The organism is Brachybacterium sp. P6-10-X1 (assembly GCF_001969445.1).
Lineage (GTDB): Bacteria > Actinomycetota > Actinomycetes > Actinomycetales > Dermabacteraceae > Brachybacterium.
The window spans coordinates 1768958-1826628 of record NZ_CP017297.1 but is presented as its reverse complement, the minus strand read 5'-3'; the positions used below and the strand labels follow the sequence as shown (position 1 = coordinate 1826628).

The window sequence follows — 57671 nt, the reverse complement described above, 5'->3', positions numbered from 1 at the left end:
GGGTGCCCAGCATGGTGAAGAAGCGGCGGCCGGGGGACTCGATCGGGGAGGTGTAGGTGCCGTCGGCGGCGACGTCGCCGTAGCGGTTGAGCAGGTTCGTGCGCGGCACCCGGACGTGATCGAAGGCCAGGCGGCCGTTGTCGATGCCGTTCAGGCCGCCCTTGGGGCCGTCGTCCTCGCTGGCCACGCCGGGCAGCAGCTCACCGTCGGCGTCGCGCACCGGGACGTAGAAGCAGTGCACGCCGTGGTCGACGCCCCGGGTGATCAGTCGGGCGAAGACCGTGGCGGCCTTCGCATGCAGCGCGGCGTTGCCCAGGAACTCCTTCCACGCAGCACGGAAGGGGGTGTTCAGCACCCACTCCTCGGTCGTCGGGTCGTAGGTCGCGGTGGTCGCCAGCGACTGCACGTCGGAGCCATGACCGATCTCCGTCATGGCGAAGGCGCCGGGGACGGCCAGGCTCATCGCGTCGGGGACCCACGCCTTCTGCTGCTCCTCGTCGCCGAGCTGGACGATGGCGGAGGTGAACAGCCCCCACTGCACGCCGGCCTTGATCTGCAGGGAGGGATCGGCGACCACCAGCTCCTCGAAGGCGGCGACGTTGGCGCCGTTGTCGTTGGGGCCGCCGAGGTGCTCGGGCAGCATCGGGTGGGAGACGTCCTCCGCGGCGAGGGTCCGCATCTGCGCGAAGGTGCGCTCGCGGTGCTCGGCGACGGTCGCGTCGAGCGGGCGGTGGAACTCGGGGCGGGCGGCGCGCTCGCGGGCGGCGCGGCGGCTCTCGGCCCAGGAACCCAGCAGGGCCTCGCTGACCGCCTCGATGTCGAGGCGGTCGCCTCCCTGGGGCGGCAGCGGGATCGGGCCGGTGGGGACGGCGGAGCTCGGCGCGGATTCGGTGGGGGCGTGATCGGTATGGGCAGTCATGCGTGCATTCCCTTCATGAGCCAGGTGACGAGTCGGGTGACGAGCTGGTCGGAGGAGATCGGGGTGGTGGGGGCGCCCTGACGGGCGGGGCCCTCCTGCGGGGCGGTGCGGTCCGCGTCGTTCTCGACGTCGGTCATCCAGGCGTCGACCGCGCTCTCGACGAAGCCGACGGCGCCGCGCGCCCAGATCCGCGGGGAGGGGACCTCGTCGGGCAGGAAGGTGGTGACGAGCCGGGAGACGGAGCCGAGGAAGTGGTTCAGCCCGTCGCTGGGCCGGGTGACGAAGCGGTAGACGCCGGGGGAGCGCTGTGCGGTCTCCACGTAGGCGCGGATCATGGCGTGCAGGCGCTCCTCGGGCTCCGGCTCGCGGCCGACTGCGGATTCGAGCGCGGCCATCTCCTCGAGCAGCTTGGTGTGCATCGCGGCCAGGATGCTGCGTCCGAGCGCCTGCTGGAGGGTCGCCTTGTCCTCGAAGTAGCGGTAGACGATCGATTTCGAGGTGCCGGAGGCCGCGGCGATGTCCTCCATCGTCACGTCGGGGCCGCTGGCGTGGATGAGATGTCGGGCCACGTCGAGCAGCTCGGCGCGCCTCTCCTCCCGGTGGCGTGCCCAGCGGGCCGATCGTCCGTCCACGGGGGCTTGCGTCGTCGCATTCACAGAACCTAGGGTATCAAGTACCGCCGGTTCTATGTAAAGTCCCGGTCGGGACCCGTCGGGAACCCACCCGATCACGGACCCGCCCGGCACCGGGGCCCGGCGCAGCCGGATCCGGTGACGACGACCCCGCTCAGACGGCGGAACCCGCAGCGACCACGAAGAGGTGCCCACAGTGACCGTTTCCGACGTTCCCAGCGATGCGCTGATCCTGGGAGGCAATCGCATCCCGTTCGCCCGCTCCGGCGGACCCTACGCCGGGATCTCCAACCAGGACATGCTGACCGCCGCGCTCGAGGGCCTCGTCGCCCGGTACGGACTGCAGGGCGCGAAGCTCGGCGAGGTCGCGGGCGGCGCGGTGCTCAAGCTCGCCGGGGACCTCAACCTCACGCGCGAGAGCGCGCTGGGCACGCCCCTGGACCCGCGCACCCCCGCGATCGACGTCTCCCGAGCCTGTGCGACCAGCCTCGAGACCGTGGTCCGGGTGTCGAACAAGATCCAGCTGGGCCAGATCGACTCCGGCATCGCCTGCGGCGTCGACTCCGCCTCGGACTCCCCGATCGAGGTCACCCCGCGCCTGCGCCGCATCCTGCACCGCGCCTTCGCCGCCAAGAGCGCGGGGCAGCGCCTCAAGGCGCTCACGGCGATCCGCCCCGCGGACCTCGCCCCGGTCCCGCCCCGCAACGGCGAACCGCGCACGGGGCTGTCGATGGGCGAGCACCAGGCGCAGACCGCCGCTCACTGGGGCGTCACCCGCCAGGCCCAGGACGAGCTGGCGCTGGCCTCGCACCAGAAGCTCGCCGCCGCCTACGACGCGGGTTTCTTCGACGACCTGGTCACCGGCTACCGCGGCCTGTCCCGGGACCAGAACCTGCGCCCCGACTCCACTCTCGAGAAGCTCGGGTCCCTGAAGCCCGTCTTCGGGGTGAGCAGCCCCGAGGTCCCCGAGCCGACGATGACCGCCGGCAACTCCACCCCGCTCAGCGACGGCGCCTCCTCGGTGCTGATGGGAAGCCGGCCGTGGGCCGACGAGCGCGGACTGACCCCGCTGGCCCGCGTGGTCGACGCACGCAGCGCCGCGGTCGACTTCGTGCACGGCGCCGAGGGCCTGCTGATGGCCCCCGCCTATGCGGTGCCCGAGCTGCTGGACGCCAACGGACTCACCCTGGGAGACCTCGACTTCTACGAGATCCATGAGGCCTTCGCCTCCACCGTGCTGGCGACCCTGTCCGCCTGGGAGTCCGAGGAGTTCTGCCGCGAGAAGCTCGGCCGCGGTGGTGCGCTGGGAGCGATCGACCGCAGCAAGCTCAACGTCACCGGCTCCTCGCTCGCGGCCGGGCACCCCTTCGCCGCGACCGGCGGGCGCATCACGGCGACCCTCGCCAAGCTGCTGCACCAGAAGGAGGTCGAGACCGGCCGGGTCCAGCGCGGCCTGATCTCCGTGTGCGCCGCCGCCGGCCAGGGCACCGTCGTCCTGCTCGAGTCCGTCGCCGACTGAGCCGGGGCGGGGACCGCCGAGTCGTCCCGGCCGGTCCGGCCCGGATCCGTTCCCGGCACCGCTGAACCGCGCGCCCGACGCCGCGCTCTCACCCGTCTCCTGGAGGTACCCATGACCGACGCCTACACCCGTTTCGTCCGTTCCGCCCCCGGCACGCTCCTCGCGAAGCAGCTCGGCCTGCCCCGCCCCGCGCCGCTGCCGCGCCGGGAGGACCGCCCCGAGCCAGTGCTCGGCCCGGTCGTCGTGCTCGGCGAGTCCGAGGGCGCGGACCAGATCGCCCGCGAGCTGCTGGACTGGGGCGCCGATGTGCGCCGCCGCTTCGAGGAGCTGCGCAGCGTCGGCACCGTGATCGCGGTGCTCGACGAGATCGCCGCCCCCGCCGACCTCAGTCGCATCCTGCTGCCGCTGGCCGGCGCCATGCGCTCGCTCGCCCCGGGATCGCGGGTGGTGACCATCTCGCGACCGGCGCGCGGCGAGGACCCGTCCCGGGACGCCGCCCGCGGCGGGGTCGAGGGGTTCCTGCGCTCGCTCGCCCATGAGATGCGCGCCGGCGGGACGGCGAACGGGATCCTCGCCGCCGACGGCGTGGGCCTGACCGCGCCCGGCGTGCTGGGCTCGCTGCGATTCCTGCTCTCGGCCCGCAGCGCCTTCGTGACCGGCCAGCTGCTGCGCGTCTCCTCGACGGCGGGTTCGACGACCGAGGACCGCGAGCACCCGCTGGCCGGGCGCACAGCCCTGGTCACCGGCGCGGCCCGCGGCATCGGGGCGGCCATCGCCCGCACCCTCGCCGACGACGGAGCCCGTCTGGTCGTGCTCGACGTGCCCGGTGCGGGCACGGAACTCTCGCGCCTGGCCAACGAGCTGCGCGCCGTGCCGATCCAGCTCGACGTCACCGCACCGGACGCGGGGCAGCGCCTGGTCGCCGCGCTGCGGGACCGGGACCTGACGCTCGACGTCGTGGTGCTGAACGCCGGCATCACGCGAGACAAGCTGTTCGCCAACATGACGGCCGAGCGCTGGGATCCGGTGCTCGCCGTGAACATCGCCAGCCAGATCAGCCTCACCGATGCCCTGATCGCGGCAGGTGAAGCAGGTGAAGCAGGTGAAGCAGGTGAAGCAGGTGAGGCAGGCGGGGCCGGCGGAGCGGGCGGCACCGGTGGGGTCCTCGGCGACCAGCCCCGGGTGATCTCGCTGGCCTCCACCAGCGGCATCGCCGGCAACCGCGGGCAGACCAACTATGCCGCCTCCAAGGCCGGGGTGATCGCCTTCGTCGACGCCCTCGCCACGCGGCTCGAGGCCCTCGGAGGCACCGCGAACGCGGTCGCCCCCGGGTTCATCGAGACCGAGATGACGGCGCGGATGCCGGCTCTGACGCGCGAGGTGGCACGCCGGGTGAACTCGCTGCAGCAGGGCGGGCTGCCCGTCGACGTCGCCGAGACGATCTCCTTCCTCGCCTCCGCGGAGGCCGGGGGCCTGCGCGGTGAGACCGTGCGGGTGTGCGGTCAGAACATGGTGGGGAAGTGAGCGCGGCGCGGAGCACGTCGGCCCCGGGCGCGACCGAGCGCGTCCGGGACCTCGCCGACGTGCCGTCGTTCCCGGCGGTGTACGCGGCCGCCCTCGACCCCCGCTCGGCCCGGCGCGGCGCCCGGCGGGGACCGACGCTGCCGAGCATCGCCTACCGGGTCCGCGACGTGCGCGTGGATGCCGCGCGAGCCCGGGACTTCGATCACCTGATGGGAGGCCCGGCCACGGACCTGGTCCACCCGGGGGTGCTGCACGTGCTGGCCTTCCCGGTCTCGCTCGCCCTGATGGCCCGTCGGGACTTCCCCTTCGCCCTGCTGGGGCTCGTGCACCTGCGCAACCAGGTGCTCCAGCACCGTCCCGTGCGGGTCGGGGAGCTGGTCGACGTCGAATGCCGCGTGCGCGACCTGCGACCTCACCGCAAGGGCCGCACCTTCGAGGCGGTCTCGACGATCCTCGGCCAGGACGGCGCGATCCTCGCGACCGACGTCTCGACCTACCTGGCCACGGGCGACGAGTCCGAGGCCGCGGCCGACGGGGACTCCCCGCAGACGGAGCGCCGTCCCCGGCAGCGCACCGCCTTCGAGGCCCCGCGGCCGACGGGTCGATGGCGGCTGGGCGCCGACACCGGACGCCGGTATGCCGCGGTCGCGGGCGACGTGAACCCGATCCACCTCTCGGGCCCGAGCGCGAAGCTCTTCGGCTTCCCCCGGGCCATCGCCCACGGGATGTACACCGCCTCGCGCGCTTTCACCGAAGCCCGCGTGGACCTCTCGCGGCCGTTGCGCTGGGACGTCACCTTCGACGCTCCGGTGACGCTGCCGGGCACCGTGCTCGTCGCCTACGACGACAGCTCCGCGGGCACGGTCCGATGCACCGGCTGGCGCGCCGGATCCGGGGACAAGGGGCCGCGGCGCTGCTTCGAGGTCGAGGTCACGACGCTGGGCTGATCGCCCGAGGGGCGTGCTCGGTGAAGTGGCTCAGGCGCCCGTCGGGCGGTCCAGGCCGTGCTCGAGCGTCGCGAGCAGGTGCTCGATCAGCGCCGGGGCCCGCACCTCGGTGAGGACGTCGACGTTCGGCGCGCGGCCCCAGCGGCCCAGCTCATCGCCCACGGTCTGGCCGCGGGTGAGGGTGCCGACCAGCTCCACGTCCACCGTGAGCGGTCGGGTGCCCGCGAAGTCGCCGGTGACCGCATGGGCGGCCACGAGCGGGTCGTGGACATGCGCCGTCCAGCCGAAGCCGTCGGCCTCGTGGAACGCGAAGTACCAGCGCAGGGCGTCGACCAGGATCCTCGCCACCGGATGCCCGGTGCGCCCGGCGAGGTCCTCGACGCGGCTCAGGGTCTCCGGGCCGAACTGCACGGTCTCGGTCGCCTCGAGGGAGCCGAGCACGGGACGCCTCGGAGCCGTCGCGAAGGCCGCGAGCACCTGCTGCGCGGCCTCGGGGTCCACCGCGATGTTCCACTCGCTGGTGGGGCCGGTGTTCCCGCGGTGGTTGATCGCCCCGCCCATGACGTGCAATCTCTTCAGCAGGCGGGGCAGCTCGGGATCGAGCTCCAGGGCCAGGGCGAGGTTCGTGTGCGGCCCCAGCACGAGGCCGACGAGCTCCCCGGGGCGCTCCCGCGCGGCGTCGACCCACAGCTGCGCCCCCTCGCGAGGATCCGCGGGACGCGTCGGCTCCGGCAGGTGCGCATGACCGAGGCCCGTCGGGCCGTGCGTGTCTCCCGCGGTCATCGGCTCCGCCACCAGCGGTGACTCCGCGCCGCGGCAGACAGGCACCTCGAGCCGCAGCAGCTCGGTGAGCACCCGGTTGTTGCGGTGGACGGCGTGGACGTCGACGTTCCCGCCGCTGGAGACCACACCGACGATCTCGGCCTCGGACCGTGCGGCGAGGTAGGTCAGGGCGATCGCGTCGTCGATACCGGTGTCGCAGTCGATCAGGACGGGCTGGCTCATGCGATCAGCGTACGGGGCGCACGGTCCGCGCCGTGCTGGTGCCGCCGCGGCGGCTGCGGGAGGATCGCGGCACGACCCGATCGCGCTCCACCGGTCCGGAGCGCCCCGGAGCAGCGCTTGACCCTCACGCGACGTCAGGCCGGAAGGTGGTCCCCATGACCGAGACGACAGGGCACGACGACCTCACCGTGGGGCGCGTCGCCGACCTGGTCGGCGTCAGCGTCCGCACCTTGCACCACTGGGACGGCATCGGCCTGGTGCGCCCCGGTGGGCGCAGCTGGTCGGGGTACCGGCTGTACGACGCGGACGACATCGCCCGGATCCACCGGGTGCTCGTCTACCGCGAGCTCGGTCTGGCGCTCGCCCAGATCGGCCGGATCCTCGATGATCCCGGCGTCGATCCGCGCGAGCACCTCCTGCGCCAGCGGACCCTCCTGCAGGAGCGGATCCGCCGGCTCGAGAAGACGGCGACCGCCGTCGACGAGATGATCGAGAGGACAGACATGACCACCGACGAGACCACCACCTCCCTGAGCCCCGAGGAGCAGGCACGCATCTTCGGCACCGACTGGGACCCCGCCTACCAGGACGAGGCCCGCGAACGGTGGGGCGGCACCGACGCGTGGAAGCAGTCCGCTGCGCGCACCCGCGACCGGGACGCACAGCAGTGGCAGGAGATCAAGGACGAGATCGACGCCCTCGAGGCGGACCTCGCCGCCGCCCTCGCGCGCGGAGTCGAGCCGGGCGGCGAGGACGCGAACGCGCTCGCCGAGCGCCATCGCGCCTCGATCGCCCGGCACTACGACTGCTCGCTCTCGCAGCAGGTCGTGCTGGGGAGGACGTACACCGAGGACCCGCGGTTCGCCGCGCACTACGACCAGCGTGCCGAGGGGCTCGCCGCATGGCTGCGCCGGGTGATCGAGGAGAACGCCCGGGCCCATGGCGTGGATCCGGAGACCGCGACCTGGGAGTGAGGGTGCCTCACCGCCGTCGTGACGACCCGTCGTTGCGGTGGTGGGGCCGCCTCGCGGCGGTCATGACGCCCCCTCATCCCCGCGGCGTCGAGCGAGGCGCCACCAGGCTGGTGCTTCCCTCGCCGCCGCGGGATCTCGGACGGGATCCACGGCGGACCCGGCGGGATCCGTCCCCGCGTGATCAGCGCTGGGCGCTGCCCTCGACCGACGGGGAGAGCTCCCCGAAAGCTTTCAGCAGCGGCGCGATGCGCTCGCCCATCTCCACCTGGGTCAGCAGCAGCCCGAGGGTGCCGTCGGGGTCGAGGTAGTAGTCCGTGCCCGCGCCGCCGGACCAGCTGGCGCGTCCCCGATGCGGTCCCTCGGTGACCACCGCCAACCCGAACCCCCAGGAGGTCTGCTCCCAGAAGCCGGGGAAGAAGGCCTCGGGGCGTTTCGCCGCCGCGGGCACCTGGTCGGAGCGCAGCATCCACAGGTGCTCGGGGCTGATCAGCTCCCCGTCGCGCAGCGCCCGCAGCAGCCGCAGGTAGTCCCCGGCGGTGGAGAGCAGCTCGCCGTGGCTCACGTCGTGGGGCGGCTCGCCGATGTGGAAGCCGCCGCCGAGCGGCTCGGCCTCGACCAGCTGCTCGCCGTCGACCTGGTAGAAGGCGGGGAGGCGGTTCGCCTTCTCCCGAGGCACGAAGTACCCGGTATCGGCCATGCCCAGCGGGTCCAGCAGGGTCTCGGCGAGATGGTCGCCGGCCGGGCCGCCGCTGATCCTCGACAGCAGGATCCCCAGCAGGCCGAAGGAGTGGTGGTAGCGCCACACCTCGCCGGGCCGACCGATCAGGGGGAGGGACGCCAGTGCGGCGATCCAATCGTCGGCCCCGAGCGGGGACGGCAGCGGGCCGGCCTCGACGCCGCGCGCTGTCATCTCCCGGGCCAGCGGGGTGTCCTCCAGGATCATGCCGACGCCGGAGGTGTTCGTCAGCAGATGGCGCACGGTGATCGGGGTCCGCAGCGCCTCGGTGTCCGTCAGCGGCGCCTCGGGGCGGGTGAGCACGCGCGGGGCGGCCAGCTCCGGCAGCCAGGTCGCCACGGGGGAGTCGAGGGCGAGCACGTCCTGCTCGACCAGGCGCAGCGCGGCGACCGTGGTGACCAGCTTGGTCATCGACTGGATGCGGAAGATCGCGTCGGCGGGCATCGGCGGGCCGCCGACGGACATCGCCCCGACGGCGACCGGCTCCGGGTCGTGGCCGTGGGCGATGACCCCGCCCGGGACGATGCCGTCGGCGACGGCGCGGGACAGCAGCTGGGCGGCGGGGGTGGTCGGCGTCGACATGCGGTCACGGTACGCAGGCCACGGCAGGGAGGGAAGAGGGCCACCGGGAGCGAGGGCCGGGGACGAGCGACCGGGTCGGAGCCGGACCGACCGTCCTCGCGCGCCCCTACACTCGATCCATGAGCTCCTTCCAGGACGTGGTCGTGCTCGAGCCCCGGGCGGTCCCGCTCGGCGGGCCCCGCGGCATGACCGTGCACCGCACGCTGCCGGCACGCCGGACCTCGCTGATCGGCGCCTGGTGCTTCGCGGACCACTTCGGGCCCGACGACGTCTCCGAGAGCGGGGGCATGCGGGTCGCCCGCCACCCCCACACCGGCCTGGCGACGGTCTCGTGGCTGTTCGAGGGCGCGATCACCCACCGCGACTCGATCGGCAGCCATGCCCTGGTCCGTCCCGGCGACGTGGACCTCATGGTCGCCGGCTCCGGCATCACCCACTCGGAGTTCTCCACCAACGACACCACGATCCTGCACGGCGTCCAGCTCTGGTACGCGCTGCCGGACCGGGCACGGTTCCGCGACCAGGAGTTCGCGGTCCACACCCCGTGCGAACGTGCGACGACGACCGCACGGGTGCGGGTCGGCCTGGGCCGCTTCCGGGCGGCCGACGAGGTCGGCGCCGTGCTCGAGGACGTCAGCCCCCTGGTCACCGACACCGCGCTGAGCATGGTTCAGATCGACGTCGTCGCCGGGCACTGGCTGCGCATCGAGCTGGATCCCGCCCACGAGCATGGCCTGCTCGTCGACCGCGGCAGCGCGCACCTGCGCCCCGGCGAGCACGAGGCGCGTGCGCAGCGCGGCGACCTGGCCCTGCTGCCCGACGGCGCCGACCACCTCGTGCTGCGCGCCGAGGGGGAGGAGGACCTGCGGGTGATGCTGCTGGGCGGGGAGCCGCTCGAGGAGGACATCATCATGTGGTGGAACTTCGTCGGCCGCACCCACGAGGAGATCGAGCAGTTCCGGGCCCGCTACCAGGCCGAGATCGGCGTCGAGCTCGCCCTCGAGGACGCCCCGATCGCCGAGATCGCCCGCGCGCGCGGCGGCCTCGGCCCGGACGACGAGCAGTTCGGCCCCTTCGCCGCCCACACCCCGGCGGCCCTTCCCGCCCCGACGATGCCGAACGGGCGCCTGCGCTCCCGCGGACGCGTCGGCCACCCCGCTCCCTGACCGAGGACCTGATGACCCATCCGCACGACGAAGCCACGGCCGGCGCCGCCGGCACCACCGATGTGAACACCGTCGGTCACCTCGGAGCCGCCGAGGTGCCGAGCACCGACGACACCGCGCGCACCGCCGATGCCCCGAGCGGGCCGGACCAGACCGACCGCGTGATCCTGCGGACCGCCGCCGAGGAGGGCGGGCCGGGCGGGCCCGGCACCGTGCTGGTGGTCGACGACGTCACCGGCGAGCTCACCGCCGCCGCGCTGGACCGGCGCGGGGGCGGCGGGGCCGTGGTGTCCTGGGCGGTCTCGCATGCGACCACCCTGGCCCTGCGCGCCCGCTTCTCCGAGGAGGTCACCGCGGGCCACCTGGAGGTCCCGGGCGGCGACCAGCCCGCCTCTCTCGCCGAGATCGCCGCCGCGTCCCGTCCGCACCTGGTCATGATGCGCCTGCCGAAGTCGCTCGCCGATCTCGAGCACCGCGCCGTGGAGATCTCCCGGGCCGGGGAGGTCACGGTGGTGGCCGGAGCGCGCGTGAAGCACATGACCCGCACCCAGAACGTCGTGCTCGGCGGCGTCTTCGCCGAGGTGCGCGCCTCCCGCGGGCTGGGCAAGTCCCGCGCCCTCGTGGCCGCCGCGCCGCGTGAGGAGCTGTCGCCGCTCCCGGTAGGCCACGGCGTCGCCCACCTCACGATGCTCGGGACGCGCTCGGCGCTCGAGCTGCGCGGGATCGGCGGGGTGTTCAGCGGCGCCACGGCCGATGCCGGCAGCCTTCTGCTGCTGGAAGCGCTGGACCGGCATCTGGTCGGCCGGACGGAGACGGAGGCCGCACCGATCGCCCGGGCGATCGACCTGGGCAGCGGCAACGGACTGCTGACGGCCTACCTCGCTGCGGCGCTGCCGGCGGCGCACGTGCTGGGCAGCGACGACGACGCCGACGCGGTCGCCTCGACCCGGGCGACCCTCGATGCGAACGGTCTGGACCGTGAGGACACGGAGGTGGCCTGGGACGATTCGCTGTTCCGGGTGGCCGACCGCAGCGCCGACCTGCTGCTGCTGAATCCACCCTTCCACGACGGCACCGCGGTCGACGCGACCCTGGTGCAGGGGCTGCTGGACGCCGCCGCCCGCGTGCTGCGGCCCGGCGGCGAGCTGTGGTTCGTGCACAACTCCCACCTGCGCTACCGCACCGAGGTGGAGCACCGCGTCGGTCCTGTGCGTCAGCGGGCCCGGGACCGCCGCTTCACCGTGCTGTCGGCGCAGCGGGTCTGAGGAACCGCCCGCACGGTCGGGCACGACGTGCTCCGTCGGGCGTGGCCCGTCCCGTCGGATGCGCGGCCTGCTCCGTCGGATACGACATCAGGCACCCTGTTAACCGGTGCGCGCCCACGCACCGGTCCCCAGGGTGCCTGATCGAGTGGTGCGTGGCGGTGGACGGTGCCTGCGGGCCTGTGGGGCCCGCCCCCCATGGTCGGGCCGCTCAGACGACCAGGCTGCGCAGCACCGAGGTGAACATGCCCAATCCGTCGATGCCGGTGCGGGTGCCCGCCCCGGGCTCGTCGGGGCCGAAGCCGGTCTCGACGGCGTGCTCGGGATGGGGCATCAGCCCCACGACGTTGCCCTCGGCATTGGTGACACCGGCGATGTCGTGCCGGGATCCGTTGGGGTTGGACTCGAAGCCGGCGGGGCCGTGGGTGGCGCCCGCGGTGTAGCGGAACACCACCCGCTGCTCGGCCTCCAGCTCGGCGAGCGTCCGCTCATCGGCCACGTACTGGCCGTCCTGGTTCTTCAGCGGGATCCGGACGACCTGGTCCAGCTCGTACTCGGTGGTCCAGGCGGTGCGGGTGTTCTCGACCCGCAGCGGCTGATCGCGGCAGAGGAATGAACGGTGCGAGTTCTTGATCATCGCCCCCGGCAGCAGATGCGTCTCGCACAGCACCTGGAACCCGTTGCAGATGCCGAGGACCGGCATCCCGCCCTTGGCGGCGTCGACCACCTTGTCCATCACCGGGGCGAAGCGACTGATCGCCCCGGCACGCAGGTAGTCGCCGTAGGAGAAACCGCCGGGCAGCACGATCGCCTCGACGTCCAGCAGATCGTCCTCGCCGTGCCACAGCGCGACCGGATCGCCCCCCGCCAGGCGCACCGCCCGCAGGGCGTCGCGGTCATCGAGCGTGCCGGGGAAGGTCACCACACCGATGCGCATCAACCCCGGCCTCCCTCGACCTCGAGGGCGGTGACGTCCTCGATCACCGGGTTGGACAGCAGGGTGGTGGCGGCGTCGCGGAGGTTCGCGAGCACGTCGTCGGTGACCTCGCCCTCCACCTCGAGCTCGAACCGCTTGCCCTGGCGCACGGAGCTGATCCCCTCGAATCCCAGGCGGGGCAGCGCCGCGGCGACGGCCTTCCCCTGCGGGTCGAGGATCTCCGGCTTCGGCATGACATGGACCACGACGCGGGGCATGGGGCGCTCTCCTGGAGGACAGCGGCCGCTCGCGGGCGGCCGGACGGGTGCGTTCTGCAGGACGGGACGGGAGGGATTCCCGGGCTCACCGACGATCTCGGTGCCGACCCCGGCCATCGTACCGAGAAGCGGGGGCCCGGCGGGGGAGTGCCCATCGCGGCAGTCCCCTGCGTCCCGAGGGTCCTGTGCGGAGGGGCCCCGAGCGCCGATCGACCGAGGATCGTTCGCTCGATGCCATCTCGATGCCCTCTCGATGCCATCGGGACCGCCGTGGATCGGTCCTCACTGTCGCAGTCAGTGGCAGAATCTCCCGGGTGTCCGATGACATCACTCCGGCCGGCCGTGCGGGCACTGCCTCTCACGGTTCCGATGACGATGCACCTCCCGAGGTCTCGCGACCCGGGGTCGTCCATCACCACCACCAGCACCGCCAGCTGGACCATCGCGGTATGCCCCGCACGCAGGGGCCCTTGCCGGCGGCCATGGTCGGTGCGCTCGGCGTGGTCTTCGGGGATATCGGCACCAGTCCGCTGTATTCCCTGCAGACCGTCTTCAGTCTCCATCACAACGCCGTCTCTCCCACCCCCTCGGATGTGCTCGGGGTGGTCTCCATGGTCACCTGGTGCCTGCTGATCATCATCACCGTCACGTACATCGGGCTGATCCTGCGGGCCGACAACCAGGGCGAGGGCGGGATCCTCTCGCTGACCGCGCTGGTGCTGCGCAAGCTGAGCGTCGGCCGGGGGTCGGTCCGCGCGAGGCGTCTGTCGCGCTGGTCCTGGGAGTGATCGGCGCCGCGCTGTTCTTCGGTGACTCACTGATCACGCCGGCTATCTCGGTGCTCTCCGCCTTCGAGGGCATCGAAGTGGCCGGGTCCGTGCCCAACGCCGTGATTCTGCCCGGCACCCTGATCGTGCTCACGGTGCTGTTCGCCGTGCAGCGCTGGGGCACCGGGCGCATCGGGAAGTCCTTCGGCCCCGTGATGGTGGTGTGGTTCGTGACCCTGGCCGCGATGGGTCTGCCGCACCTGCTGGCAAACCCGACGATCTTGCGCGCGCTCTCCCCGCACTACGCGATCATCTTTCTCCTCGACCGACCCTTGGTCGCCTTCATCGCGCTGGGCGCAGTGGTGCTGACCATCACCGGTGCGGAGGCCCTGTACGCCGACATGGGCCACTTCGGGCGCCGGCCGATCGCGCTGGCGTGGGCTTGCCTGGTGCTGCCGGCGCTGCTGCTGAACTACTACGGGCAGGGCGCTCTGGTCCTCGCGCACCCCGAGACGATCGTCAATCCGTTCTTCTCGATGGTTCCCGACTCGCTCCGTGTCCCCCTGGTGGTCCTGGCCACGTGCGCCACGGTGATCGCTTCACAGGCGGTGATCTCCGGTGCGTTCTCGGTCTCGCGGCAGGCGACGCGGCTGTCACTGCTGCCGCGTCTGGGCGTTCGCCAGACCTCTCGAGAGCACGGAGGACAGATCTACGTGCCACGGGTGAACCTGCTGCTGTTCGTGGGCGTGATCGCGCTGGTGCTGTCCTTCCGCCGCTCGGAGGCGCTGGCCGCCGCGTACGGGGTTGCCGTGACGACCACGATCATCCTGGTGCTGGCGCTGTTCCTGCTGTACGCCTTGCGGATCCGGCGCTGGTCGCTGTGGCGGGTGGTGGCGATGGCGGTCGTTGTCGGCGGACTCGAACTGGTGCCCCTGGCCGCGACGATCGTGAAGGTCCCCGCCGGGGGCTGGCTGCCCCTCGCGGTCGCCGCCGTGCTGACCACGATCATGCTCACCTGGAAACGCGGCTCGCGGATCCTGTTCGGCCGTCGCCGGGACATGGAGGGACCCGTGGGTGACTTCGTCACCGGTCCTGCTCGCTCTGCGCAGAGGGTCCCGGGGCTCGCGGTCTACCCGCACGGTGACCCGACGACCGTGCCGCTGGCGCTGCGCACCGGCGTGGAGATGAACCGGGTGATGCACGAGCACGTGGTGATCGTGACGGTGAAACACATGGGCGTCCCGCGCGTGCACCATGAGGACCGGTTGGTGCTCGATGTCCTCGGAGACCCCGCCGATGGCATCATCCACCTCACCTACCGTGTCGGATTCCTCGACTCCCAGGACGTGCCGGCCGCCCTGCGCGCCGCCGTCGCCCAGCGCCGCACGGCCGACGTCGAGGACTCGACGGACGCCGCAGGACACGATCACGAGACCACGGACGACACCGAGATCGTCGGAGGCGCCGATGTCAGCGCCGACGCCGGTGAGACCGAGAGCGTCAGCAGCCCTGAGGGCGCGGATGCGCGACCGGACTCGGACGGCGCCGCGTCTCCTCGTCCCGTGCCCGAACTCGACGTCGACCCCGAGGCGGCGATCTACTTCCTGTCGGTGTTCCGCATCGAGCCCGGCCAGGACAAGAGCATGCCCCGCTGGCAGAAATCCCTGTTCCGTCTGCTGGAGAGAGCCTCGGCCAACCGCACCCAGGTGCTGCACCTGCCACCTACCCGCACCGTCGTCATGGGCGCAGAGACGGAGCTGTAGCCTCACCCCTCCCCGCGTCCCCGTCCCGCCATCTTTCGTGCAGCGCGCCGAGGGCGCTCGGGTGGCGGATACGCGGATCAGGACGGCCCCTTGAGCCTCAGGTGGAGCAACGGGTACGGCCGACCGGCCTCGTCCGTCTCGCTGCGACCGACGACCTCGAATCCTCGGTGCGCGTAGAAGCCCGCAGCAGAGACGTTCTGCTCGTTGACATCCACCTCGGTGACACCGTGCTCCGTGATCGCATGGCCGAGAAGCGCCGTGCCGATTCCACCTCCACGGTGCGCCGCGTCCACGAACAGCATCTCCAGATTCCCGTCGAGAGCACCGGAGAATCCCACCGGTTGACCATCGAGCTCTGCGACCGAGAGGGTCACTGCCGGGAAGTAGTCGGACTGCAGGTGACTCTCGATCTCGTGGCGGTGAGCGTCCGCGAGGAAGTCGTGCGTCGCCTCCACGGCGCTGCGCCAGATGGCAACGAGTGCGGGATACTCCGCAGCCCCGGTCGACGGCCGAAGACTCAGAGCGGGCATGGCGGGTTTCTCTCGCGACGACATCAGGGAATCATCCCAGAGAGCACGCGATGGCAGGCGCCCGCGCAGCCGTCGTCTGTCGGGCAACACGCTCTGGGCGTCCGGGGCGATCATCGGTTCTCTCAGGTCCGGGCACGTCGCCCAGACGTCGACTCGGGCCTCACTCGCGTCTGCAGACGCTTCGGGCGCGGCCGGGCGCTCTCCGCCACCCACTGCGAGCAGCAGGCGAGGGGCGTTCCTCGCTCACGGACTCTCCGTGTGGCCCGTCCCGGACGGGCTGGTGTCCGCAGGCTCAGGAGCGGATGAGGCGGGCGATGGCGTCGCTGGCTTCCGTGAGCTTGATCTCGGCTGCGTCGTCACCGAGTTTGGCGGCGTCGAGGACGCAGTGCTTCAGATGGTCGTCGAGCAGTCCCGTCGCCACGCCCTGCAGAGCGCGGGTGAGGGCGCTGACCTGGGTGAGGATGTCGATGCAGTACTTCTCCTCGTCGATCATCCTGGAGATGCCGCGGGCCTGTCCCTCGATGCGGCTCATGCGTCGGAGGTACGCCTGCTTGTCGCTGATATAGCCGTGCTGATGCTCGCCGCCGGCCACGGGATCCTGCTCATCTGCGGTGGTGGCCGGGTCGCTGTCGGCGCAGGGGGACTCGGCGAGGAGATTCTCGCGGCCGTTGTCCGGGGCAGCGCTGTCGGCGGTGGTGCAGCAGCTGGTGGTCTCGGTGGTCATGACGGGTTCTCTTCCGGTGGCGGGAGGTGCGGGGCGGGGTTACTTCGTGGTGCTCGTGAAGCCGCGCAGGCGGAGGCTGTTGCCGACGACGAACACGCTGGAGAACGCCATCGCTGCCCCGGCGAGCATGGGGTTGAGCATGCCGAGCGCTGCGACGGGGATTGCGGCGACGTTGTAGGCGAAGGCCCAGAACAGGTTGGTCTTGATCGTGGACAGGGTCCGGCGTGAGAGGCGGATCGCGTCGACCGCTGCGCGGAGGTCCCCGCGCACCAGGGTGATGTCGGCCGCTTCGATGGCGACGTCGGTGCCGGTGCCCATCGCCATGCCGAGGTCGGCCTGGGCGAGGGCGGGGGCGTCGTTGACGCCGTCGCCGACCATCGCGACGACCTTCCCCTCGTTCTGGAGGCGGGCGACGACGTCGACCTTGTCGGTGGGCAGGACCTCGGCGATGACCTGGTCGATGCCGACCTCGGCAGCGATCTCGCGAGCGACGGCCTGGTTGTCGCCGGTCAGCAGCACCGGCGTCAGGCCCAGCTGCTTGAGCTCGGCGATGGCCTCGGCGCTGGTGGGCTTGACGGTGTCGGCGACGACGAGGATGCCGCGCGCCCGCCCGTCCCAGCCGACCGCGACGACGGTCTTGCCCTCACGCTCGGCCCGGGCCTTCGCCTCAGCGACTCCGGAGGAGAGGTGCTGGGACTCTTCGGCCAGCAGCGACTCGCGGCCGACGACCACGGTCGCGCGGTCGACGCTGCCGCGCACGCCCTTGCCCTCCATGTTCGTGAAGCCCTCGGGAGTCGGCAGTGCACCGACCTCTTCGGCCGCGCCGCGGGCGATGGCCCGGGCGATCGGGTGCTCGGAGGCGTTCTCGAGCGCGCCGGCGCGGCGCAGCAGCTCGTCGCGGTCCACGCCGGGCTCGGTGATCACGTCGGTCAGGGTCATCGTGCCGCTGGTGACGGTGCCGGTCTTGTCGAGCACGACGGTGTCGACCGTGCGCGTGGACTCCAGCACCTCCGGGCCCTTGATGAGCACGCCCATCTGCGCGCCGCGACCGGTGCCGACCAGGAGCGCGGTCGGGGTCGCGAGGCCCAGGGCGCAGGGGCAGGCGATGACGAGCACCGCGACCGCGGCGGTGAACGCGGCCGCCGCCGGGAATCCGGCGCCGAGCCATGCCCCGAGCGCGATCACCGCGATGACGATCACGATCGGGACGAACACGCCGGAGATCCGGTCGGCAAGGCGCTGGACCTCGGCCTTGCCGGTCTGGGCGTCCTCGACGAGCTTGGCCATCTGGGCGAGCTGCGTGTCCGAGCCGACTCGGGTCGCCCGCACGAGGAGACGTCCGCCGGCGTTGAGGGTCGCACCGGTGACGGCGTCGCCTTCGGCGACCTCGACCGGGACGGACTCCCCGGTGAGCATCGAGGCGTCCACGGCGGAGGTGCCGGAGGAGACGGTCCCGTCGGTCGCGATCTTCTCCCCGGGCCGGACGACGAACTCGTCGCCGACGGCCAGCTGGGAGGTCGGGATCTTCACCTCGGCGCCGTCGCGGAGGACGGCCACCTCTTTCGCGCCGAGCTCGAGCAGAGCGCGCAGGGCGGCGCCGGCCTGGCGCTTGGATCGCTTCTCGAAGTAGCGGCCGGCGAGGATGAACATCGTGACCCCGGCCCCGACCTCGAGATAGATGTTCGCCGCCCCGTCGGAGGGGGCGATGGTGAACTCGAAGGGGTGCGTCATGCCGGGCTCGCCGGCCGTGCCGAAGAACAGCGCGTACAGCGACCACAGCAGCGCGGCGGAGGTGCCCATCGAGATCAGGGTGTCCATCGTGGCGGTGCCGTGCTTGAGGTTCGCCCATGCGGCTCTGTGGAACGGCCACGCCGCCCACACGATCACCGGGGCGGCCAGGGCGAGCGAGAGCCACTGCCAGTTCGTGAACTGCAGCGCCGGGATCATGGCCATCGCGATCACGGGGACCGTGAGCACGATCGCCCCGATCAGCCGCTGCCGCAGCGCGGTCAGCTCCGGATCGGCGTCGTCGTTCGCGGCGTCGCCCGACGGGCCGCCCTCATCCGTCGGCGGGGCGGGGGGGGCGGCGGTGTACCCGGTCTTCTCCACCTCGGCGACCAGGAGCTGCGGGTCGTACCCGTCGGGGGCGGTGACCTTGGCCTTCTCGGTCGCGTAGTTGACCGTGGCCGAGACCCCGTCGAGCTTGTTCAACTTCCTCTCGATCCGGTTCGCGCACGAGGCGCAGGTCATCCCGCCGATCTCGAGCTCGATACCGGCGTCCGCGATCGCGGGGGAGTGGGTGCTCACTGCATGCCCTTCCTGTTCTCTGCCACGGCGACCCGGGCGTGGGCCGTCAGTTCGTGCGCCGGCGGTTCACCGCGCGGGCTGGATCTCGCTCTCGAGGACCCATTTGTGGTTGGTCATCGTCATGTCGTCCGTCGCGAGGTCGACCATGTAGACGGTCTCCTGGGTGGAGTGGTCGATCGTCGCGGTCGCGCCCTGCATGCCGGCCATGTGACCCGCCTCGAGCACGACCTCGGTGCCGTCGGGCAGCGGTGGCTGACCGGGGCTCTCCAGCTCTTCGTGGACGACCCACTTGTGGTCGGTCACGGGTTCCCCGCCGGTGGTGGGGGTGAAGCTGACCGAGTAGGCGGTCGTGGTGAACGCTCCGGAGATCGTGGCCTCGGCGCCGTTCATGCCCGGCATGTGATCCGCGGTCAACCTCACCGTCGTGCCCAGGGGGTAGGCGGGGTTCTCGGCGGCTTCGATGCCCTCGGGCGGCGCCCCGCCGTCGGCGGGATGGTCGTACCCGGTCATGCCGCCGGCGTCCTGCTGGTCCTCCCCATGCGTGTCCATCGGTGCGTCTCCCGTGCCGTGCTCGTTCGTCCTGCTCTGCTGCGTCCATGACTCCACGGCGCTGTCGGGGACGACGGCGCCGGCGGCCCCGAAGGCTGCGCCGAACGCCACCACCAGTGCGGACCCGTAGAGGCCGAGCCTGGTCCCCGTCCTCACGAGATCCGCTCGGCCGTGTATCCGGCCTCCTCGACCGCGGCCAGGACCTGCGCATCCTCCAGTGTGTCCTCACCGTTCACGGAGAGCCTGCCGGTCTGGGCGCTGACCTCGATGCCGATCACGCCGGGAACCTCGCCGACCTCTTCGCGCACCGACATCTCGCAGTGCCCGCAGGTCATCCCGGTCACCTGGTACTCGCTGACTGCCATGTTGCGTCCCTTCCTCGTCGCATACCCTCCAGGGGTATCTCGGTCACCTCAACCGTATACCCCTCCTCGGTATTCCATCAAGGGTGTGCGGAGGGTCTCTCCGTGCCGCCCGCGACGCGGGAATGGTACCGCCCAGGGGTATATCGTTCGTATACCTCCATCGGGTATGGGATGGTGGTGGTCGCGCCCTGAGCGTCACGCCCGAACGTCCGCGCGGCGGGGCTCGTGTTCTTCGAGCGGGAGATCACCCTCGGGGCGAGAACGCAGCCGACCGACGACGCCGACCACGACGCGGCGAGCCGTCGCTGTGAACTCATCGCTCATCGAGCCGAGTCCGAGATCACGATCGTTCCGGCTCGGCACGATGATGGCGTCACCGTGACGTGTACCCCATGAGGCGGATCCGTCGCAGAACTGCCGTGTCGGAGTCAGTGCAACAGGGATGACTGCGGTCGCGTAGCTGTCGCGCCGGGTCTGCCTCAGTGCGACGGGTCTGTTCAGTTGAGGTGGCGGTGCTCGAACCCGCGGCTGCGGGCACGCCTGCCCTGCACACTGCGACATTGCGCCCTCATCCGTTCATGCAGGGCCTGTTCGCCGTGTCGAGCATCGTGCGATCGGCGCGCGTCCTTCCCGCTCCTTCGAGAGCGTCGCTGGCGAGAACGCCCTCGCCTTCCGGGGAGTATGAGCCGCCCGCGGCTCACGCCACTTCGGCGAGATGGCGGATGACGTCGGCGGCCGGCACCGGAGCGGCACGACGCCATCCGGTTCCGGCCCACAGATGCAGCCGGTCCGCGTCGCCGGCCTTGTTGGCAGCCTGGCGCATCGACCGGGTGAGGTGGTGGACGGCGGGGTAGGCGTCGATGCCGTGGGGGTGTCGATCAGTGAACCCATTGCGCAGTGCTCGCGCCGGACGACCAGTGAACGCACGGGTCAGGACGGTCTCGCTGAACGTTGGGTCGGCCAGGGCATCCCTGTGCGTGGCCGAGGTTCCGGCCTCCTTGGCGCGCAGGAGCAGCGTCCCGACCGCGACGGCCTCCGCTCCAGCCTCCAAGAGGGAGCGGACGGCCTGCGGGCCGTCGACCCCACCGGCTCCGATGGCCGGGAGGTCAACGGCGCGGAGCACCTCTCGCACCAGTTCGTCGCTCGCGAGCGGCTCAGGTGTGCGGCGGGGATCGAAGGTCGCGGAATGCCCTCCGGCCGAGGAGCCCTGCACGATCAAGCCATCGACGCCTGCGTCGCGCGCGAGCAGCGCTTCGTGCGGGGTCGTGACCGTGGCCAGCACCCGGCTGCCCGCCGCCTGCAATGCTGCGATGTCGGTAGGGTCTGGAAGGCCGAACGTGAACGACACAGCCGGTACAGGCTCGCTGATCAGCAGGGCGAGCTTCTCGCCCCACCGATCGTCGTCGGTGAAAGGCTCCGAATCGATCTCGAGTCCGTACACCGAGGCCTCCTGCCGCACCTCCTCGGCGTATTCCACGAATGCGCTCGCATCAACGCCGTCGCGAGAGGGCACGAACAGATTCACCCCGAACCCGGCCCCCAGCCGCCGGACCTCGCGGATCTCGTCCTCCAGAGCCTCTGCGGTCTTGTAGCCGCCGGCCAGGAAACCGAACGCGCCGGCTTCGATGACGGCTCGGAGCAGCTCAACGGTGGTGGGCCCACCTGCCATGGGGGCAGCGACTATCGGGAGCGGTGAATCGAGCAACGGCACGGTTGCTGACCATCCTTTCGAAGACTGGGGGCGGTCGAGTACAGCACACGCCGAGAGTCGCGCGAGCCGCTTCGCAGCAGCGGCTGTCGCCACCTGCGAGCGAACCCGCGGACGAGACCGGCCGGCTGGAAACGCTACTCCTCGATGGCCACTGCTGTGCGGGGCAGAAGCGGCACGGCGAGGAGGCACAGAGCGGCAACGGCAAGGATGACGACGAGCGTGGTCGTCATCGCAGTGACTGCCCCACCGGCGAGATTGCCGATGAAGATTGTGGTGACGAGTGCCGACCCCATACCGTTCGCGACCTGCTGGATCGCGCTGAGCGAGCCGCTGGCCGAGCCGGCTTCCTCAGGCCTCAGATTGCCGAGAGCCGTGTTGAAGACCGAATTGAAGCTGATTCCCGCTGCGATCCCGATGAGGCCGGTCGCGATGAGGTTCTGCCACCACGTCACCTGAACTCCGGAACCGAGGACGAAGAGAAGCAGGGCCCCCGTGCCGAGGACGGTGGTGAGCATCCCGATGAGCACGAGGCGCCGCCCGAGCTTCAGGATCAGGGCGTTTGCGACTCCGGAGCCGATCATGATGCCGAGGGTGAGCGGTATCAGGTTCACGGACGTCTCGGTCGGGGTGTAGCCGAGGCCGAGCTGGAAGAAGAGGCTGATGACGTACATCAGCCCGCTGAAGCTCGCGAAGACGCACAGCCCGACGACGAGGCCGGAGGTGAAGCCCCGGTTGGCCAACAGGCTGCGGGGGAGAAGCGGCTCTGCCGCTCGAGCCTGCCGCCAGCCGAACAGTGCGAGGAGCAGGACCCCGACGATCACGCTGCCGATGGTGACCGCGTTCCACCCGTCGGAAGAACCGGTCACGAGCCCGAACAGGAGGCCGAACAGGGCGAGGGCGAGCAGGACGCTGCCGAGCAGGTCGATGCGGGTCGAGCGGTCAGCGGGGACGCTGGGCAGGTATCGGAGGGCGAGGATCAGTGCGAAGCCACCGAGGATGATGTTGATGAGGAAGATCGGTCGCCACCCCAGCCCGAGCAGATCCGCATCGATGAGGATGCCTCCGAGGACCGGCCCCCCGACAGCGAAGACACCGAGCATCGGCGCGAACACGGCGAACGCCTTCTGCAGCATCGGCTTGGGGAACGTGGCGGCCATGATCGCCATGCCCTGTGGAATCAGCAGTGCCCCAAACGCGCCCTGCACGACCCGAGCGGCGATCAGCACGCCGGCAGAGGATGAGAACCCGGCGAGTGCGGATCCAGCGATGAAGCCGATCAGCCCCACCAGGAACGTGCGGCGCTGACCGAACTTGTCGCCTGCGCGGCCGCCGAGGACGAGCAACGACCCCAGCGCGAGCGCATAGGACGCGCCGAGCCACGGGATCACGCCCTCGCCCACGCCAAGCTCTTTCACGATCGAGGGGGCGGCGATGTTAGCGATCGTCGCATCCATCAGATCCATGGCATCTGCGAGGACGACGACGATGAGGGTGAGCCAGACGGCTCGTGTGGACAGCGATGGCGCTTCGGCAGCGGTGGTCATGGGAACTCCGATCTACAGGACGAGCGTGATCGTAACGAACATGTTCGTCACGATCAAGATCGTCACTTGGTAGCATCGTTGGAATGGCGGCACATACACCCATCAGCAGGCGAGAGCGCCCTGCGAAGCCTGCCCTCTCACGGGAAGCGATCGTCGAGGCTGCACGCCGCGTCCTGGAGCGAGAGGGCGCGGACAAGCTGACGATCCGCCGTGTCGCCGACGAACTCGACACGGGGCCCGCGTCGCTCTACGTCTACGTGAAGAACGTGACTGTGTTGCACGCCCTCCTCATCGATGGGCTGCTCGCGGACCTCGACCTCATGTGGGATGGCGTGGAGCCCTGGCGCGAACGTCTGCACCGCGCGATCACGGACTACATCGGTCTCCTCACCGAGCACGCGAACCTCGCTCGTTCCGCGATGTTCGTGTGGCCCGATGGACCCAACTACCTCAGCCTCATCGACCTGCTCCTGCGGCTGCTGGAATCCGCCGGGGTCGAGGCGAGGGCCGCGGCATGGGGCATTGACCTCCTGCTCCAACATGCGAGCACGATGGCTGCGGAGTGGGCGGCGCGGTCGGCAGGCACCGGCCAAGAGATCGACGAACTCGCAGCCACGCTCGCTGCGGCGGACCTCAGGCGCCACCCGGCCCTCGCTGCCTTCGATACGGAGCTGTTCACGCAGGGGACCCCCGAGGGACGCCTTCGTTGGGCGCTCGACATCCTGCTGGAGGGCATCCTGCATCATCGTTGCTGAACGGGGAGCCCCCTCGTTGCGCTTCAGGAAGTCATGCAGATCCCGCTGATGAGGAAGTCGGTCCTGCGGTCGACGTCTTCGCGCGGGGCCCGACGCGGCTATGTTTCAGCGCGATCGCGCTGTACATCGCCAGGGCCTGGAAGTCGCCAGGTGTCACTCCGGCAGCCAGGATTCCGGCGGTGTGGCCCTCCCTGACGAGGTCTGCATGGAAGGCCTCTCCGGCGCGGCAGAGCGCCATGGGCGACTCCGACTCCGGGAACTCCTGCGGCAGGACGCCGTTCGCTGCGGGAAGCGTGTGCTGCAGGCTTCGAACCGCGCGCACCTACGCACTGATCCGTTCTTCGATCCCTTCGATCGCTCGGGCCCTGGCGACGTTCCCGGCGGCCCGCAGCGCCCATTTCTCGCGCCCCGACCTCACGCTCGCCCGGTTGCTCGGCGGGGCGCCGCGCAGCATCACTGATCAGCTCGCAGACCGGATGGCCAGCCGATTCTCGGTGCCAGGCGCGGCGCGGCGGCTCCCTTCACTCGATCGTCCTCACTGGGTCTCTCAGTCCTAGGCAGAGCAGAGCCCGCTATGGGCGGAAATCGCCCCGCTGACCACGGGACAGTGGAAGCACTCACTACCGAGAGGACATCCCATGACCTATCCCATCGGCCGCCCTGCCTCCTGGGTCGTCACCGGCGCCTCGCGCGGACTCGGGCTCCATCTTGTGAAGCACCTCCTGAATCATGGCGACCAGGTCACGGCGACCACTCGCTCCCTCGAACGGCTGCTCGCCGGACTTGCAGAGGTCGACACGACGAGGCTGCTGGCGCTGGAGGTGTCGCTGGCTGACGAGACCCAGGTCGACGGCGCGATCGCCCAGGCGACGGAGCGCTTCGGGCAGATCGATGTCGTGGTCAACAACGCCGGTTACGGCATCCTCGGCGCTGTCGAGGAGACCAGCACCGAGGCCGTTCGCGCCATGATCGACGTGCAGCTGATCGGCACCTGGAACGTGATCCGCGCCGCCCTCCCCCGGATGCGCGCCGCGAGAAGCGGTCACATCCTCAACCTCTCCTCGATCGTCGGGCTGGTCGCGTTCCCTGGCTGGGGGCTGTACAGCGCGGCGAAGTTCGCCGTCGAAGGACTGTCCGAGGCGCTGGCTGCAGAGGTCGCCGATCTTGGCATAGGCGTCACGATCATCGAGCCCGGATACTTCGACACCTCCTTCCTGACCGACGATTCCCTCGCGCTGACCGATGCCTTCACGGACGCGTACCCGGCCATTCGAGAGATGATCGCAGCGCATAAGGCGATGTCGGGCACCCAGCCCGGCGATCCGGCCAAAGCGGCCGAGGCGCTCGTCGCGATCGCTCAACGCGAGAGCGGTCCGCTGCGCCAGCAGCTCGGCTCAGATTCCTCGGATCTCGCCGAGAGCAAGGCCGACTCGCTGAAGGCAGAGGTCCTCACCGGCCGCCGGCTCGCGCACAGCACGGATTACGTTCGTTGATCTGTCTGGATGGCCGACGTTCCGGCGTGGCGTGGCGCCGGCCACCCTCCTCGGCCCGGCCTGGGCCGCGAGCTCAGCGGCCCGTTGGTGGAAGGATGGGCACATGAGCACGCCGCACCACGAGCTGGGCGAGTTCCTCCGCCGCGCACGCGCCAGCCGCGAACCCGAGCAGACCGGGCTGCTGCCTGACGGACGGATCCGGCGCGTGCCCGGCTTGCGCCGGGAAGAGGTCGCCCTGCTGGCCGGGGTCTCCACCGACTACTACACGCGCCTCGAGCAGGGCAGAAAGCTCACGCCGTCGACCCAGGTCGTCGACGCGCTGATCCGCGCGCTCGATCTCGACGAGGCGGGCGAGGTCTACCTTCACGCCCTCCTCGATGCCGCCAGCGCTCCCGCCACCCGCACGCGCCCTATGGTGCAGCGCGCGCGGTCGGGGCTCCACCAATTGCTGGACTCCTTCACGACGCAGCCAGCGCTGATCCTGGGGCGACGCACGGACGTCCTCGCCTCCAACACCCTTGCTCGAGCCCTGTTCGCGGACTTCGATTCGATGCCCGCCTCTCATCGCAACTACGCCCGCTGGATGTTTCTGGACGAGGGTGCTCGGAGCCTGTTCATCGACTGGGAGGATCAAGCTCGCAACGCAGTCGAAGCACTGCGTCTGGACTCCGCCTCGGCGTCCGACGACCGGGGCCTGCACGAACTCGTCGGAGAGCTGTCCATCGCGAGCCCCGAGTTCCGGCGCTGGTGGTCCGCACACCGCGTGCATCAGCGCACCCATGGCGTCAAACGACTCGACCATCCCGTGATCGGCGAGGTCTCGTTGCAGTTCGAGAGTCTGTCTCTCCCTGGCGACGCCTCGCAGGTGCTGTACATCTACACGACCGAGCCGGGCAGCGATTCGCAAGCGGCGCTCGCCCTGCTCGCGAGCTGGATCCAGAAAGCCCCGTCGAAGGCGTGTGCACACCGGAAGACAAGTCCCGGTCAACGCACACTCACGACAGCCGTCCAGCTGTCGCTCCGGGGTATACCCCAGCGGCGCACCCAGTCCTCGACGTCGCCACGGTCCAGAGCAGGGTCCTCGCCGGGCATGTCGTGACGGATCTGTCTGCCGTGCAGCGCTGACCACCTCGACGTGACGTCCGGAGGACCGGTTCCCCGGTCGACCGGGCGCCGGTGGCACGAGATGCGATCGCTGCTGTGCGTGAATCAGCCGGAGAATACTTCTCCCTCGAACGATGCCGGTCCTCGGCCCCTTCGCACTGATGCCTGCGTCCGCTGATGCCTGCGTCCGCCGATGCCTGCGTGCCCCGAGCCCTCGCGTCCCGAGGCGAAGCGCGTTAGGTTCGACGTGTCCGAGTCCACCGATGCCGGAGGCAGCGATGAAGATCCGTCACCTCGTCCATTCCTGCCTGCTCGTCGAGACCGCCGGGAGACGACTCCTGGTCGATCCGGGCGGCTTCAGCGGGCAGGCCGTGCGGGCGCTGGGCCTGGGGATCCTCGGCGGCCTCGACGCCGTCGCGATCACCCACCAGCATCCCGACCACCTCGACCGCGCCCTGTTGGCCGAGGCGCTCGCCGCGAGTCCTCGGGCGATCGTGATCGCCGAGCCGGAGACCGCGACGCAGCTGGCCGAGCCGGCCGAGGACGCCCCGGCCATCGGCAGTGAGCGTCTGCTCCCGCTGAGCGCCGGGGTCGCCCACGAGTTCCCGCCGGTCGGCGAGGACCCGGCCCTGAGGATCAGGGCCGTCGGCGGCCAGCACGCGATCATCCATCCCGACATCCCCCGGGTGGGCAACACGGGCCTGGTGCTCACCGCCGGGGACGGCCCACGGCTCGGCATCACCGGGGACTCCCTCGAGCCGGTCCCCGAGTTCCACGGGATCGACGTGCTCGCCTTCGCGGTCGTCGCGCCGTGGTCGAAGATGTCCGAGACCATCGACTTCCTGCGCAGCGTCCGCCCTGTCCTCGCCCTGCCCGTGCACGAGGCGATCGCCAGCGACGTCGGCCGACCGATCTTCCTGCGCCAGTCCACGAACCTCGCCCCCGGGAGCACCGAGGTGCGCGACTGGCCGGCCGACGGCGTCGTCGAGATCCCCGCAGGCTGACGGATCGTCATGGGACGCGACGACGCCGTGGAACTCGCCTTCCGGGCGGTGCAGCGGGCCCGGTTCCTGCCCGAGGACCAGCGCGATCGGGCGGACCAGGACGCTCCGCTCCCCATCGGCCACGGCCAGACGAACTCGCAGCCCTTCACCGTCGGAGCCATGCTCCGGTTGCTCGACGTCCCGCCCGGCGCCAGGGTTCTCGACCTCGGATCCGGCTCGGGGTGGACGACGGCGCTGCTCGCGCACCTCGTCGGACCCGACGGGAGGGTGATCGGCGTGGAGCGCCAGGAGGCGCTCATCGAACCGTCGCGACAGGCCCTCCTCGCCGACGACACCGCGGGCGTGGCGGAGATCCGGCTCGCCCGCCCGGGTGTGCTGGGCGCCCCAGAGGACGGCCCCTACAACCGGATCCTGGTCTCCGCCGAGGCGCGGCAGCTCCCGGACGACCTGGTCGAGCAGCTGGCCGACGGCGGGGTGATGGTGATCCCGGTGGGCCCCACGATGCGCCGCGTCGAACGCCGAGGGGACGAGCTGCGGGACACCGAGCACGGAGCGTTCCGCTTCGTCCCCCTGGTGGAGGACTGACGAGAGCTGACGAGGACTGACGGGGCGCCGGCGGCTTCCCGGTCGCAGCGGCGGCGGACGGTCTGTGCGGCGCGCTCCGGCCGGCGGTTACAGTGGCCGTGTGCACGGGAGCCCGGTGAGCCGGGCTGAGAGGGAGTACTCCGACTCCGACCGTAGAACCTGATCCGGATCATGCCGGCGCAGGGAGTCTCCGCAGGGCGAGAGCCGCTGTGCGTCCGTGCCGCGTCGTGAAAGGCACGGATCGTGACCACCGCTGCTGCTGCTGCATCGTCCGCTTCCCCCGCGTCCTCCGCCGCCCCGGGTGAGGGGTCGGCTTCGTCCGTCTCCGCGGACCCCGCCGAGTCCCCGCTGGGCTTCGGGGTCGGTGCCCGGGTCACTGCCGGCGTCATGGCCGACGACTACGCCCGGATCCTCGGCGAGACGCTCTCCGGTCTCGACGAGAGCTCGCTGGTGCGCGAGACCGGCGACGTCTCCACCTACGTCGGAGGTCACGAGGCGGACCTCCTGCGCTGGCTGATCGACCTCGGCGAGGGCCTCGCCCGCACCGAGCACCACGCCACGCTGACCGTGCACCTGTCGCGCGGCTGCCCTGGCGAGGTCGTCTGCGAGCTGCCCGGCGGCGCCGGACCACGACGTGCCGAGGTCCCGCCCCCGCGCCGGACCGGACGCTTCGCCACCGCCGAGTGGGCGCTGTACCCCTTGGCCGACCAGGACACCGGGGACGGCACCGCCCCCGATCACATGCGAGACATCTACGCGGCGATCGACCATGCCCGGGAGCTGGGCACCTTCCGCGGCTCCGAGCACTTCGTGACCCGTCTCGAGGGCGACCTCGGGGACGTCCTCGCGACCGCGCTCGCCGGTTGGGTGCTCGTGGGACGCGGCGTCCAGCACGTGACCAGCCATCTCACGCTCAGTCTCAACAGCCCGTCGCACGAGGTGCGCGATCTCGGTCCGGGGACGCGATGAGCGCCCCCGCCCGTGCACGGATGGACCTGCGCGAGATCGTGCTGATGGTGGTGCTCGGCATCACCTTCGGCTTCCTGTACTGGGTGTTCGTCCAGGCCTGGAACGGTCTGGCGATCGCCATGGGTCCCGCCGGCGACCTCGCCCAGCACGTCCTGGCCGGGTCCTGGCTGCTGGTGGGGCCCGTCGCGGTCGCGATCATCCGTCGGCCCTTCAGCGGCGTGATCGCCGAGGTCCTCGCGGCCGTGGTCGAGGTGGTGTTCCTCGGCAGTCCCGTCGGCCCGCTGCTGCTGGTGTCCGCGGCGCTCCAGGGCATCGGCAGCGAGCTGCCCTTCGCGCTGACCCGGTATCGCCGGTTCGGATGGGGCACCTTCGCCGTCTCCGGGGTGCTCGGCGCCGGTCTCGTCTTCTTCTGGACCGCGCTGCGCATGGGCTGGTACGGGCAGGACATCCTCGCCCTGCGTCTGGGTATGCAGGTCCTCTCCGGCCTCGTGCTCGGCGGCCTGCTCGCCAAGGTCCTGGTCGATGCCCTCGTGCGCACCGGGGTGCTCGACAACTTCGCGATCGGCGCCGCGCGCAGGAGCACCGGTTCGCAGGGGTCCGAGGACGCCGCCCCCGCTCGCCGTGTCCACTGAGGCGCCGTCGGCGTGCGGCGGCGCACCGCACGTCGACCGCGCCCCTGCGGTCTGCGCGGATCACGGCGCGGCCAGCGCCCACGAGAGGTCGGAGGACGGGGACGGGGGCCGGCCGCTGGTCCGGGCGGAGGACGTCGAGGTCATCCTCCCCTCGGGGGACGGCGTCGGGCCCTGGACCGGCACCATCCGGGCGGGCGAACAGATCCTCCTGCTCGGGCCCTCCGGCGCGGGGAAGTCCACCTTCCTGCTGGCGCTGGCCGGCGCCGTGCCGTCCCATGTGCGCGCACGCCTCCGCGGACGGCTGCGGATCGACGGGCGGGACCCGACGGCCGACGGGGTCGTCGCCCTGTCGGACGTCGTCGGATATCTCGGGCAGGACCCGGCCGACGGTGTGTGCCTGCCGGACGTCGCCGACGAGATCGCGCTGCCGCTGGAGAACCGGTGCGTGCCCCGGGCACGGATCGGGACGCAGGTGGCCTCCGCGCTGCGCCATGTCGCGGCGGGGCACCTGCAGCCCCGGCGGACGCGCGATCTGTCCGGCGGCGAGCTGCAGCGCGTGGCTCTCGCGGCGGCGACCGTCGCCGGCCCGAAGCTGCTGCTGCTCGACGAACCCACTGCGATGCTCGATGCCGACGGTGTGGCGGCGGTGCGGGAGAGCCTGGGATCGGTGGTCGCCGACGCCGGGGTGGCGACGGTGCTCGTGGAGCACCGGCTCGACGAGTGGGCGGGGGATCGAGGGGTCGCGGCGCTGCCGGCACGCACCATCGCCCTGGACCGCTCCGGGCACGTGCTGGCCGACGGCCCGACGGCAGGCGTCCTCGCCGAGCACGGCCGCAGGCTGCGGGAGGAGGGGTGCTGGCTGCCGTGGGACCTCGACCAGGAGCTCGCGCGGGAGGACCGCGGCTCCGACGATGATGGTGCCCGGGCGGAGCCCGAGGCCGGAGCCGAAGCCGGGACCGGGATCGCGACCGGGTCCGATGCGAGGATCGAACCGGGATTCCCGGGCCTCTCGGGCCCGAGCGCCGTCCCGCGACCGCTCGCGCTGCGGGCCCGCAGTCTCACGCTCGGGCACGGCGACACGACCGTGCTCTCCGGCATCGATCTCGACCTGGCCGCCGGCGATCTCGTCGCGGTCGTCGGACGGAACGGGGCGGGGAAGTCGACGCTGCTCGGTGCGCTCGCCCGCCTCGATCAGCCGCGGACAGGCACGGTCGTCGGGTCGGCTGCCGGGCTCGTCTTCCAACGACCCGAATCGCAGTTCGTCGGGACGACGGTGCGCGACGAGCTCGCCGACACGGGGGCGAGCCCGGAGCGGATCGAGGAGATGCTGGCCCGGCTGCGGCTCGCGGACTGGAGCGGGTCGAGCCCGTTCCGTCTCTCGGGAGGACAGCAGCGGCGCCTGTCGCTCGCGGCGATGCTGCTGCGTGACCGACCCGTCCTGCTGGCCGACGAGCCCGGGTTCGGCCTCGACCATGCCGCCCACCGCACGGTCATGGGCATGCTCAGGTCGGCGGCTGACGAAGGACGTGCGGTGGTGATGACCACCCATGATCTGCGGGCCGTGTCCGCCGCGGACGCGGTGGTGGTGATCGTCGACGGCACGGTGCTGCCACCGCTGGCCCCCGCCGCGCTGATCGCGGACCGTGCGCTGATGACCGCGGCCGGGCTGGTTCCCAGCGGCGGAGAGGGCGCAGGTCCCGTGGCCCGCGCAGCTGCCGTGACCGGGTCCCGCGGCGGGACCGTCGCCGGGGCCGGCGCCGGGGCCGGCGCCGAGCCGGTCGAGCCTGCTCCGGCGGTCCCGCTCGCGCACCGGAACCCGACGGTGCTGCTGGGGCTGCTCACGGCGGTCAGCGGACTGTGCCTGTTCCTCACCGACCCTGCGCCGCTCGCCGTGCTCTACCTCCTGCTCACCATCGCGGTGATGGTGGGCACGCGCATGGGGCCGCGCCGTCTGCTGCGCGGACAGCTGCCCTTCGCGGTCTTCGCTGCCGGGGTGTTCACCGTCAACGTGCTGAGCAGACCCGGCCGCGAACCGTGGCCGGATCTGCCCGTCCGCGTCACCGAGGAGGGGCTGGTGCTGGGTGCGGCCCTCGCCCTGCGCGCTCTGGTGATCGGGCTCGGTGCGCTCGGCGTCGCCCGCGCGACCGATCCCCGCCGCACCATGGTGAGCCTGCAGCAGCACGCTCGCCTGCCCGCCCGGTACGCCCTCGCGCTTCTCGCCGGTCGTCGTCTGCTCGATGATCTCCCGGAACGGTGGAGCGTCCTCACCCGGGCACACCGGGTGCGGCTGCCGCTGCGAGCTGACGGCTCGGTGCCGCCGCTCGGACCGCGCCGTCTGCTCGGTTGCGCGTTCGGCCTGCTGGTGGACGTGATCCGTGCGGCCGAGCGGATCGCTCTGGCCCTGGAATCCCGAGGGCTCGACGACGGTCCACGGACCGTCTGGAGGCCCGTGCCGTTGACCTGGGTCGATACCGTGCTCGTCGTCGCCGTGGCCGGCGTGGTCACCGGCGTGCTGATCGTGGTCTGAGACGAGCGCGAGGGGAGGGCGGGAGGAGCTTCTGCCGCGCCTCCGGTCGGATCAGAACCGTTCGCCGGTGAGGCGCTCGTAGGCCTCGACGTAGCGGTCGCGGGTCTGCTCGACCACCTCGGCGGGCAGCGCCGGTGGTGGGGTGTCGGTGCCCTTGTGCCAGCCGGAGGCGCGGGAGGTCAGCCAGTCGCGCACGAACTGCTTGTCCAGGCTGGGTTGGGTGCGGCCCTCGACGTAGGAGTCCGCGGACCAGAATCGGCTCGAGTCGGGGGTGAGCACCTCGTCGCCGAGCATCAGGGTGCCGTCGGTGCGCGAGCGGCCGAACTCGAACTTGGTGTCGGCCAGCAGGATGCCGCGCTCGGCGGCGATGCTCCGGGCCCTCTCGTACGCCGCGAGCGTGAGGTGCTCGAGCTCGTCGGCGAGCTCACGGCCCACCAGATCCCGGGCCTGGGCGACGGTGATGTTCTGATCGTGCTCCCCGGCCTCGGCCTTGGTGGACGGGGTGAAGATCGCCGGATCCAGGCGGGAGGCGTCGACCAGGCCGCCGGGCAGCACGTGCCCGCCGACGGAGCCCCCGGCCCGGTAGTCGGCCAGCCCCGACCCGGTGAGGTAGCCGCGGGCGACGCATTCCAGCGGCACCATGTCCAGGCCGTGGCAGCGCAGCGCGCGACCGGCGACGTCCGCGGGCACGTCGGTCGCGGAGATCACGTGGCTGGGGACGAGGTCGGACAGCTGGTCGAACCAGAAGCGGCTGATGGCCGTGAGCACCCTGCCCTTGTCGGGGATCCCGGGCTGCAGGGAGTGGTCGTAGGCGCTGATGCGGTCGGTCGCGACCACCAGCACCTCGCTCGCCTCGGCCGGGTCGACGCCGGCCGGGACGTACAGCTCGCGGACCTTGCCGGTGACGGCGTGGTCCCATCCGGACAGCTGCGGGGCCTCGACCAGGGGCGTGGAGGCGGTGGTGCTCATGCGGAGGCTCCCTCGTCGGAGATCGGGGTCGATGGGGCGTCCGGCGCGGTCCCGGCACCTGCCGACGATCCTGCGCTCGATGCGGACTGCGTGACGGGGTCGGACTGCGCGTCCCGGGCCGCGGTGCGGGCGATGTCGCGTCGGTGCTGGCATCCTTCGAGGGTGATCGCCTCCGCCCCGGCCAGGGCCAGCACACGGGCCGCTTCGAGATCCTCCCCGGCGCCGACGACGGACAGCACGCGGCCGCCGGCGCTGAGCAGCGCGCCGTGCTCGTCGCGGACCGTGCCGGCGTGGATCACGTGGGTGCCGAGCATCTCCGCCGCGTCGATCCCGGCGATGACGTCCCCGGTGCGGGCGGCGGCCGGGTATCCGGCGCAGGCGACGACCACGGTCACGGCGGCGGAATCGTGCCAGCTCGGGGGCGGGACGGCGCTGAGGTCGCCGCAGGCGGCGGCGAGCAGGAGGGGAGCGAACGGAGAGGCCAGCCGCTCGAGGACGACCTGCGTCTCCGGGTCGCCGAAGCGGGCGTTGAACTCGACCACTCGCACGCCCCGGGAGGTGAGGGCGAGGCCGCAGTACAGCACCCCGACGAAGGGGGTCCCGCGGGAGGCCATCTCGTCGATCGTCGGCTGGGCGACAGCGCGCACGACCTCGTCGGCCAGACCCTCGGGCGCCCAGGGGAGAGGGGAGTAGGCGCCCATGCCGCCGGTGTTGGGGCCCTCGTCGTCGTCCAGCGCGCGCTTGAAGTCCTGCGCGGGGGCCAGCGGGACCACCCGGGTGCCGTCGCTGAGGCAGAACAGGGACACCTCGGGGCCGTCGAGGAACTCCTCGAGCACCACGGAGCCGCCGGCGGTCAGCACCGCCTCGCCGTGGGCGATCGCGGCGTCGCGGTCGGGGGTGACCACCACGCCCTTGCCGGCGGCGAGCCCGTCGGCCTTGACCACGAAGGGCACGTCCGACAGCGGATTCACCCGGTCCAACCCGGCACCCAGCTCCTCGAGCGCGGTGACCGTCACCGACGCGGCGGTGGGAACACCGGCGGCGGCCATGATCTCCTTCGCCCAGGACTTGGAGCCCTCGAGCTGGGCGGCGGCGGCCGACGGGCCGAACACGGTCAGGCCCGCCGCGCGCAGACGGTCGGCGCTGCCGGCGACCAGCGGGGCCTCCGGGCCGATCACCACGAGGTCCGGGGACAGCTGACGCGCGAGCGCCACCTGGGCGTCCAGATCGCTGAGGGAGAGGTCGTGGCAGGTCGCGAGCTCGGCGATCCCGGGGTTGCCGGGAGCGGCGTGGAGCTCGGGTGCGGGATGGTCGGCGGCGAGGCGACGGATGATCGCGTGCTCGCGACCTCCGGAGCCGATGACGAGGATCTTCACGTCGGCCAGCGTACCGAGCGGGCCGCGCTCGCCGATGAAGTGACCGCACTGCGGCATCGGGGACGTGGACTCATGGCGCGCTCCGGTAGGGGGTGGGCCTACCCGGACGCGCCGAGATTCTCCGGCACCGGGGTCCACGCGCAGTACTCGAGCGTGGAATGCGTACTCGAGCGTGGAATGGAGGGATCGAGCATATCGCGAGGCCGAGCCCGATGAGTTTCACACCGCCTGTGCCGGGTGGGGGCCCACCGCCGACGCCGTTACGATCTGAGCCATGCCCGCCGCGTTCCCGGACCCCGACCGCACCGCGACCCCGGTGGGGTGGACCGTTCCCGTGCAGTGCCCCGCCAGGACGCGGGCCGCGGCATCGATCGCCCGGCTGCGCCTGGACGTGTCCTACGACGGCACGGCCTTCCGCGGATGGGCGACCCAGCCGGGCCAGCGCACCGTGCAAGGCGAGCTCGAGGAAGCTCTGGCCCGCGTCACCCGCACACCGCTGCGCGTGAGCGTCGCGGGGCGCACCGACTCCGGCGTCCACGCCCGCGGCCAGGTCTGCCACCTCGACGTGTCCCGCGACGTGCTGGCCACCCTCCCCGGGCGCTCCGACCGCAGCCCGGCCGAGGCCCTCGTCACCCGGCTCGCGGGGGGGCTTCCCGCCGACGTCGTCGTGCACGTGGCCCGCGAGGTCCCCGACGACTTCGATGCCCGCTTCGGCGCTCTCTGGCGTCGCTACACCTATCGCATCTCCGACGGTCCGGCCGTCCACGACCCGCTGCGGCGCGACGTGCTGCGACACCGCCGCCACCTGGATGTCTCCGCCATGGCACGGGCGAGCGCGACGCTGCTCGGCGAGCACGACTTCCTCTCCTTCTGCCGGCCCCGCGAGGGCGCGAGCACCATCCGCACCCTGCGCGAGCTGCGCTGGGAGCGCCCGGAACTCGGCCGCGCCGACGAGGGTCTGGTCGTCGCGACCGTGGTCGCCGACGCCTTCTGCCATCACATGGTGCGTTGCCTGGTGGGCGCCCTGATCCCCGTGGGGGAGGGGCGACGGGACGAGGGCTGGCCCGCCCAGGTGCTCGCCGCCCGCACCCGCGAGGCGCCCACCCGCGACGGTCTCGGCGCCGCCCCGATGTGCCCGCCGCAGGGACTGACCCTCGATCATGTCGCCTACCCGCCGGACGAGGAGCTCGCCGCTCGCGCCGCCATCGCACGGGCGCGCCGGGGCTGAACCGCTCGAACGCGGCGCGTGACGGAGCCGGAGATCACACCCTCGCCAGGCCCCGCCCGCGTTGACGCTGCCAGCTCGGACGCACTATCGTGGAGGGTCGTTGTGCCTTGATGTGTGCCCGACTCCGCAGCCGATTTCTCACGCCCGGCGCGAAAAGGGCATCTCACACACATCCAGGACCGCCGTCGCATCGTGTGCGGAGCGGGACGGGCGCAGCGACAGGGCCATGCTTTTACCCGAAGGAAGCGTGCCCACGGTCCATCGAACCGTGCCCGGTCGGCATCCCGCCGCCTGGGCACCATGACGAGAGAAGAAGGCACGAGTGCGTACGTTCACCCCGAAGCCCGGCGATGTCGAGCGTTCCTGGTACGTCATTGACGCAAACGATGTCGTCCTCGGCCGGCTCGCTTCCCAGGCTGCTCAGCTCCTGAGGGGAAAGCACAAGCCGGTCTTCGCACCCCACGTGGATGCAGGCGACTTCGTGATCATCATCAACGCTGACAAGGTCGCCCTGACCGGCAACAAGCGGGAAACCAAGCTGGCCTACCGCCACTCCGGTTACCCCGGCGGCCTCCGCGGCATCCCCTACTCCGAGCTGCTCGAGAAGAACCCCGAGCGTGCGGTGGAGAAGGCCATCCGTGGCATGCTCCCCAAGAACAAGCTCGCTGATCAGCAGATCAAGAAGCTGAAGATCTACTCGGGCTCCGAGCACCCGCATTCCGCTCAGCAGCCCGTTCCCTTCACCATCGATCAGGTGGCGCAGTAAGCGGGGGCGTCCCGCCACTCCGCCCTGCCGCACGGACGAACCAAGGAGAACCGTGACTGAGACCACCCCTGAGACCCTCGAGCCCACGACCGAGGAGACGGACGAGAACGTCCCGTCGAACTTCACCACCGAGTCGACCGGCGAAGCCGCCGTCGGCGCCGGTCAGTCCGCGACCGCGCCGGGCTACGGCACCGGCCGTCGCAAGCAGGCCGTCGCTCGCGTGCGTCTGATCCCCGGCTCCGGCCAGTGGACCATCAACGAGCGCAGCCTCGAGGATTACTTCCCGAACAAGCTGCACCAGCAGGAGGTCAACGACCCGTTCACGGTCCTCGACCTCAAGGGCCGCTTCGACGTCGTCGTCCGCATCACCGGCGGCGGCCCGTCCGGCCAGGCCGGTGCCGTGCGCCTCGGTGTCGCCCGCGCCCTGAACGAGATCGATCGGGACAACAACCGCCCGACGCTCAAGAAGGCCGGCTTCCTCAAGCGCGATGCGCGCATCATCGAGCGCAAGAAGGCCGGACTGAAGAAGGCCCGCAAGGCGCCGCAGTACTCCAAGCGCTGATCGGGCGCGGATCGTCGATCCGCACCGAGCACGCCGTACGCACGGCCCTCGACCCACGGCGGTCGGGGGCCGTTCGTCGTCCCGCGACCGCTCGCGCCCGGGATCAGCGCGCCGTGAGCACCGTCGCGCAGGAGAGGCGCGAGAGCTTCTCCGGGTTGCGGACGTAGTAGATCGCGGCGATGCGCCCGTCCCGGACCTGGGCGCTGAAGATGCCGTCCAGCTCGCCGTCGAGCTCGATGGCCAGGGCCGGGTGGCCGTTGACGGCGGTCGGTCGTGCCGTGAGGGTCCCGGCCGCCTTGCGCATCCCGCCCAGGAACAGGCGCGCGACCCTGTCGGCCCCGCGCACCGCATTGGGCACGGCCTGCTTGATGCCTCCGCCGTCCGCCAGCACCACGACGTCCGGGGCCAGCACGTCCATGAGCGCCTGCACGTCACCCGTCTCGATCGAGCGGGTGAAGGCGTCGAGCGTGCGACGCGCCTCCGTCGCATCCGTGCGGTGGTGAGGGCGGCGCGCCGCGACGTGCTCCCGCGCACGATGGGCGATCTGCCGCACCGCGGCGGGCGAGCGATCCACGGCCTCGGCGATCTCAGGGTGCGAGAAGCCGAACGTCTCGCGCAGCACGAACACCGCCCGCTCGGTGGGCGAGAGCGATTCGAGCACCACCATCAGCGCCATCGAGACGCTGTCGGCGAGCACCACGTCCTCCGCGACGTCGGGAGCGGTCAGCAGCGGCTCCGGCAACCACTGCCCCACGTAGTCCTCCTTGCGCCGCTCGAGGCTCCGCAGCCGGTTCAGCGCTTGACGGGTCGCGATCCGCACCAGGTAGGCGCGGGGCTCGCGGACCTCGTCGAGGTCCACCTCCGCCCACCGCAGCCAACTCTCCTGCAGCACGTCCTCGGCGTCGGCCGCGGACCCCAGGATCTCGTAGGCGACGGTGAACAGCAGGTTGCGATGGGTGACGAAGGCATCGGTCGCGGACCGGGGCGCGGCATCGGGCATGATCGACCTCTCGGGAGGGTGCTCAGTCTGCCAGGGAGGGGCGGTCCTGGACAGGGGCGAGGTCGGTGGAGGCTGCGGCGAGGTGTCCGGCCCGGCGCGGATCCTGCAGCAGGCCCAGGGCGCCGATGATGCCGGGCCGCCGCGACATGGTGCGCAGGCCGACCAGGGTCCCGGCGGTGACGGCCTCCTTGAGCCCGGCGCCGAGCCGGCCGCCGAGATGGGCGGGGAGCGCGGTGTCGTCGCGCCGCGCGAATTGGAGCACGCCTGCTCGGCGACCGAGGCTGAGGCACTGTCCGGGGATCGCGAGGGACCTGCCCCGCGGCGCGTCGCCGGCGATGCGCCGCAGCACCGTGTCCGCGGCCTGCGCCCCGAGGGGCTGCGCGGCGGCGCAGCACATCCGGTACGGCATCCCGGAGGGGGCGGCGCAGTCCCCGGCGGCGACGATCCGCTCATCGTCGAGGCTGGTCAGCGTCTCATCAGTGACCAGGCGGCCGAGATGATCGGTCCTCAGACCGCTGCGACGGGCCAGATCGGGGACGCCGAAACCCGCGGTCCAGACGGTGAGGGCGCTCGGCAGCTCACGACCGTCGGCGAGGCGCACGCCCCCGGTGTCGACGGCGGCCGCCCGGGCGCCCGCGCCGGCGAGGACCGTGGCACCGAGCCGGTCCAGCTGCCGCACCACCGTGGCTCGCGCCGCAGGGTGCAGGGACGGCGCGAGGCGGTCGCCGGCGAGCAGGGTGACCGGGCGGCCCAGCTCAGCGAGCTCGGCGGCGATCTCGATCCCGGTCGACCCGCCGCCGACGACGGTGACCGGTGCACGGGTCGGCACGGCCGACAGCGCGACGCGGAGGTCGTCGGCCTGCTCGAGCGTGCTCAGCGCGATGGCATGCTCCGCGGCGCCGGGCACCTCCGGCGTCGCGGCATGGCTGCCGACCGCATAGACCAGGTGGTCATAGCGCGCGACGGTTCCGGAGTCCAGCACGAGACTCCTGGATGGTGCATCGATCCTGGTCACGGAGTCGACGGTGAGACGGATGCTCGGCGCCAGCACGTCGGCGTACGGAACCGTCGCGCCGTACGAGCCGGTGGCCCGCTGGTGCAGGCGGATCCGTTCGACGAAATCGGGGCGGGGGTTGATGAGGGTGACGGACAGCTCGGCGGACGTGCTCAGCCGATTCGCGGCGACGACGCCGGCGTAGCCGCCTCCGATCACGACAGCTTCGCGGGTGCGGGTCATGGGTCTCACTCCTGGGTCTTCACGCGGGGTACGGGTCTGCCCATGGGACACCGCTGGGGTCGGAGGTGTGACAGCGGACCGCGAAGAGGGCGATGGCCCGCCTCCACCCGTCCGAGGCACAGCGGTCGGCCATGACTACTCTGGGGGCATGGTGGACGGCACTCGGCGCTGGTGGGGCGGACCGCTCGACACGGAGCGCCTGGCCCGGACCGAGGTGAGCCGGGTGCGCGACGCCGCTGCCGAGCTCGCCGCTGCCCGCGGCCTGGACATCCGCATCGACACCTCCGAGGCGCTGACGGCCGCGTCCTTCGCCGCCCATGAGCATCTGCGCATGGACGGCCGGGCCCTGCAGGCGTGGGGCGAGTTCTCCGGTTTCGTCGCAGCTCGTGACGGCTGGGTGCGTGTGCACGGCAACTATCCCCATCACGCAGCGATCATCCGCGAGGTGCTCGGCGTCGACGATCGTGCCGGCCTCGAGCGGGAGGTCGGGCGCCGCGAGGCCGCCGAGGTCGAGACCCGGATCTCGGCCGCCGGCGGGATCGCGGTGGCGGTCCGCACGGAGGACGAATGGCACGGGCATCCCCACCACCGCGCCACCGCCGACGACCCCTGGTCGAGCGTCGTCGAGCGCCGGGACAGGCCCGAGCTGAGCAGCCTCCGCGAGCCCATCACGGCTCCCGCCGGTGCGGTCGCGGCACGTCCCGCGACGCTGCCGCTGCGCGGGGTGCGAGTGCTCGATCTGACCAGGGTGATCGCCGGCCCCACTTGCACCCAGCTGCTCGCCTGCCTGGGCGCCGACGTGCTCCGGATCGATCCTCCGCACCGCCCGGAGATCCTCGCCCAGCATCTCTCCACCGGGATGGGCAAGCGCTCGGCGCTGCTGGACCTCCGACGCGACGCGGATCGGCTCCGGGCGCTCGCCGCCGAGGCCGACGTGATCCTGGACGGCTACCGTCCTGGTGCTCTCGTCGCCCACGGTCTGGGCACCGAGGACCTCGGGCGGACGGCCCCACAGGCGGTGCTCGTCTCCCTCTCCGCCTGGGGCGAGCACGGGCCCTGGGGCGGACGGCCCGGCTTCGACTCGATCGTCCAGGCCACGACGGGGATCGCTGTGCGCTGCGGCACCGGCGGGGAGCCCGGCGCCCTTCCCGTGCAGGCCCTCGACCATGCCAGCGGGCACCGGATGGCTGGGCACATCCTCGATGTCCTCCTCCGTGGCCGGGCGGCCACGATCCGGGTGAATCTGCTCGGCGCGGCCCGCACGCTGCTGGCCGAGCCGTCGCCGGAGGCACGGACCGCCCCGGCCGCGCTCGGACGCGAAACGCTCGAGGTGCTCGAGGTGCCGAGGGTTACCGTCCTGTCCGCCGACGGACCGCTGGAGACGGTGCCGCCGCCGCTGCAGATCGAGGGACGCACCCTCGAGGCTCCCGTCGGCGGCTACGGCTCAGCGACGGTGGACTGGGCCTGGTGGCGTCGGTGAGAGATTCCCCCGGTCCGCATGCTCCGAGATCTGCAGTTCCGTTCCCACCCGGCCCCATGGCAACTAAAACGCAGAGCTCGGCCGGGTGGGGAACGCAGAGCTCGGCCGGGTGGGGAACGCAGGGCTCGGCCGGGTGGGGACCGCAGAACTCGGCCGGGTGGGGCGGGTCGGAGAGACCGCCCCCGCACGGCCTCCGAGCGATCAGCTCAGCAGCTCCCGGATGTCCTCGGCGGTCATCGCCGAGCGGAACGCCTCCCCGCCGTCGGTGAAGGCGTCGAACAGCTCTGCCTTGCGCTGCTGCAGGGCAAGCACCTTCTCCTCGATGGTGTCCTCGGCGACCATCCGGTAGACCATCACCTGGTGGTCCTGGCCGATGCGGTAGGCGCGGTCCACGGCCTGGTTCTCCGCCGCCGGGTTCCACCAGGGATCCAGCAGGAACACGTAGTCGGCCTCGGTCAGCGTCAGCCCGAAGCCGCCGGCCTTCAGCGAGATCAGGAACACCGGGGCGTCGCCCTCGCGGAATCCGGCCACGGCGGCGTCGCGGTCGCGGGTGGAGCCGTCCAGATGCGCATAGCGGATGCCGCGCTCCTCGAGCTCGCCCGCGACGCGGTCCAAGTAGGAGGTGAACTGGCTGAACAGCAGCACCCGGTGCCCGTCGCCGAGCACCTCGTCGAGCCGATCGAACAGCGCCTCCAGCTTCGAGCTGGGCACCTCGCCGTACGCCTCGGCATCGACCAGTCGAGGGTCCAGCGCCATCATCCGCAGGAGGGTCAGGGAGCGGAAGACGATGAACCGCTGACGATCCAGATCGGACTCGATGAGGCCCAGCACCTTCTTGCGCTCGCGCTGCAGCATCGAGTCGTAGACCGCGCGATGCTCCTCGCCGAGCGTCACGGACAGCACCTGCTCGTGCTTCTCCGGCAGCTCGGAGGCCACCAGCTCCTTCGTGCGCCGCAGCAGGAACGGCCTGACGCGCCGGCGCAGAAGGTCCATCCGGCCCGGGTGCTCGCCCGTCTCGATCGGCACCGTGTACCGCTGGCGGAAGCCGTTCGCGCCGCCCAGCAGACCCGGGGCGACCAGGTCCAGGATCGCCCACAGGTCATCCAGCGAGTTCTCCATCGGGGTGCCGGTGATCGCCAGGCGGAAATCGGCGCGCACGCCCTTGGCCGCGCGGTGAGTGCGGGAGCGGCGGTTCTTGACGAACTGGGCCTCGTCGAGCACGAAGCCCCGGAAGGTCTGCGCGGCGAAGTCCTCGTCGTCGATGCGCAGCACCGTGTAGCTGGTCACGACCAGATCGGCGCCCGCGATGTGCTCGGCCAGAGACGTGCCGCGGGAGGCGGAGGTGCGATCGAGCACCCGGACGTCCAGGTCCGGGGTGAAGCGCTCGGCCTCGCGGCGCCACACCGCCAGCACCGAGGCAGGGGCCACGACCAGGAACGGGGGAGCCCCGGCGTCGGCCCCCGTGCGGGCGTGCTCCTCGCGGGTGTGGGCGATCAGGGCCAGGGTCTGCAGGGTCTTGCCCAGGCCCATGTCGTCGGCCAGCACACCGCCCAGACCCTGGGCGAACAGGGTCGCGAGCCAGGCATAGCCCTCCCGCTGGTAGGGGCGCAGGTCGGCGTCCAGGGAATCGGGCAGTGCAGGTGGGGCGGCGTCAGGGGCGGTCTGCACCCGGCCTATGGTGCGCTCCCAGGCCGCGCTCGCGGCGGCCTCGTCGGCCATCTCCTCGAGGTCGTTCCACATGTCCACCTGGAAGCGGCTGAGCCGCTGCTGCTCCGGTTCCCATTCCGCGAGCGCCTCGCCCTCGCGGATCAGCTCCCGCAGGGCGTCGAACGCCGGGTGGTCCAGGGAGAAGTAGGTCTTGTCCGGGAGCAACAGCCGGCTGCGGCCGCGGGCGAGGGCGACGAAGAGCGTGGGGAAGGGGATCTCCCGACCCTCGATGGTGATCTGGAAGCCGAGGTCGAACCAGTCGTTCCTGCCCGGCGTCGTCTGCTGGGTCACGCGCACGTTCGGGGCGCCGTCGAGCTCGCGGTACGCATGCCGCGTACCGACCACCTCGGTCTCCACGTGGTCCATCGCGGCGAGCACGTCGAGCACGTGCTCGGTGAACTCGGCGGTGTCGGGACCGCTGAGCAGCTCCGGGTCCGCGGAGCCGGCCCCCGGCCACACCGTCATCGCGGCGGCGATCACCTCGTCCTCGTGGGCGAGGTCGCGCCGCGCGCCCTGCCGCTGGTCGATCGGCAGGAGGCGATCGGGATCGTGGTAGTGCCAGGTCCAGCGCAGCGTGAGACGGTCGCCGGAGGCATAGGAGGCGGAAAGGCGCAGGGTGGGTCGCCGCGCGGCCGGGATCCCCACGCTGTCATCGGAGCTGATGACGCTGGTCAGGGAGCGCAGCTGGGGGTAGGCGACCTCGAGGAAGGCCTGCCGGTCCGCAGCCGGGACCTGCAGCGGTCGGCGGCGCTGGAGCAGGGAGCGCAGCGCGCGGGGCACCGGGGAGGCCAGCGGTGCAATGCGGGCTGCGAGGGCGTCCTCACCGTGCGGGGAGACGTCGAGCACCCCGGCGGCGCCCAGCAGTCGGGCCTGCGGGGCGTGCTCGCCGTCGAGGGTGAGGCGGGGAAGCACCTGGAGGTCCTCCGCCACCTCGTCCAGGCGCAGGTCGAGGCCGACCTCCGCCTCGCCCAGCAGCGTGATCGAGGTCAGGCCGGCGCCCGGCAGCAGCTCGACCCCGGCGTCGCGCGCGTGACGCAGCGACTGCCAGAGCAGCGGGGAGGTGATCGTGTTCAGCCACAGGTGGTCGATGGCCCCGCTGGAGTAGGAGCGCTCCGCGGAGGCGGAGGCGAACAGTCGCGAGAGGGCCTCGGTCTGGACGGCGTCGTAGTCCCGTGCCGAGAGCCGGCCCTCGAAGCTGCGCCAGGACAGGTCTCCCTTGATCCAGGACCCCGTACGACCGCGGGTCAGCGGCCGCAGCCCCAGCCACAGGTCGGCGTCGGTCCCCAGATCCGCCGGGGTGGCGGTCTCCCGGCGGTTCCGGGAGGCGCCCGTGCCGGAGGGGCCGGCTTCGAGATCCACCCCGATCGCCAGCGGCCGGGCCGCTCCGCGAGGGCCCGAGGAGCCCAGCAGGGGGCGCAGCACGCTGCGCCACTCGGGCGGCGGGTCCGAGGCCTCGGCACGGGTGCCCAGGTCGTTCAGGCGGTACAGCAGCGCCGCGACGTGCTCGCAGCTGCCCCCGGCGGAGCAGCTGCACCAGGACGAGTGCGTTCGCCACAGACCGCCCGGGGCCGAGGGCAGGAACCGCCGCGAGACGGCGTCCTCCTCGTACTCCACCAGCACCGCCCCGGGGTGCTGGACGGCGCCGTCCTGATCGGCGACGTCGGCGGTGACCGTCGAGGTGTCGGCGTCCCAGCGGAGGTCCTCGACGCTGCCGCCGCGGGCCCGGGCGAGCCCTCGACCCGCGGACCGGTCGCCGACGTGGTGGCTGATGGCCGACGGCAGCAGGCGGGGGAGAAGGACGGCGTCAGGCATACCTCCCAAACTAACGTCGCGAGCGGACCGATGACGAGCAGGGGCGGGTGCAGCGGGTAGTCTCACAGCCGACGTCCGCCCCGGGTCGCCCCCTGCGACGGCCCCGCCCGGACGACGACACCCCCGTTCTCATGAGGAGATCCCTGTGGCACGACTGTTCGGAACCGACGGAGTGCGCGGACGCGCCAACGGCGACATCACCGCGGAGCTCGCGGTAGAGCTCTCCGTGGGAGCGGCCCACGTCCTGGGAACTCTGGGTGCCTTCGGCGGCAGCCGGCCGCGCGCCATCGTCGCCCGGGACACCCGCCCGTCGGGGCACTTCCTCTCCGCCGCCGTCTGCGCGGGACTCGCCTCCGCCGGGGTCGACGTGTTCGACGCCGAGGTGCTGCCCACCCCGGGCCTGGCCCACCTGGTCCAGTCCACCAGCGCGGACCTCGGCGTGATGATCTCCGCGTCCCACAATCCCGCCCCCGACAACGGCATCAAGTTCTTCGCCCGCGGCGGCACCAAGCTGCCCGACGAGGTCGAGGACGCCATCGAGGCACGCCTCGGCGAGGAGTGGGACCGTCCCGAGGGCTCCGACGTCGGCACCATCACCCGATACGAGGGCGCGATCGACGCCTATGTCGAGCACCTGGTCGCCACCCTGGACCGCTCCCTGGAAGGACTCACCGTGGTCGCCGACTGCGCGAACGGCGCGGCCTCCGAGACCGGGCCGCTGGCGCTGCGCCGCGCCGGTGCCACCGTCCACGTGATCGGCGACCACGGCGACGGCGGCCTGATCAACGACGGCGTCGGCTCCACCCATCTCGGTCCGCTCCAGACCGCGGTGCGCGAGCACGGCGCCGACATCGGGGTCGCCTTCGACGGCGACGCGGACCGCTGCCTCGCGGTCGACGCGGACGGCGAGATCATCGACGGCGATCAGATCATGGGCATCCTCGCCCTCGACCTCAAGGAGAAGGGCCGCCTTCACGACGACACCCTCGTGGTCACCGTCATGAGCAACCTCGGTCTGAAGCTCGCCATGCGCGAGCACGGGATCCTGCTGGGCCAGACCGCGGTCGGGGACCGCTACGTGCTCGAGGAGATGAACCTCGGCGGGTACTCCATCGGCGGGGAGCAGTCCGGGCACGTCATCATCGCCGACCACGCCACCACCGGCGACGGGGAGCTGACCGCTCTGCACCTGCTGCAGCGGATCGCCGAGACCGGCCGCACCGCCCGCGAGCTGGCCGATGTCATGACCCGGATGCCGCAGGCGCTCATCAACGTCAAGGACGTCGACAAGGCCCGCGCCACGATCGACCGCGGCGTGCTCGACGCGGTCGCCGCGGCGGAGGCGGAGCTGGGGGAGACCGGCCGGGTGCTGCTGCGCCCCTCCGGCACCGAGCCCGTGGTCCGCGTCATGGTCGAGGCCCCCTCCGACGAGGTGGCCAGCTCGGTCGCCGAGCGCCTCGCCACCATCGTCCGGGACCGCGTCGCCCTCTGACCCCGCCCGGCTCTGACCCCGTCCGGCTCTGACCACGTCCGGGCCGGCCGTCCGCCCCGCCGGGCCACCCAGCTCCCACTCCCCGGCGCCGAGCTCTGCGTTGCTGGTGCCAAAATCGACGGTGGCAACAGCAACGCAGAGCTCGGCGGGTGGCCGGGTGGCCGGGTGGCCGGGTGGCCGGGTGGCCCGGGTGTCGGGGTGGCCCGGGTGTCGGGGTGGCTCGCGTGGCTGGGTGGGCCGGGTGGCCCGGGTGGTGGGGCCGGATCGGCGGGTGAGGTCACCCTCCTGCGGGTCGACTCAGACCTTGCGCAGGAGCACCGAGTGCACGCGGTGCCGGCCGTCCTTGCGCAGCACGAGGTCCGCGCGGCCGCGCGTGGGCAGCACGTTCTCCGTGAGGTTCGGCCCGTTGATGGTGCGCCAGATCCGCTCGGCCGTCTGTACGGCCTCGTCATCGGTGAGGTCCGCATAGCGACGGAAGTATGAGCGCGGGTCGGAGAAGGCCGTCCGCCGCAGCTGCAGGAAGCGGTCGACGTACCAGCGCCGGACGTCCTCGAGGCGGGCGTCGACGTACACCGAGAAGTCGAAGAAGTCCGAGACCGCCATCCCCAGGCGACCGTCGCGACGGGGCCGGGCCGGCTGCAGAACGTTCAGGCCCTCCAGGATCAGCACGTCAGGCTGCTCGACCACGACCCGCTCGTCCTCGAGGATGTCGTAGGTCAGGTGCGAGTAGACCGGGGCCTCGACCCGCTCCTGCCCGGACTTCACGTCGGCGACGAAGCGCAGCAGGCCGCGCCGGTCGTAGCTCTCGGGGAAGCCCTTGCGGTGCATGATCCCCCGCTTCTCGAGCTCGGCGTTGGGCAGCAGGAAGCCGTCGGTCGTCACCAGCTGCACCCGCGGCGTCTCCGGCCAGCGCGCCATCAGCTCGCGCAGCAGTCGCGCGGTGGTCGACTTGCCGACCGCGACCGATCCGGCCACGCCGATGATGTACGGAGTGCGGTGCTGACGCTGGTCGAGGAAGCCCTCTCGGTCCCGACGCAGGACCTGCGCCGCCGCGACCTGGATGTTCAGCAGGCGGGAGATCGGCCGGTAGACGGCGTCGACCTCGCGCAGGTCCAGGCGATCGCCGAGGCCGCGCAGCTTGGCGATGTCGTCCTCGGACAGCGGCAGCGGGGTCTGACTGGACAGGCGCGCCCAGTCCTCTCGCGGGATCTCCTCGAACGGGGTGACGGTGCTCGACGCTGACGCGGCCTTCATGTCGATGATTCTTCCAGCTGCGAGCCGGGAACTTCACCGCCACGCTGTGAGATGAGACCCGGACGCGACGGGAACGACGCCCGCGACCGACTGCCCTGCGTGCGATGACGACGTGACCCGCGGGAGGTCGCGCCCTGACAGGCCGTTCTCGGTACCGATCGCCCGACGCCCGACGCCCGACGCCCGACGCCCGACGCCCGACGCCCGACGCCCGACGCTCGGCACCCGGCACCCGGCGCTCGTCGTACGGCTCCCGGCACCCGGCACCCGGCCCTCGACGCGGGTCGGGCGACGGACGCCCGGCGCCACCGGGCGCGCCCCGTCGGCCGCACCGACCGGACCATGCCGTCTGCGCGAATCTGACCGGCCGTGCGCAGGATCGGCCAGGCGCATGCACGCGCCCCCGGCAGGGTGAGGAACGACTCTCACCGAGAGGGCTCGCACGCGGCACGGGAGCGCCGAGGTCGTTAGCGTGATCTGCATGTGTGGAATCGTCGGATACGCAGGCCCGCAGGCCGCAGCCCCCTCCTCCCGTCCCGTGGACGTCGCCCTCCAGGGCCTCGCCCGCCTCGAGTACCGCGGCTACGACTCCGCGGGCGTCGCCGTGCTGGACGACGACGCCGTGCGCGTGACCAAGCGCGCCGGGAAGCTCGCCAACCTCCGCGAAGCCCTCGACGGCGCGGCGGGTACCACCGGACAGGTCGCCATCGCGCACACCCGCTGGGCCACCCACGGCGGCCCGACCGACACCAACGCCCATCCCCACGTCGGCGGCCGCGAGGGCGAGCTCGCCGTGGTCCACAACGGCATCATCGAGAACTTCGCGACCTTGCGCGCAGAGCTCGAGAAGGACGGCTTCGCCTTCACCTCCGAGACCGACTCCGAGGCCGCCGCGCACCTGATCGCCCGCGAGATGGAGTCCACCGGAAACCTCACCGAGGCGATGCGTCGCAGCGCCTCCCGGCTGGAGGGTGCCTTCACCTTGCTGGCCGTGCACCGTGACGCCCCCGACACCGTCGTCGCCGCCCGCCGCAACTCCCCGCTGGTCGTCGGCCTCGGTGACGGCGAGAACTTCCTCGGCTCCGACGTGGCCGCCTTCGTGGACTCCACCAAGGAGGCCCTCGAGATCGGCCAGGACCAGGTCGTCACCGTCACGGCGGATTCCGTCGACCTGATCGACGTCGACGGACACGAGGTCACCGACGCCAAGCGCTACACCATCGAGTGGGACGCCGCCGCAGCGCAGAAGGGCGGGTACCCCTCCTTCATGGCGAAGGAGATCCACGAGCAGGCGAGCGCCGTGGCCGACACCCTGCTGGGTCGGCTGTCCGCCGGCTCCCTCCAGCTCGACGAGATGGACATCGACCCCTCCGTGCTGCGCAGCGTCGACAAGATCGTCGTGGTCGCCTGCGGCACCGCCGCCAACGCCGGTGAGGTCGCCAAGTACGCCATCGAGCACTGGTGCCGCATCCCCACCGAGGTCGAGCTCGCCCACGAGTTCCGCTACCGCGACCCGGTCGTCACCGAGAAGACCCTGGTCGTGGCCATCTCGCAGTCCGGCGAGACCATGGACACGCTGATGGCCGTGCGCCACGCCCGGGAGCAGGGCGCGAAGGTGATCGCGATCTGCAACACCCGTGGTTCGACCATTCCGCGCGAGTCCGACGCCGCGCTGTACCTGCACGTCGGTCCCGAGATCGCGGTCGCCTCCACCAAGGCGTACCTGGGTCAGATCGCCGCCTGCTACCTGCTGGGCCTGTTCCTGGCGCAGGTGCGCGGGAACCTCTACCCCGACGAGATCGCCGCGCTGATGTCCGACCTCGAGCAGATCCCCGACCAGATCCAGCAGGTGCTGGACAACTCCGGGCAGATCGAGCGACTCGCCGACGAGATGCAGGACGTCACCAGCGTGCTGTTCCTGGGCCGTCACGTCGGCTATCCGACCGCGATGGAAGGTGCCCTGAAGCTCAAGGAGATCGCCTACATCCATGCCGAGGGCTTCGCCGCCGGCGAGCTCAAGCACGGGCCGATCGCTCTGGTCGAGGAGGGTCAGCCGGTCTTCGTCATCGTGCCCTCGCCCCACGGTCGCCACTCGCTGCACTCCAAGGTGGTCTCCAACATCCAGGAGGTCCGCGCCCGCGGCGCCCGCACCCTGGTGATCGCCGAGGAGGGCGACGACGAGGTGCTGCCCTACGCCGACGAGGTGATCCGGGTGCCCGCCACCCGCACCCTGTTCGCGGCCCTGCTGACCGTGATCCCGCTGCAGATCTTCTCCTGCGAGCTGGCCACCGCGAAGGGCCTGGATGTGGACCAGCCCCGCAACCTCGCCAAGTCCGTCACCGTCGAGTGACGTCGGCGGCTGCGCGCTGATCCCGCCGCAGACCGACGCCCTGACTCGTCCCGCCCCGTCGCCGGCTCCGTGCCCGTCGAGCCCCCGCCCGCCGATTCCCGGGCCGGGGTGTGATACTGCGGGGATGAGCAGTTTTCCGACCGCGACGCCGACGCCCGGCCCCGACGACAGCTTCGGGGGCCGGGCGTTCGCGCCCCGTGAGGACGGCACCGTGGCCGGCGTGGGCGTCGACGTCGTGGACATCTCGCGCCTGGCCGCGCTGATCGATCGCACCCCCGCCCTGCTGGCACGCCTGTTCACCCCGCAGGAGCGGGATCTGTCGGCCGCCTCCCGCGCCGCGCGGGTCGCCGCGAAGGAGGCCGTGGGCAAGGCCCTCGGCGCCCCCGGGGACTTCTCCTGGCAGGACGTCACCGTCGAGCGCACGGAGGCCCGCCGCCCTTACCTGCGCCTGCGCGGAGCCACCCTGCGGGCCGCCGAGGCCCAACAGGTCGCCCACCTGCACCTCTCGCTCTCGCACGACGGGGACATCGCGACCGCGATCGTGGTCGCCGAACGCGCCGAACGCGCCGAACGCGCCGGCCGCGCCGAACGCGTCGACCGCGCCGACCACGCCGACCACGAGGAGGCAGGATGATCCGCGGATACACCGCCCAGCAGGTCCGTGCCGCGGAACGCCCCCTGCTGGACGCCGGACGGCCTCTGATGCTCCATGCCGCGCGCGCCCTCGCCGGCCGTGTCGCGGAGCACCTGCGCGCCCCGGACGCGCCCCGGGTCCTCGTGCTCGCCGGCAGCGGGGACAACGGCGGGGACGGGCTCTACGCGGCCGCCCTGCTGCGCGGTCAGGGGATCGTCGCCGACGCGATCGCCACCGCCGACGGGTTCCACGCCGGCGGCGCAGAAGCCTTCCGCGAGGCCGGGGGCACCCTCCACGCTCTCGACGACGCCGACCCCGAGGACCTGCGGGCCCGGCTCGCCGAGGCCGACCTGGTGCTGGACGCGATCGTCGGCATCGGCGGCCGCGCCGAGGTCCCCGCGTACCTGACCACGCTGCTGGAGGAGGTGCGTCGCAGCGGAGCGCCCGTGATCGCGGTCGACGTGCCCAGCTTCGTGGACGCCTCCACCGGGCTGGCGGCACCCGGAGCCCTCACGGCCCGGGAGACCGTCACTTTCGGCGCCGTCAAAGCAGGTCTGCTGCTGCCCGGCGGGGCCGAGCTGGCCGGTCACGTCCACCTCGTCGATCTCGATCTGGCCGATCATCTCCCGGCCGAGCCCACGGTGATCCGCCTGGGTGACGCCGAGGTGACGGAGCGCTGGCCGCAGCCGGAGCGGGACGCCACCAAGTACTCCCGCGGCGTGGTCGCCCTCGTCGCCGGCAGTCCCCGCTTCCCCGGCGCCGCGGTCCTGGCCGCCTCGGGGGCGGCCCGCACCGGCGCCGGGATGGTCCGGGTCATCGCTCCGCAGAGCGTGCTGGACCTCGTACTGCGCACGCGCCCCGAAGTGGTCGGTCATCCGGCGGAGACCGTCGACCCGGAGGCGATCGGCCGCCTGCACGCCCTCGTGGCCGGCCCGGGCCTCGCGAGTGATGATCCTCGCACCCGCGCCGGCGTCGATCTGCTGAGCACCGCCGGGGGAGAGAACACACCGGGGGAGGTCTCGCGGGGCGTGATCGACGCCGGGGGCCTGGACGCGATCGGCGCCGCGCACCGCTTCCCGGGCGACGTGGTGCTGACTCCGCACCGCGGGGAGGCGGACCGTCTGGCCGAGCGCCTCGGGATCGACCCGGACCTCCCGGGTCCCGATCTCGCGATCGCTCTCGCGACGGCGACCGGAGCGACCGTCCTGCTCAAGGGCGCGATCACCCTCATCGCCCCCGCTGACGGCGGACCGCTGTGCGCCCAGGACGACGCCACCAGCCAGCTCGCCACCGCCGGCACCGGCGACGTGCTCGCGGGGATGATCGGAACTCTGCTCGCCGCCGGTCTGACGGGCCCGGACGCCGCGACGCTGGCCGCGATCCTGCACGGCCGCGCCGGGCGCCTGGCCTCCCGGGGCGGGACGCTGCCCCTGGTCGCCCTCGACGTCGCCGAGCACCTCCCGGAGGCTCTCGGGACTATCCTGGCGGGCGCCCTGTCGTGAACCGAGGAGCTCGATGACCATCCCGATCCCTGCCGAGGACCCCCGGCACGTGCCCAACCGGGCCGTGATCGACCCTGCGGCGATCACCCAGAACACCCGGGCGCTGACCGGGCTGCTGGAGGAGCAGACCGCCCTGATGGCGGTGGTCAAGGCCGACGGCTACGGGCACGGCATGCTCACCGCCGCCCGGGCCGCGCTCGAGGGCGGGGCCACCTGGCTCGGCGTCGCCCACCCCGCCAGCGCGCTCGCGCTCGCCCGCGCCGGTCTCGACGCGCACATCCTCACCTGGCTGTACGAGCCGCACACCGCCGCGATCGTGCTGCCGGAGGTGCTCTCCTCCGGGATCGACGTGTCCGTCGGCTCCCCGGAGATGGTCGCGCTCGTGTCCGACGCCGCCCGTCAGGCCGACCGTCGGGCCCGTGTGCACCTGAAGATCGACACCGGTATGGGGCGCGGCGGAATCATGCCGTGGCAGATCCGTGAGCTCGGCGCGACGATGGTCGAGGACGACCTCCTCCAGGTCGTGGCCGCTTGGACGCACCTGACCAGCGCGGACGATCCGGCCGACCCGGCCACCGACCAGCAGGTCGAGCTGTTCGACTCGGCGTGCGAGGCGCTCGAGGAGGAGGCGGGGCCCGTCCCGCTGAAGCACATCGCCAACTCCGCCGCGCTGTTGACCCGCCCCGACCTGCACCGCGACCTGGTGCGTCCCGGCATCGCCCTGTACGGCTATCCGCCGGTCGCCACCGACGTCCCTCTGCGCCCCGCGATGACCCTGAAGAGCCGTCTGGCGATGGTCAAGGAGGTCCCCGAGGGTCACAGCATCGGCTACGGCCGGATCCACACCACCGCCCAGCGCACCCGCGTCGGCCTGGTGCCGCTCGGCTACGCCGACGGGCTGCACCGCGCCGGCAGCGACCGCTGCGAGGTGCTCGTGCGCACCGAGTCCGGCGACCGCCGCGTCGCCCAGATCGGCCGGATCAGCATGGACCAGATCGTCGTCGACCTGGGCCCGGACTCCGACGCCCGCGCCGGGGACGAGGTGTTCGTCTTCGGCGACGCCGGGGGAGCGCCCAACGCCCCGGCCGCCACCACCGCCGACGACTGGGCGCGAGCCGCCGGGACCATCCCCTACGAGGTCCTCACCTCGGTCTCCGGACGGGTCACCCGAGAGGTGCTCCCGTGAGCGGCCTCGAGATCCGCACCCTGGACGCCGACGGCACCCGCGCCGCTGCCCGCACGCTCGCCGGCGTGCTGCGCGCCGGCGACCTGCTGGTGCTGGACGGCCCGCTCGGCGCCGGCAAGACCACCTTCACCCAGGGCCTCGGCGAGGGTCTCGGGGTGCGCGGTCCCGTCGCCTCCCCGACCTTCGTGATCGAGCGCGTCCACACCAGCTCGAGCGGCGGTCCGGCGCTGGTGCACGTGGACGCCTACCGCCTCGGCGGGGACGGCGACATCGACGACCTCGACCTCGAGGCCGATCTCGACGCCTCCGTCACCGTCGTCGAATGGGGTCGCGGCAGGGTCGAGCACCTCATGGAGTCCGTGTTGCTGGTCGAGCTCGAACGGCCCGACGAGGTCGAGGATCCGGAGGACCCCGACGAGCCCCGCACCCTGCGCCTGACCCCGAGCGGCCCACGCTGGGACGACGAGGCGCGCACCGCGCTCGCCGCCGCCCTGTCCGCGCTGCCCGGCCCGTCGGCGCCGCCCGGATCGTTCGTGCAGTCCGGACCCCGCGCGAACCCTGCACAGCGCGGCTCGTCCGCGCACGTGGGACCCACCCCCACCGCCGAGGAGAATCGCTGATGCTGCTGGGAATCGACACCTCCGGAGCGGTGAGCGTCGCCGTCGCACGTGGACGGCTCGAGGGAGGCGCCCGCGACGTGGAGCCTCCCGAGGTCCTCGCCGTCCACGGCGACGACCGCTCCCGCCACCACGACGAGGTGCTGCTGGCCCTGGTCGAGGAGACCATGGCCGAGGCGGACACCGAGCGCGCCGACCTCACCGGGATCGTCGTCGGCCGCGGGCCGGGCCCCTTCACCGGGCTGCGCGTGGGCCTGGTCGCCGCCCGCAGCATCGCCGGGATGCTGGGCATCCCGCTGCACGGGATCAGCTCGCTGGACGCTCTCGCGCACCAGGCCCTGGCCGCCACCGGTGGCGCGGGGACGGCCCCGGTCACGGTCGCCGTGGCGCTGGACGCCCGCCGCCGCGAGGTCTACCACGCCCGCTACCGCCGCGCCGCCGACGGCACCGTCACCCGCGAGGCGGAGCCGGCCGTGGACGCGCCCGCGGACGTCGCCGCCGAGCTGACCGCCTGCGATCTCCTGGTCGGCTCCGGCACCGGGCTGTACCCGCAGCTGCTCCCGGCGACCGCCGAGATGGCGCACGCCGACGCCGGGCACCTGATCCTCGCTGCCGCGCAGCGGGTCGCCCGGGGTGAGGACCTCTCCGACACGGCACCGCTGTACCTGCGCGAGCCCGATGCCGCCAAGCCCACCGCCCGCAAGAGCGCCCTGGGCCGCTGAGATGAGGGACCCTCGCGGAGACGGGACGTCCGCGGACGGAGTCGGCAGTGCTCGCGTCGAGGGAACGGCCGGGAGCGCGTCGGAACCTGTCGGTGCTGCAGAGCCTGCGAGGGGCTGGAGCCTGCGTCCCGCGACCCTCGAGGACGTGGAGGAGATCGCCCACGCCGAGCTCGAGCTGTTCCCCGACGAGTCCTGGACCGTCTTCCAGCTCGCCGAGGAGATCGCCCATCCCGACCGCCGCTACGTCCTCGCCGCCGACGGACCCGCCGCGCAGGGGCGACTGCTGGGATACGCCGGGATCATGGTCGCCGGCGACCTGGCCGACCTGCACACCATCGGCACTCTCCGCGAGGGAGACGGCATCGGCCGCGCGCTGCTGACCTGGTGCGAGCAGCAGGCCCGTGACGCGGGCGCCGAGTCGATGCTGCTCGAGGTGCGCGAGGACAACGCCCGCGCGCGCCGCTTCTACACCGCCGCCGGGTACCGCGAGATCGACCGCCGCCGCGGCTACTACCGGATCCGAGGCCGGCAGATCGACGCTCTGGTCATGCAGCGCGCACTGGCCGGTTGACCCGCAGCACGCACGAGGCGCGCGTCGGACGGCGTCAGCGACAGGACGATGTCCGCGTCAGGACAGCGTCAGCGTCAGGACGATGAACATCGACCCGCGATACGCACGGAGCGGGCGCCCCGCGGCGGGCGCCGATGCGCGTGACGCGCGGTGTCTCTCCCCGTGGCGTGCGATGGGGCCCCGTCCCCGTGACGCGACCGGGGCAGTCCCGTGGCGCGACGGGGTCGTCCCGTGGCGCGCGATGGGCTCGTCCCGTGGCGCGATGGGGTCTCTGCTCGCGACACGCGGAGCGGTTCCACGGATCCGTGGCGGATCCGGGTCGTTTCCGTGGAATGGGCGCGCGAGTCGGCCTGGAACTGTCGCGTGTCGGGCCGGGGCCGTAGACGCGTGCAGGGCGGGCTTGGTGGCGATGCAGGGCGGGCTTGGTGGCGATGTAGGGCGGGCTCGGTGGCGATGCAGGTGCGCGTCGTGTCCGGGGCCGGGGATGCGCCGCCGGGCTGGTCCAGGTATGCGCCGCCAGGGCGGTCCGGGCACCCGCCGCCGAGGCGGTCCGGGCAGCCGCCGGCCCGGTCGGTCTCCTCAGAGGAAGTCGCGGACCTTCTGGAACAGGTCCGGATAGCGCGACTCCAGACGCGTCGTGCCGATCCGCAGCCCCACCCAGAAGGCGACCGTGCCCAGCACCAGGGAGACCAGCCCCGCCACCAGCAGAAGCGTCTCGCTGCCGACGACCAGGCCCCAGATCGCCAGGCCGATCGTCGGGATCTGCGCGACGAACACGGAGACCATCGCGATCGCCATCGTGAGCATCGCGTTGGCGCTCGAGGCCGACTTGTCCTTCATCGGGTTGGTGCCGGGCGGCGAGGCCGGGTACGGCATGATCGCGCCGACCGCGACCGAGGACCCCCAGCCCGAGATCATGACGCCGACGGAGGCCAGCATCACCAGCGGGATCAGGTGCGCCATGTCGTACAGCAGCGGCAGCACCGCCGTGATCACCAGCACCGGCGGCACCATGAGCACCGCGATCGCGGCGACTCGGCCCAGCAGATTCGCCCGCGCGGGCAGGTTCGCGGTGATGTTGACCCAGCCCGAGGGGCCGTCGAAGCCGATCTCGTTGCACAGGCTGACCCCGCTCAGGCCGCACATGAACACGGTCATCGTGAGCATCATCGGTCGCGACTCGGGCAGCATCAGGCCCATCGCCACGAAGAACACGATGATCAGCGGGTAGATGCCGATCGCGGCCAGGTAGCGGGTGTCGCGCCGCCAGTAGCGCAGCGACTTGCCCAGCACCGCCCCGAAGGGGGAGGGCTTCGCCCACCGCGGCACCAGGGCGGAGACCTTCGTGGTGCCCGAGGAGGCGTCGCCGCTCAGCGCGGAGGTGAGGGAGGCATCGATCGAGCGGCGCCACCACAGCCAGGTGAGCGCGATCGCGGCCGCTCCGATCAGCAGCCGCCCCAGTGCCGGCAGCACGGCGCCCTCGGCGAGATCCATCGGCACCGAGAATAGCGCCCCGAACGGCGTCCACGCGAGCGCGTCGACCACACCGGGCAACCACTGCCGGATCTTCTCGAAGTCCAGGTCCTCGATGCGCTGCATGCCGAGGGAGAAGCCGTAGATCGCCGCGAACATCACCATCATCGCGACGATGCCGCCGAGCTCGCGGCCGCTGCGGGAGGAGGCCTTGCTCGCCGAGTGCGCGAACCAGGCCCGCGGCAGCAGCAGGCACAGCACCACTCCGGCCAGGTTGGCGGGGACCAGCAGCACGACGGCCGCGAGGATCCACCCCACGCCCTGGCCGAACAGCACCAGCCACAGCACCTCGAAGGCCGTGGCGATGCCCACGGCAAGCAGGGTGAACAGGCTGGGCAGGCTGAGGGCGGCGGCGGCGAACAGCCCCGGCTGCAAATCCTTCGCGCTGCGCGGGAACAGGGCGAAGGAGCGCGGATCCAGGGTGTCGTCCACCCCGAAGGCCAGCACGGGGATCAGGAACCACGCCAGCACCGTCACCGTCCCCAGACCGCGGATGACCAGCCCGAAGGCGTCGCCCTCCCCGGCCCACAGGGTGGTTCCCAGGAAGGCGAACACCAGTCCGACCAGGCCGCCCACGCTGTACAGCGCCCCGATGAGGGTGCCGATGAGCTTGCCGACGTTCTTGCGGTAGGAGCGCTTCCACAGCGTCCATTTCAGGCGCAGATGGAGCCGCACGAGGGAGGTCTGGGCCACCGAGCCGTGGTGGACGTCGGTCGCAGAGGCGGTCGCGGCGTGCTCGCTGCTCAGGACTCCAGCCACGACAGGCTCCCTTCCGCGACGTCGCCGCCGCCGACGAGGTCGATGAAGGTCTGCACGAGGCTGCCGCCCCGGCGCACCTCGTCGAGCGTCCCGGCGGCGAGCAGCTCCCCGCCGGCGATGATCGAGACGTGGCTGCACAGTCCCTCCACCAGCTCCATGGCGTGGCTGGAGAGCACCACGGTGCCGCCCCCGTCGACGTAGGCCGTGAGGATCTTCCGGATCACCTGCGCGGAGACCGGGTCGACGGCTTCGAGCGGCTCATCGAGCACGAGCAGTCGCGGTGCGTGCAGGAGGGCGCTGGCCAGCAGCACCTTCTTGGTCATGCCCGCCGAGTAGTCGACGACGAGCTTGCCGTCCTCGTCGGCCAGGTCCAGCGCCGCCAGCAGGGACTCCATCCGCTCCTGGACGACATCGGGCTCCATGCCGCGGATCAGACCGACGTAGGTCAGCAGCTCACGACCGGTCAGGCGGTCGAAGGTGCGCAGTCCGTCGGCCAGCACGCCGAGCTGTTCCTTGGCCCGCGTGGGGTCGGCCCACATGTCGGTGCCGAGCACGTGCGCGGCACCGCCGTCGGGGCGCAGCAGCCCGGTGGCCATCGACAGGGTGGTCGTCTTGCCGGCGCCGTTGGGGCCGACCATGCCGTAGAAGGACCCGCGCGGGACGTCGAGGGAGATCCCGTGGACCACCTCGGTCCGGCCGAAGGACTTGCGCAGTCCGCGGATCGAGAGGGCGGATTCGGCAGGCACCGCGGCATCGGTCGGGACCGGTGCGCCGGTCTCCGCGACGGCGGCCGGACGGACCGGCCGGTCGGCGGCGGACGGGCCGGACGGGGAGGAGGGATCGGCGAGGTGCATGGGATCACGGTATCGGGGCCGAACGCCCGCCTGCTCCGTCCGACGGTCAAGCCAGGGCCGACCTTCGTCGACGTGATGCGGACACGAGGGCGGGGCCCGGAGCCCTGACCGGATCCGACGGGGACGATGTCGAGTGCGCGGGGACGAGAGCGTCCGACTAGGATGCCCGCAGCCGACCTGGTGCTCGATGGAAGGAAGCCCATGACGAAGCTGCGCCCCACCCCGCGGGCACCCGGCCTCGCCCCGGAGGTCGAGGAGATCCCGCTGGGGA

The 57671-nt window shown here is 72.1% G+C and carries 50 protein-coding genes and 1 riboswitch (2 of these 51 running past the window's edge); of the genes, 29 read left to right on the top strand and 21 right to left on the bottom strand.

Annotated features, from left to right (window positions below; genetic code table 11):
* Both BH708_RS08350 and BH708_RS08345 read right to left on the bottom strand, forming a co-directional pair.
* Nucleotides 1-919, bottom strand: partial view of an acyl-CoA dehydrogenase gene (locus BH708_RS08350; protein WP_076808044.1) — the start only. The gene continues 1208 nt to the left of window position 1, outside the view; 919 of the gene's 2127 nt are visible here — the first part of the coding sequence; it begins with the start codon at nucleotides 917-919; the stop codon falls past the left edge of the window.
* A complete protein-coding gene (locus BH708_RS08345) occupies nucleotides 916-1575 on the bottom strand; it encodes a TetR/AcrR family transcriptional regulator (RefSeq protein ID WP_076808043.1) in 660 nt (219 codons plus the stop codon). Before BH708_RS08345 ends, BH708_RS08350 begins: the two co-directional genes overlap by 4 nt.
* Nucleotides 1576-1747: 172 nt before the next feature.
* Between BH708_RS08345 and BH708_RS08340 the strand changes: the two genes are divergently transcribed.
* The 3 genes from BH708_RS08340 to BH708_RS08330 all read left to right on the top strand — a co-directional run bounded on the left by BH708_RS08340 (nucleotide 1748) and on the right by BH708_RS08330 (nucleotide 5541).
* Nucleotides 1748-3070 (top strand): acetyl-CoA C-acetyltransferase, encoded by a 1323-nt coding sequence (locus BH708_RS08340; RefSeq protein ID WP_076808041.1) that lies wholly within the window; start codon nucleotides 1748-1750, stop codon nucleotides 3068-3070.
* Between the two features lie 111 nt (nucleotides 3071-3181).
* Complete coding sequence (locus BH708_RS08335; RefSeq protein ID WP_076808039.1) at nucleotides 3182-4594, top strand: SDR family oxidoreductase; 1413 nt, start codon at nucleotides 3182-3184, stop codon at nucleotides 4592-4594.
* A complete protein-coding gene (locus BH708_RS08330) occupies nucleotides 4591-5541 on the top strand; it encodes a MaoC/PaaZ C-terminal domain-containing protein (RefSeq protein WP_076808038.1) in 951 nt (316 codons plus the stop codon). Before BH708_RS08335 ends, BH708_RS08330 begins: the two co-directional genes overlap by 4 nt.
* 30 nt (nucleotides 5542-5571) lie before the next feature.
* On the opposite strand, the gene BH708_RS08325 is transcribed toward BH708_RS08330, so the two are convergent.
* The gene (locus BH708_RS08325; RefSeq protein ID WP_076808036.1) at nucleotides 5572-6546 is read right to left on the bottom strand and encodes a nucleoside hydrolase; all 975 of its coding nucleotides are present in this window, start codon (nucleotides 6544-6546) and stop codon (nucleotides 5572-5574) included.
* Between the two features lie 155 nt (nucleotides 6547-6701).
* On the opposite strand from BH708_RS08325, the gene BH708_RS08320 reads away from it, so the two are divergent.
* Nucleotides 6702-7520, top strand: a complete 819-nt coding sequence (locus BH708_RS08320) for a MerR family transcriptional regulator (RefSeq protein WP_076808034.1) — start codon at nucleotides 6702-6704, stop codon at nucleotides 7518-7520.
* Nucleotides 7521-7701: 181 nt separating this feature from the next.
* Here BH708_RS08320 and BH708_RS08315 read toward each other — a convergent pair whose 3' ends face one another.
* Nucleotides 7702-8838: a serine hydrolase gene (locus tag BH708_RS08315; protein ID WP_076808032.1), complete on the bottom strand. Its 1137-nt coding sequence runs from the start codon at nucleotides 8836-8838 to the stop codon at nucleotides 7702-7704.
* Nucleotides 8839-8957: 119 nt separating this feature from the next.
* On the opposite strand from BH708_RS08315, the gene BH708_RS08310 reads away from it, so the two are divergent.
* Together BH708_RS08310 and BH708_RS08305 are read left to right on the top strand one after the other, a co-directional pair.
* Nucleotides 8958-10004, top strand: a complete 1047-nt coding sequence (locus tag BH708_RS08310; RefSeq protein WP_076808030.1) for a pirin family protein — start codon at nucleotides 8958-8960, stop codon at nucleotides 10002-10004.
* A gap of 11 nt (nucleotides 10005-10015) precedes the next feature.
* A complete protein-coding gene (locus BH708_RS08305) occupies nucleotides 10016-11269 on the top strand; it encodes a methyltransferase (RefSeq protein ID WP_083713396.1) in 1254 nt (417 codons plus the stop codon).
* A gap of 208 nt (nucleotides 11270-11477) precedes the next feature.
* Here the strand turns inward: BH708_RS08305 and purQ are convergent, their stop codons facing one another.
* Nucleotides 11478-12203, bottom strand: a complete 726-nt coding sequence (gene purQ / locus BH708_RS08300; RefSeq protein WP_076808029.1) for a phosphoribosylformylglycinamidine synthase subunit PurQ — start codon at nucleotides 12201-12203, stop codon at nucleotides 11478-11480.
* Nucleotides 12203-12460, bottom strand: a complete 258-nt coding sequence (gene purS / locus BH708_RS08295; RefSeq protein WP_076808027.1) for a phosphoribosylformylglycinamidine synthase subunit PurS — start codon at nucleotides 12458-12460, stop codon at nucleotides 12203-12205. Before purS ends, purQ begins: the two co-directional genes overlap by 1 nt.
* Before the next feature lie 449 nt (nucleotides 12461-12909).
* Here purS and BH708_RS19810 point away from each other — a divergent pair, with 449 nt between their 5' ends.
* Together BH708_RS19810 and BH708_RS08285 are read left to right on the top strand one after the other, a co-directional pair.
* A complete protein-coding gene (locus BH708_RS19810) occupies nucleotides 12910-13248 on the top strand; it encodes a KUP/HAK/KT family potassium transporter (protein WP_157236112.1) in 339 nt (112 codons plus the stop codon).
* Entirely contained in the window at nucleotides 13245-14990 is a 1746-nt protein-coding gene (locus BH708_RS08285; protein WP_253705524.1) for a KUP/HAK/KT family potassium transporter, read from the top strand. The genes BH708_RS19810 and BH708_RS08285 overlap by 4 nt, the downstream gene beginning before the upstream one ends.
* A 77-nt stretch (nucleotides 14991-15067) precedes the next feature.
* Here the strand turns inward: BH708_RS08285 and BH708_RS08280 are convergent, their stop codons facing one another.
* The 7 genes from BH708_RS08280 to BH708_RS08250 all read right to left on the bottom strand — a co-directional run bounded on the left by BH708_RS08280 (nucleotide 15068) and on the right by BH708_RS08250 (nucleotide 22720).
* Nucleotides 15068-15634, bottom strand: coding sequence for an acetyltransferase (locus tag BH708_RS08280; protein WP_253705523.1), 567 nt, complete (start codon nucleotides 15632-15634; stop codon nucleotides 15068-15070).
* A 178-nt stretch (nucleotides 15635-15812) separates the two neighbouring features.
* Nucleotides 15813-16112, bottom strand: a complete 300-nt coding sequence (locus BH708_RS08275) for a metal-sensitive transcriptional regulator (protein ID WP_076811004.1) — start codon at nucleotides 16110-16112, stop codon at nucleotides 15813-15815.
* 171 nt (nucleotides 16113-16283) lie between these two features.
* Nucleotides 16284-18551, bottom strand: coding sequence for a heavy metal translocating P-type ATPase (locus BH708_RS08270; RefSeq protein ID WP_371329997.1), 2268 nt, complete (start codon nucleotides 18549-18551; stop codon nucleotides 16284-16286).
* A 66-nt stretch (nucleotides 18552-18617) separates the two neighbouring features.
* Nucleotides 18618-19256: a YdhK family protein gene (locus BH708_RS08265; protein WP_253705522.1), complete on the bottom strand. Its 639-nt coding sequence runs from the start codon at nucleotides 19254-19256 to the stop codon at nucleotides 18618-18620.
* On the bottom strand, nucleotides 19253-19465 hold the full coding sequence (locus BH708_RS08260; RefSeq protein WP_076808020.1) for a heavy-metal-associated domain-containing protein: 213 nt from the start codon (nucleotides 19463-19465) through the stop codon (nucleotides 19253-19255). Before BH708_RS08260 ends, BH708_RS08265 begins: the two co-directional genes overlap by 4 nt.
* 697 nt (nucleotides 19466-20162) lie before the next feature.
* Nucleotides 20163-21176, bottom strand: a complete 1014-nt coding sequence (locus BH708_RS08255; RefSeq protein WP_256386312.1) for a nitronate monooxygenase family protein — start codon at nucleotides 21174-21176, stop codon at nucleotides 20163-20165.
* A 134-nt stretch (nucleotides 21177-21310) separates the two neighbouring features.
* Nucleotides 21311-22720 carry an MFS transporter gene (locus tag BH708_RS08250; RefSeq protein WP_076808017.1) on the bottom strand — a complete coding sequence of 470 codons (1410 nt, stop codon included), beginning with the start codon at nucleotides 22718-22720 and terminating at the stop codon, nucleotides 21311-21313.
* Nucleotides 22721-22803: 83 nt separating this feature from the next.
* Between BH708_RS08250 and BH708_RS08245 the strand changes: the two genes are divergently transcribed.
* The 8 genes from BH708_RS08245 (at nucleotide 22804) to BH708_RS08210 (ending at nucleotide 31789) form a co-directional block, all read left to right on the top strand.
* On the top strand, nucleotides 22804-23475 hold the full coding sequence (locus BH708_RS08245; protein ID WP_076808015.1) for a TetR/AcrR family transcriptional regulator: 672 nt from the start codon (nucleotides 22804-22806) through the stop codon (nucleotides 23473-23475).
* A gap of 638 nt (nucleotides 23476-24113) precedes the next feature.
* Nucleotides 24114-24968: an SDR family oxidoreductase gene (locus BH708_RS08240; protein ID WP_076808014.1), complete on the top strand. Its 855-nt coding sequence runs from the start codon at nucleotides 24114-24116 to the stop codon at nucleotides 24966-24968.
* A 103-nt stretch (nucleotides 24969-25071) separates the two neighbouring features.
* On the top strand, nucleotides 25072-26067 hold the full coding sequence (locus BH708_RS08235) for a helix-turn-helix domain-containing protein (RefSeq protein WP_083713390.1): 996 nt from the start codon (nucleotides 25072-25074) through the stop codon (nucleotides 26065-26067).
* Nucleotides 26068-26350: 283 nt separating this feature from the next.
* Complete coding sequence (locus BH708_RS08230) at nucleotides 26351-27076, top strand: MBL fold metallo-hydrolase (RefSeq protein ID WP_076808012.1); 726 nt, start codon at nucleotides 26351-26353, stop codon at nucleotides 27074-27076.
* A gap of 9 nt (nucleotides 27077-27085) precedes the next feature.
* Entirely contained in the window at nucleotides 27086-27661 is a 576-nt protein-coding gene (locus tag BH708_RS08225; protein ID WP_076808010.1) for a protein-L-isoaspartate O-methyltransferase, read from the top strand.
* A 94-nt stretch (nucleotides 27662-27755) separates the two neighbouring features.
* Nucleotides 27756-27865, top strand: a riboswitch (TPP riboswitch).
* 39 nt (nucleotides 27866-27904) lie between these two features.
* A complete protein-coding gene (locus tag BH708_RS08220) occupies nucleotides 27905-28630 on the top strand; it encodes a YkoF family thiamine/hydroxymethylpyrimidine-binding protein (protein ID WP_076808008.1) in 726 nt (241 codons plus the stop codon).
* Entirely contained in the window at nucleotides 28627-29262 is a 636-nt protein-coding gene (locus BH708_RS08215) for an ECF transporter S component (RefSeq protein ID WP_076808007.1), read from the top strand. Before BH708_RS08220 ends, BH708_RS08215 begins: the two co-directional genes overlap by 4 nt.
* A complete protein-coding gene (locus BH708_RS08210) occupies nucleotides 29252-31789 on the top strand; it encodes an ATP-binding cassette domain-containing protein (RefSeq protein ID WP_076808005.1) in 2538 nt (845 codons plus the stop codon). The genes BH708_RS08215 and BH708_RS08210 overlap by 11 nt, the downstream gene beginning before the upstream one ends.
* A gap of 51 nt (nucleotides 31790-31840) precedes the next feature.
* On the opposite strand, the gene BH708_RS08205 is transcribed toward BH708_RS08210, so the two are convergent.
* Nucleotides 31841-32758: a phosphoribosylaminoimidazolesuccinocarboxamide synthase gene (locus BH708_RS08205; protein WP_076808003.1), complete on the bottom strand. Its 918-nt coding sequence runs from the start codon at nucleotides 32756-32758 to the stop codon at nucleotides 31841-31843.
* Entirely contained in the window at nucleotides 32755-34134 is a 1380-nt protein-coding gene (gene purD, locus BH708_RS08200; RefSeq protein WP_083713897.1) for a phosphoribosylamine--glycine ligase, read from the bottom strand. The genes BH708_RS08205 and purD overlap by 4 nt, the downstream gene beginning before the upstream one ends.
* Before the next feature lie 274 nt (nucleotides 34135-34408).
* Between purD and truA the strand changes: the two genes are divergently transcribed.
* The 3 genes from truA to rpsI all read left to right on the top strand — a co-directional run bounded on the left by truA (nucleotide 34409) and on the right by rpsI (nucleotide 36690).
* Nucleotides 34409-35362: a tRNA pseudouridine(38-40) synthase TruA gene (gene truA / locus BH708_RS08195; protein WP_083713386.1), complete on the top strand. Its 954-nt coding sequence runs from the start codon at nucleotides 34409-34411 to the stop codon at nucleotides 35360-35362.
* A 322-nt stretch (nucleotides 35363-35684) separates the two neighbouring features.
* On the top strand, nucleotides 35685-36128 hold the full coding sequence (gene rplM, locus BH708_RS08190; RefSeq protein WP_076808002.1) for a 50S ribosomal protein L13: 444 nt from the start codon (nucleotides 35685-35687) through the stop codon (nucleotides 36126-36128).
* A 52-nt stretch (nucleotides 36129-36180) separates the two neighbouring features.
* Nucleotides 36181-36690 carry a 30S ribosomal protein S9 gene (gene rpsI / locus BH708_RS08185; protein ID WP_076808000.1) on the top strand — a complete coding sequence of 170 codons (510 nt, stop codon included), beginning with the start codon at nucleotides 36181-36183 and terminating at the stop codon, nucleotides 36688-36690.
* Between the two features lie 103 nt (nucleotides 36691-36793).
* On the opposite strand, the gene BH708_RS08180 is transcribed toward rpsI, so the two are convergent.
* Both BH708_RS08180 and BH708_RS08175 read right to left on the bottom strand, forming a co-directional pair.
* A complete protein-coding gene (locus BH708_RS08180; RefSeq protein ID WP_076807998.1) occupies nucleotides 36794-37690 on the bottom strand; it encodes an RNA polymerase sigma-70 factor in 897 nt (298 codons plus the stop codon).
* A gap of 22 nt (nucleotides 37691-37712) precedes the next feature.
* The gene (locus BH708_RS08175) at nucleotides 37713-38927 is read right to left on the bottom strand and encodes an NAD(P)/FAD-dependent oxidoreductase (RefSeq protein ID WP_076807997.1); all 1215 of its coding nucleotides are present in this window, start codon (nucleotides 38925-38927) and stop codon (nucleotides 37713-37715) included.
* A 148-nt stretch (nucleotides 38928-39075) separates the two neighbouring features.
* Between BH708_RS08175 and BH708_RS08170 the strand changes: the two genes are divergently transcribed.
* Nucleotides 39076-40407, top strand: coding sequence for a CoA transferase (locus BH708_RS08170; RefSeq protein WP_076807995.1), 1332 nt, complete (start codon nucleotides 39076-39078; stop codon nucleotides 40405-40407).
* Nucleotides 40408-40608: 201 nt separating this feature from the next.
* Here BH708_RS08170 and BH708_RS08165 read toward each other — a convergent pair whose 3' ends face one another.
* Nucleotides 40609-43926, bottom strand: coding sequence for a DEAD/DEAH box helicase (locus tag BH708_RS08165; protein WP_076807993.1), 3318 nt, complete (start codon nucleotides 43924-43926; stop codon nucleotides 40609-40611).
* A gap of 145 nt (nucleotides 43927-44071) precedes the next feature.
* Here BH708_RS08165 and glmM point away from each other — a divergent pair, with 145 nt between their 5' ends.
* Complete coding sequence (gene glmM / locus BH708_RS08160) at nucleotides 44072-45418, top strand: phosphoglucosamine mutase (protein ID WP_076807992.1); 1347 nt, start codon at nucleotides 44072-44074, stop codon at nucleotides 45416-45418.
* A 297-nt stretch (nucleotides 45419-45715) separates the two neighbouring features.
* On the opposite strand, the gene coaA is transcribed toward glmM, so the two are convergent.
* Nucleotides 45716-46672, bottom strand: coding sequence for a type I pantothenate kinase (gene coaA, locus BH708_RS08155; RefSeq protein WP_076807990.1), 957 nt, complete (start codon nucleotides 46670-46672; stop codon nucleotides 45716-45718).
* A 481-nt stretch (nucleotides 46673-47153) separates the two neighbouring features.
* Here coaA and glmS point away from each other — a divergent pair, with 481 nt between their 5' ends.
* From glmS to BH708_RS08115, 7 genes are all read left to right on the top strand, one after another.
* Complete coding sequence (glmS, locus tag BH708_RS08145; RefSeq protein WP_076810996.1) at nucleotides 47154-49022, top strand: glutamine--fructose-6-phosphate transaminase (isomerizing); 1869 nt, start codon at nucleotides 47154-47156, stop codon at nucleotides 49020-49022.
* Nucleotides 49023-49146: 124 nt separating this feature from the next.
* Entirely contained in the window at nucleotides 49147-49656 is a 510-nt protein-coding gene (locus BH708_RS08140) for a holo-ACP synthase (protein ID WP_076807987.1), read from the top strand.
* Complete coding sequence (locus tag BH708_RS08135) at nucleotides 49653-51158, top strand: NAD(P)H-hydrate dehydratase (protein ID WP_076807985.1); 1506 nt, start codon at nucleotides 49653-49655, stop codon at nucleotides 51156-51158. The genes BH708_RS08140 and BH708_RS08135 overlap by 4 nt, the downstream gene beginning before the upstream one ends.
* A 13-nt stretch (nucleotides 51159-51171) precedes the next feature.
* Nucleotides 51172-52344 carry an alanine racemase gene (gene alr / locus BH708_RS08130; protein ID WP_076807983.1) on the top strand — a complete coding sequence of 391 codons (1173 nt, stop codon included), beginning with the start codon at nucleotides 51172-51174 and terminating at the stop codon, nucleotides 52342-52344.
* Entirely contained in the window at nucleotides 52341-52964 is a 624-nt protein-coding gene (gene tsaE / locus BH708_RS08125; protein ID WP_076807982.1) for a tRNA (adenosine(37)-N6)-threonylcarbamoyltransferase complex ATPase subunit type 1 TsaE, read from the top strand. The genes alr and tsaE overlap by 4 nt, the downstream gene beginning before the upstream one ends.
* Entirely contained in the window at nucleotides 52964-53683 is a 720-nt protein-coding gene (gene tsaB / locus BH708_RS08120; RefSeq protein WP_076807980.1) for a tRNA (adenosine(37)-N6)-threonylcarbamoyltransferase complex dimerization subunit type 1 TsaB, read from the top strand. Before tsaE ends, tsaB begins: the two co-directional genes overlap by 1 nt.
* Before the next feature lie 145 nt (nucleotides 53684-53828).
* Nucleotides 53829-54254 carry a GNAT family N-acetyltransferase gene (locus BH708_RS08115; RefSeq protein ID WP_253705521.1) on the top strand — a complete coding sequence of 142 codons (426 nt, stop codon included), beginning with the start codon at nucleotides 53829-53831 and terminating at the stop codon, nucleotides 54252-54254.
* Between the two features lie 579 nt (nucleotides 54255-54833).
* On the opposite strand, the gene BH708_RS08110 is transcribed toward BH708_RS08115, so the two are convergent.
* Entirely contained in the window at nucleotides 54834-56546 is a 1713-nt protein-coding gene (locus BH708_RS08110) for a hypothetical protein (protein ID WP_076807979.1), read from the bottom strand.
* Nucleotides 56531-57400, bottom strand: a complete 870-nt coding sequence (locus tag BH708_RS08105) for an ABC transporter ATP-binding protein (protein WP_076807977.1) — start codon at nucleotides 57398-57400, stop codon at nucleotides 56531-56533. The genes BH708_RS08110 and BH708_RS08105 overlap by 16 nt, the downstream gene beginning before the upstream one ends.
* A 201-nt stretch (nucleotides 57401-57601) precedes the next feature.
* On the opposite strand from BH708_RS08105, the gene BH708_RS08100 reads away from it, so the two are divergent.
* Nucleotides 57602-57671, top strand: partial view of an AI-2E family transporter gene (locus BH708_RS08100; protein ID WP_076807975.1) — the beginning only. Its footprint extends 1409 nt past the window's final position; 70 of the gene's 1479 nt are visible here — the first part of the coding sequence; its start codon is at nucleotides 57602-57604; its stop codon lies off the right edge, out of view.

Coding starts and splice junctions, on each gene's coding strand:
- BH708_RS08305 (WP_083713396.1), top strand. CDS start 10,016: ATGACCCATCCGCACGACGAAGCCACGGCCGGCGCCGCCGGCACCACC.
- purQ (WP_076808029.1), bottom strand. CDS start 12,203: ATGCGCATCGGTGTGGTGACCTTCCCCGGCACGCTCGATGACCGCGAC.
- BH708_RS08280 (WP_253705523.1), bottom strand. CDS start 15,634: ATGATCGCCCCGGACGCCCAGAGCGTGTTGCCCGACAGACGACGGCTG.
- BH708_RS08135 (WP_076807985.1), top strand. CDS start 49,653: ATGATCCGCGGATACACCGCCCAGCAGGTCCGTGCCGCGGAACGCCCC.
- BH708_RS08235 (WP_083713390.1), top strand. CDS start 25,072: ATGAGCACGCCGCACCACGAGCTGGGCGAGTTCCTCCGCCGCGCACGC.
- BH708_RS08170 (WP_076807995.1), top strand. CDS start 39,076: ATGGTGGACGGCACTCGGCGCTGGTGGGGCGGACCGCTCGACACGGAG.
- alr (WP_076807983.1), top strand. CDS start 51,172: ATGACCATCCCGATCCCTGCCGAGGACCCCCGGCACGTGCCCAACCGG.
- BH708_RS08320 (WP_076808034.1), top strand. CDS start 6,702: ATGACCGAGACGACAGGGCACGACGACCTCACCGTGGGGCGCGTCGCC.
- coaA (WP_076807990.1), bottom strand. CDS start 46,672: ATGAAGGCCGCGTCAGCGTCGAGCACCGTCACCCCGTTCGAGGAGATC.
- BH708_RS08310 (WP_076808030.1), top strand. CDS start 8,958: ATGAGCTCCTTCCAGGACGTGGTCGTGCTCGAGCCCCGGGCGGTCCCG.
- BH708_RS08205 (WP_076808003.1), bottom strand. CDS start 32,758: ATGAGCACCACCGCCTCCACGCCCCTGGTCGAGGCCCCGCAGCTGTCC.
- purS (WP_076808027.1), bottom strand. CDS start 12,460: ATGCCCCGCGTCGTGGTCCATGTCATGCCGAAGCCGGAGATCCTCGAC.
- BH708_RS08245 (WP_076808015.1), top strand. CDS start 22,804: ATGGCGGCACATACACCCATCAGCAGGCGAGAGCGCCCTGCGAAGCCT.
- BH708_RS08315 (WP_076808032.1), bottom strand. CDS start 8,838: ATGTCGACGCCGACCACCCCCGCCGCCCAGCTGCTGTCCCGCGCCGTC.
- tsaB (WP_076807980.1), top strand. CDS start 52,964: ATGCTGCTGGGAATCGACACCTCCGGAGCGGTGAGCGTCGCCGTCGCA.
- BH708_RS08240 (WP_076808014.1), top strand. CDS start 24,114: ATGACCTATCCCATCGGCCGCCCTGCCTCCTGGGTCGTCACCGGCGCC.
- BH708_RS08105 (WP_076807977.1), bottom strand. CDS start 57,400: ATGCACCTCGCCGATCCCTCCTCCCCGTCCGGCCCGTCCGCCGCCGAC.
- BH708_RS08180 (WP_076807998.1), bottom strand. CDS start 37,690: ATGCCCGATGCCGCGCCCCGGTCCGCGACCGATGCCTTCGTCACCCAT.
- BH708_RS19810 (WP_157236112.1), top strand. CDS start 12,910: ATGCCCCGCACGCAGGGGCCCTTGCCGGCGGCCATGGTCGGTGCGCTC.
- glmS (WP_076810996.1), top strand. CDS start 47,154: ATGTGTGGAATCGTCGGATACGCAGGCCCGCAGGCCGCAGCCCCCTCC.
- BH708_RS08225 (WP_076808010.1), top strand. CDS start 27,086: ATGGGACGCGACGACGCCGTGGAACTCGCCTTCCGGGCGGTGCAGCGG.
- BH708_RS08175 (WP_076807997.1), bottom strand. CDS start 38,927: ATGACCCGCACCCGCGAAGCTGTCGTGATCGGAGGCGGCTACGCCGGC.
- BH708_RS08165 (WP_076807993.1), bottom strand. CDS start 43,926: ATGCCTGACGCCGTCCTTCTCCCCCGCCTGCTGCCGTCGGCCATCAGC.
- BH708_RS08325 (WP_076808036.1), bottom strand. CDS start 6,546: ATGAGCCAGCCCGTCCTGATCGACTGCGACACCGGTATCGACGACGCG.
- BH708_RS08140 (WP_076807987.1), top strand. CDS start 49,147: ATGAGCAGTTTTCCGACCGCGACGCCGACGCCCGGCCCCGACGACAGC.
- BH708_RS08250 (WP_076808017.1), bottom strand. CDS start 22,720: ATGACCACCGCTGCCGAAGCGCCATCGCTGTCCACACGAGCCGTCTGG.
- BH708_RS08335 (WP_076808039.1), top strand. CDS start 3,182: ATGACCGACGCCTACACCCGTTTCGTCCGTTCCGCCCCCGGCACGCTC.
- BH708_RS08215 (WP_076808007.1), top strand. CDS start 28,627: ATGAGCGCCCCCGCCCGTGCACGGATGGACCTGCGCGAGATCGTGCTG.
- BH708_RS08230 (WP_076808012.1), top strand. CDS start 26,351: ATGAAGATCCGTCACCTCGTCCATTCCTGCCTGCTCGTCGAGACCGCC.
- truA (WP_083713386.1), top strand. CDS start 34,409: ATGCCCGCCGCGTTCCCGGACCCCGACCGCACCGCGACCCCGGTGGGG.
- BH708_RS08260 (WP_076808020.1), bottom strand. CDS start 19,465: ATGGCAGTCAGCGAGTACCAGGTGACCGGGATGACCTGCGGGCACTGC.